This window comes from Dermacoccus sp. BD5 (genome assembly GCF_044878485.1).
Taxonomy (GTDB): domain Bacteria; phylum Actinomycetota; class Actinomycetes; order Actinomycetales; family Dermatophilaceae; genus Dermacoccus; species Dermacoccus nishinomiyaensis.
Genome location: NZ_JANJER010000003.1, coordinates 1 through 56,696 on the forward strand (window position 1 = coordinate 1; position 56,696 = coordinate 56,696).

Sequence of the window (56,696 nt, forward strand, 5' to 3'; positions counted from 1 at the left end):
GCCAACCACGCCGTTTTCTGCCCGAACGCCAACCCCAGATACGTCACTACCGCATCCCGCTTTTCCTCGACCGTGAACACCACGCCTCCTCAACACAAGTGACTCACGACCAGGCTGGCACTCAGGGCGGCGTACCCATCTGCGCTTTTCGGTCACATTCGCCTGTGCCACGGCCTGCGGGGCCGGCTCGACCGTCAGCCCGTCGCGCGAGCTTGCTCCGCCAGACGCGGCAGGTCGTCGAGGCTGACGGCGGCGAGGTCGGGGACGACGACGAGGCCGCCGAGCTGCGGAATCTCGACGAGGTGCGGCACGGCGAGCGTGGGGACGCCGGCCGCGACGGCCGAGCGCACGCCCGTCGCCGAATCCTCGATCGCGACGCACTCATCCGGGCGCAGGCCCAGCTCGGCCGCGGCCCGCACGTACGCCTCCGGGTCCGGTTTGCCCGCACTGACCATGTCACCGGTGACGACGACCTCGAACGTCCCGGCCGGCAGCGCGTCGACGAGCACCCGCGCGAACGACTCGTACGACATCGTGACGAGCGCGCACGGCATCCCCGCCTCGTGGGCGGCGAGCAGCAGCTCCTGCGCGCCGGGGCGCCACGGCACGTGCTGCTTCAGCTTCTCGATGACCTGCTCGAGCAGGATGTCGACGATCTCGTCCGGCGTCAGCGGAATGCCGGTCTGATCCTTGATCATCTGCCCCGTGACGGGCAGCGCGTTGCCCACGAGCTGGAACGCCTGCTTCTCGCTCCACGACGCCCCGTACGACTCGATGAGGCCGCGCTCGGCCTCCATCCAGTACGGCTCGGTGTCGATGACGGTGCCGTCCATGTCCCACAGGATCGCGCGGGGGGCATGCGAACCATGCGCCGCGCGCGTGGACGTCGATGAGTCGGGCGCGTCGAGGCGGGCGTCGAGATGGTTCAGGTGCGGCGTCGGGTTCACGCGTCAGTCCTCCGGGTCGTATCCGAGGTTGGGGGCCAGGTGGCGCTCGGCCTCGGCCATCGACCATCCCTTGCGCTCAGCGTAGTCGGCGACCTGATCGCGTCCGATCCGCCCGACGACGAAGTATTGCGCCTGCGGGTGCGCGAAGTACCACCCGCTCACGGACGCGCCGGGCCACATCGCCCGCGACTCGGTCAGTTCGACCCCGATCGACGCGGTCACGTCGAGCAGGTCGAACAGCGTGTCCTTCTCGGTGTGCTCGGGGCACGCCGGGTAGCCGGGCGCGGGACGGATGCCCTGGTAGCGCTCCTGGATGAGTTCGTCGTTCGTGAGCTTCTCCCCCGCCTCGTAACCCCAGAACTCGCGGCGCACACGCTCGTGCAGCCGCTCCGCGAACGCCTCCGCGAGACGGTCTGCGAGGGCCTCCAGCAGGATCGCCGAGTAGTCGTCGAGGTCGTCCTTGAACGCGCGGATGCGCTCCGGCAGCTCCGTGCCAGCGGTGACGGCGAACGCGCCGACCCAGTCGTCGGCCGCACCCGTAGGGGCGACGAAGTCGGCGAGCGAGCGGTTCGGCACGCCGTCACGGTGCGTGCCCTGCTGACGCAGGTGGTGCAGGCGCGCCACCTCGGACGAACGCGGCGCGTCGACGAACAGCACCGTGTCGTCACCGTCGGCCTGCGCCGGCCAGAACCCGATGACACCCGCCGGGTGCAGCCAGCCCTCGTCACTGATGCGGTCGAGCATCGTCTGCGCGTCGTCGTACAGCTTGCGCGCCGCCTCGCCCTGCGCGGGGTTGCTCAGGATGTCGGGGAAGCGCCCCTTCATCTCCCAGGCGGCGAAGAACGGCTGCCAGTCGATGTACTCACGCAGCTCGCTCACCGGGTAGTCGGTGAACACCTTCGTCACGGGGGCGCCGTCGACGGCGAGCGCCGGGGCGTCGGGAACGCCTGCAGCCCAGTCGATCTCGGTGACGTTGGCGCGCGCCTCGTCGAGCGTCAGCAGCGGACGCTCGTCGCGCTTGGCCGCGTGTCGGGCGCGCAACGCGTCGTAGTCGGCGACGACGTCGGCGAGCAACGCCTCGCGACGCTCCCCCGTCGACAACAGCGCAGCGACGACCGGCACCGAGCGCGAGGCGTCCTTCACCCACACGACGGGCTCGTCGTAGCGTCCGTCGATCTTGACGGCCGTGTGCGCACGCGACGTCGTCGCGCCGCCGATGAGCAGCGGCTGCGTGAACCCCTGGCGCTGCATCTCGGACGCGAGGTGCACCATCTCGTCGAGCGACGGCGTGATGAGGCCCGACAACCCGATGATGTCGGCGTCGTGCTCGCGCGCGGCGTCGAGGATCTTCTGCGGCGCGACCATGACGCCGAGGTCGATCACCTCGTAGTTGTTGCACTGCAGCACGACGCCGACGATGTTCTTGCCGATGTCGTGCACGTCGCCCTTGACGGTGGCAAGCACGACGGTGCCGTTCGTCTGCTTGCTCGTGACGCCGCTCGCTTCCTTCTCCGCCTCGATGAACGGGATGAGGTAGGCGACGGCCTTCTTCATGACGCGTGCCGACTTCACGACCTGCGGCAGAAACATCTTGCCGGCGCCGAACAGGTCCCCGACGACGCCCATGCCGTCCATGAGCGGGCCCTCGATCACCTCGAGCGGACGCTTGCCTTCGGCCTCCAGCTCGGCGCGCATCTGCTCGGTGTCGGCTTCGACATGGTCGTCGATGCCCTTGACGAGCGCATGCGTGATGCGTTCGCGCACCGGCAGTTCGCGCCACTGTTCCGTCTTCGCCTCCGCTTGCTCACCGCTCGAGTTGTACCGTTCGGCGGCCTCGAGCAGCCGTTCCGTGGCGTCGGCGCGGCGGTTGAGGACGACGTCCTCGATCAGCTCGCGCAGTTCGGGGTCGATCTCGTCGTAGACGACGAGCGCGCCGGCGTTGACGATGCCCATGTCCATGCCCGCGGCGACCGCGTGGTAAAGGAAGACGGCGTGGATCGCCTCGCGCACCGGGTTGTTGCCGCGGAAGCTGAACGACACGTTCGACACGCCACCGCTGACGAGGGCGCCGGGCAGGTTCGCCTTGATCCATCGGGTGCCCTCGATGAAGTCGACGCCGTAGTTGGCGTGCTCCTCGATGCCCGTGCCGATCGCGAAGATGTTCGGGTCGAAGATGATGTCCTCGGCCGGGAAGTCGACGTCGGGGCCGGTGAGGATGTCGTAGGCCCGCTTCGTGATCGTCTTGCGCCGCTCGAGGGTGTCGGCCTGGCCGTCCTCGTCGAACGCCATGACGACGATCGCCGCGCCGTAGCGCTTGCACAGCCGGGCGTGCTCGATGAACGGTTCGACGCCCTCCTTCATCGAGATCGAGTTGACGATCGACTTGCCCTGGATGCACTTCAGCCCGGCCTCGATGACCTCCCACTTCGAGGAGTCGACCATGACCGGGACGCGGCAGATGTCGGGTTCCGAGGCGATGAGCTTGCAGAAGCGATCCATCGCGGCGACGCCGTCGATCATGCCCTCGTCCATGTTGACGTCGATGATCTGCGCGCCGTTCTCGACCTGCTGACGGGCGACGGACAGCGCCGTCGCGTAGTCGCCGTCCTTGATGAGCTTGCGGAAGCGCGCCGAACCGGTGATGTTCGTGCGCTCACCGACGTTGACGAACAGCGAATTCTCGTCGACGGTGAACGGCTCGAGCCCGGACAGGCGCAGGGCGGGCGCGACGTCGGGCACGCTGCGCGGGGCCGTGGTGGCGACCGCGTCGGCGATCGCCCTGATGTGATCGGGCGAGGTGCCGCAGCATCCGCCGACGAGGTTGACGAGGCCGTCGCCCGCGAATGCGGCGACGGTCTGCGTCATCGCCTCGGGTGTCTCGTCGTACTCGCCGAACGCGTTGGGCAGGCCGGCGTTCGGGTAGCAGGAGACGAAACAGTCGGCGATGCGCGAGAGGTCGGCGACGTAGGGGCGCATCTCGTCGGCGCCGAGCGCGCAGTTGAGTCCGACGGCGAGCGGGCGTGCGTGACGCACCGAGTTCCAGAACGCCTCGCCCGTCTGCCCCGACAGGGTGCGGCCGGAGGCGTCGGTGATCGTGCCGGAGATGATGACGGGCCAGCGCCGCCCGCGTTCCTCGAACAGCTGCTCCAGCGCGAAGATCGCGGCCTTCGCGTTGAGCGTGTCGAAGATCGTCTCGATGAGCATGAGGTCGACGCCGCCGTCGGCCAGGCCGCGGGCCTGCTCGAGGTAGGCACCGACGAGGTCGTCGAAGCTGACGTTGCGCGCGCCCGGGTCGTTGACGTCCGGTGAGATCGACGCCGTGCGGTTCGTCGGGCCGATCGCGCCGGCCACGAACCTCGGACGCGCCCCGGTGGTCAGCGAATCGGCAGCAGCGCGAGCGAGTTTCGCGGATGCGACGTTGAGTTCGTACGCGAGCTCGGACATGTCGTAATCAGCCAACGAGATGCGCTGTGCGTTGAACGTGTTCGTCTCGACGATGTCCGCGCCGGCCTCGAGGTACTCGCGGTGGATGCCCTCGATGATGTCGGGTTGCGTCAGCGACAGCAGGTCGTTGTTGCCCTTGAGGTCGCTGGGCCAGTCGGCGAATCGCTCACCGCGGTAGTCGTCCTCACTCAACCCCTGCCGCTGGATCATCGTGCCCATCGCGCCGTCCATGACGAGGATGCGCTCACGCATGAGCGCGGCCAGCTCCTCGCTGCGATCCCCGCCCGCGTCGCGGCGGGCGTCGTGGTCGGTCGTGGTCGGGCTGGTTGCCTTGGAGCGGCTGCTCACGTGACGTCCCTTCGAGGGCGGGTGGATGTCGCGTCATGCTATCGAGCGACGTCGCCCCGCCTTGGAGCGCGCACGCCGCTGGCCGCATACTGGAATGTCAGGCCCTCGCCGCATCGTCGCCGCGCGCCCGATCCACCCTCACGACCTGCAGAAGGAGACACGCTGTGCGTCGTCACTTCGACCTCACCACGTCGACCCCACCGACCGTCCTCGTCGCCTTCCAGGGCTGGAACGACGTCACCGGCGCCGCGTTCGACGCGATGGATCACCTCGTCAAGGCCACCGGCGCGCGCCTGTGGGCCGACGTCGACCCGGAGGACTACTACGACTTCCAGGTCAACCAGCCGCGCATCGACGTCGTCGACGGCGAGCGCCGCGTCATCTGGCGCACGACGGAGATCTTCCACACGCGACTCGACGCCGTGGGCGACGTGCTCATCGTCAAGGGCATCGAGCCGTCGTTCCGATGGAAGGCGTTTCTCGCCGAACTGCTCGACGCCATTCACGCGAGCGAGCCGGCGCGCGTCGTCGTGTGCGGTGCGCTCGGTGGGGACACGCCGCACACGCGGCCGCTGCCCGTCACGCTGACGTCGCCGCAGCCGGCGACGCGTGCGGCGTATGACGCGAAGACGCCGACCTACGTCGGCCCGGCGGGCATCGTCGGCATTCTCATCGACGCGCTCGGGCGCTCGGAGGTGACGACGATCGCGCAGTGGGTCGTCATGCCGCAGTACGCACTGGGCAGCCCGCAGCCGAAGGTGACGTGGACGATGGTGCAGGGGTTGTCGAAACTGCTCGACGTCGCCCTGCCCGAGGGCGATCTCGAGGAGCAGGCGCGGGCCTGGGAGCGTGGCGTCAGCGAACTCGTCGCGCAGGACGGCGACATGACCTCCTACGTCGACACGCTCGAGCACTCGATGGACGTCACCGAACTGCCAGAGGCCTCCGGTGACGCCATCGCCGAACAGTTCGAACAGTTCCTGCGCCGACGGGACGGCGACAGCCGCCGCGGGGAGCAGGGCCCTGGGGGCGACACGGTCTGACGGTCCGTCGGAACTGCTGGCGTGAGCGGCATGATCGTGCCAAGTTTCTCGCGACGACGGCAGCAGGGTCCTCGTCTGAACGATCGTGCCGGTGTTGGCGCGAGCAGGTGTTCAACCCCAAAAGCGGAACGATCGTGCCGCTTCGGGTCGAATCGGCTCATGACCGTGCACTCACAGCACGATCGTTCCGATGGAGGGTGCATGAGCCTGGGTCAGGACGTGCGAGCGAGGTGGCGCAGCCTCGGCCTCGGCCGGATCGAACTGGCCGAACTGGCTGATGTCTCCGAACGCTTCGTCCGCCCGCTCGAGCAGGACAAGGCCACGATGCAACTCGACAAGCTCACGGCCGTCCTCGACGCGCTGGGTCTGGAGCTGCGTGCTGAACCCCGCGGGTCGTCGGCGCATGAGCCCCAGCGCGATCGCGCGTAGACGGCGGCGTCGGGTGCCGCTGAAGACCTCGACGAGATCGGGTTTGACGCCAGGCGCGTGCAGGACCTGAGCCGCGTCACGCGTCATCGGGCCCGGATGACGGCGGCCACCGCAGCGCTGTGACCGCCACCGGTAGCCCAGCGATACACGCTCAACCGCGCTGCTGCACCGCGTCGAAGGCCTGGCTGAGGTCGGCGATGAGGTCGGCGGGGTCTTCGAGGCCCACGGACAGGCGCAGCACCGACGGTGACGGCTTCGCGTCGCCGTCCACGGGGCGGTGCGTCAGGGCTGCCGGGTGCTGGATGAGCGTGTCGACTCCCCCGAGCGAGACGGCGTGCACGATGAGGCGGCAGGCCGACGTCACGGCGGCGGCCGCGTCGAAACCGCCGGCCATGCCGAACGCGAGCACCGAACCGGGCCCGGCCATCTGACGGGCCGCGATGCCGTCGACGTCGAACTGCGGCAACCCCGGCCACATGACGGCGTCCACCTCGTCGCGCGTCAGCAGCCACTCGGCGACGGCGCGCGCGCCTTCCTGCTGCGCCTTGACCCGAATCGGTAGCGTCTGCAGCCCACGGTGCAACCCGTACGCGTTCGAGGGCGACAACAGCGCCCCCGTGATGGCGCGCACCTGACGCAGCCGCGACGCCACGCCTCGTCACACGCGACGACGCCGCCCATGAGGTCGCCGTGACCACCCATGAATTTCGTCGCCGAATGCACGCTCAACGTCGCACCGAGCGCGAGCGGCTGCTGCAGCACGGGCGTGGCGAACGTGTTGTCGACCATGACGGGCGCGTCGCCCGCGGCGCGCACGACGGCCGCGATGTCGATGAGGTCGAGCGTCGGGTTGCCGGGAGACTCGAGGACGACCAGGCTCGTGTCGGCCTCGATCGCGTCGGCGATCTCGTCGACTCTCGCCCAGGTCACCCGTGTGCCGAGCAGGCCGGTGGCGAGCAGGTGATCGGTGCCGCCGTACAGCGGGCGGACGGCGACGACGTGCGGGGTGCCCGCCGCGACGGCCGCGAGTAGCACTGCGCTGATGGCGGCCATGCCGGTCGCGAACGCGACGGCCTCGTCAGCGTCCTCGAGCTGCGCGACGGCGCGCTCGAACCGGTCGACGTTCGGGTTCCACAGGCGCTGGTACACGAGGGAGCCGTCGACGACGGGGTGCCCGCCCGTCGCGAGCACCTCGTACGAGTCGCCGCCGCGCTCGATGCCGGGCAGCGGGTATGTCGTCGACGCATCGAGGCTCGGCACGTGCACACCGAGGGCGGCGAGGTCGCCACGCCCGGCGTGGACGGCAGCGGTGGCGCGTGATTCCATGTGATCTGTCACACAGGCAGAATGGAAGGACACAGCATCCGCTGTCCATCTGACTGAAGAAACCTCACGACGAAGCGAGCGCACGGTGAAACCTTCGAGTAGTACACCGCGCTCCCCCGCCGAACGGGGGAATCGTCGCACCCGCTGGGGGCCATCGTGGCAACCCGACGCCACCGGCCGTCGCATCGTCGAACTGCTCCTCGCGAAGGGACGCATGCCGAACGCCGAGCTGGCGCGCCGCATCGGCCTGCCCGAGTCGACGTGCAGCATCCGCGTGCGCACGCTGCGCGAGCAGGGCGTTCTCGCCGGTGTCCACGCCGACGTCGACCTCGCCCGGCTGGGGCGCGCCATGGAGGCGATGGTCGCCGTCCGGTTCGCCGGGCATCGACGCGAGCAGATGGACGCCTTCCGCGCAGCGATCGTCACCGTCCCCGGCGTCATCGCCGCCTACCACGTGGCGGGTGAGGACGACTTCCTCATCCACGTGTGCGCCGAGTCGCCGCACGCCCTGCGCGACTTCGTCCTCGACCGGCTCACCGGCATGCCGGGCATCGCGCAGGCGCAGACGAGCCTCATCTTCGAGCGGCTGCGCGGCACCGACCCGCTCGGGTGAGGTCGCGCTCCTCGCGCTCGGTTGGTCGGATGAAGCTATGGATCCCGTGACGATCACCCCGCTCGACGTCGACGACCCCACCGCGATCGACGCCTGGAACGCCGCTCTGCGCGACGCCCTGGCGGCTGGGCGCGAGCACCCCCGCAGGCGCGTCGACGCGGTTCGGTTCGGCTCTCAGATGGCCGACGACGACCCGCTCGGCGGCCTCACCCGCCCCGGCAAGCGTGACGGCGACGCCCGCCGCCGCGGGGACGAGCGTCACGCCGAGGGAGGGTACCTGCGCGTGCGCACCCCCGCCTGGCTCGACGCCCGGCCGGCTACACGCAGATCCTGCTGGCGAGCGACGCCCCGCAGATGGCGTTGCAAGACGACTCGCTCGTCGACCGTTCCTGCCGTGATGCGGGCGTCGCGCGGGCGCTCAAGGTCGTCAATCTCGAGCACCTGCAGTCACTTCCGCAGGCGAGCGCGACGCAATGGGTCCAGAGCTACTGCGCCGAGACGAACACCGACATCCTCGGGCGCAAAGCCGCGCTGGGCTTTCGATGCGTCGACGTCATGACCGCGCTCGAAGGGCGCCCGGAGGCAGCTGCGCTCAGGCGTACCTGATCCGGTCGAGCAGCATCGCGAGCGGCTCGGGCACCTCGTCGGCGCCGAGCGCCGCGGCGAGCACAGCGGCCGCGTTCTCCTTGCGACCGGACGCGGCGCGCGCGAACCGGCGCAGCTGATCCGCGAGCGGTTCGTCGGCCCACGCGGCCTGCGTGCGCAGCGCATCGAACTTGCTGCCGAGACCCGCGCCCTCGATGGCGGCCTTCGCACGCTCCGCGCCGAGCGCGTGGATCAGTTCCCCCTCGAGGTCGGGTTCGCAGACGAAGAAGCCATAGACGGGCAGGTCGCTCGCGTCGAGCACGGGCAGCCCGTCGTCGGCGAGCGCCTTCTCGGCCGCGCGGGTGTCGGCGGCGTCGCAGAGCCCGACGACGTCGGCGTCGGATCGGATCTGCCGGATCTCGCCGAGGACACGGCCGACGTTCGTCGCGCCCTGCAGGTTGACGAGTTCGACGTTCGGGCTCGCGAGCCCGTCACGCTCCATGAAGGCCGCGACGGCTGCGACGTCGCTCGGGCCTTCGAGCAGGACGAACATCGTCGCGGCGCTGTCCGTGCTGATCGTCGTGGTCACAGCTTTACCCCGAGCAGGGCGTCGACGACGTCGCGGATCTGCTGCGCGGAGCCGACGGCTTCTTCGCCCTCGGCTGCACACCAGGCGTCGATCGCGGCGAGCGCGGCGGGCGTGTCGAGGTCGCTGCGCAGGGCGCGGCGGACCGCTTCGATCGTGGGCGTCGCGTCGACGCCATCCGCCTCGATGGCGCGTCGCCACGTCGCGAGGCGCTCCTTCGCGGCGTCGAGCAGCGCGTCGATGTACTCCCAGTCGGCGCGGTAGTGCTGGTCGAGCAGGACGAGCCGGATCGCCATCGGGTCGACGCCCTCGCGGCGCAGCACGGACACCTTGACGAGGTTGCCCTTGCTCTTGCTCATCTTCTCGCCGTCGTAGCCGACCATGCCCTGGTGCGCGTAGTGGTGCGCGAACGGCGGCTGCCCCGTCAGCGCGTTGGCCTGCACGGCGCTCATCTCGTGGTGCGGGAAGATGAGATCGGTGCCGCCGCCCTGCAGCGTGAAACCATGGCCGAGGTGCTCGAGCGCGATCGACGTGCACTCGATGTGCCAGCCAGGTCGGCCGCGTCCGACGCCGGGGCCGCCGTCCCACGCCGGCTCTCCCTCACGCTCGGCGCGCCACAGCAGCGGGTCGAAGACGTCGCGCTTACCCTCGCGATCGGGGTCGCCGCCACGGTCGGCGAAGACGGCCATCATCTGCTCACGGTCCCAGTGCGAGACCGAACCGAACGTCGGCTGCTGCGCGAGGTCGAGGTAGACGTCCTTCGCGCCGGCAGCGGCGTTCTCGGCGGCGGGCACGTCGACGGTGTAGGCGAGGCCGCGCTCGAGCAGCCGGGCGACGTTGGCCGAATGCAAGGTCATCGACTCGACGACGCCGACGTAGTGCTGCGGCGGGATGACACCGAGGGCCTCCATGTCGCCGTGGAACAGCTCGATCTCGCTCGTCGCGAGCTCACGCCAGTCGACGCCGTCGCGGGCGGCCCGCTCGAGCAGTGGGTCGTCGACGTCGGTGACGTTCTGCACGTAGGTGACCTGCGCGCCCGCGTCGATCATGACGCGCTGGGCGATGTCGAAGGTGACGTACGTGGCCGCGTGGCCGAGGTGCGTCGCGTCGTACGGCGTGATGCCGCAGACGTACAGCCCGGCCTGCTCGCCGAGGTCGATCGGGACGATCTCACCGGCTGCCGTGTCGAAGAGGCGGACGTCGATGTCGGCTCCAGCCGGGGAGGCGACGGGGTTGAGCGCAGGGCGAGACCAGGATTTCACCGCCCCAGCCTAACGGGTACGACCGACGCCTCCGCCCGGCGGACGCGTCACAACGAGGCCCTCGTGGGCTCTCACAACGGCGGCCACGGCAGCGGGTAGCGATCGAGCGGCGGCTCTGGAAACACGCCGGCGGTACGCAGCGCCGCCACGCGCTCGAAGAACGCCTCGACCTCGTCATCGTCCAGGTGTGCGCTGAGCTGCGCGCCGAGCCCGTCTCGCGCGCCCAGGAGCGCCGCGAGGGACGCGTCGTGCGCTGCACTCAACGGTTCACCGGCGAAGCCCCACAGGACGGTGCGCAGCTTGTCGTCGACGTGGAACGTCAGGCCATGATCGATGGCGTAGAGCTGCATGTCTCCCCCGCCCGATGTGTCCTCGACGAGGTGAGAACCCTTGCGGTCGGCGTTGTTCGTCAGCACGTCCAGCAGCGCGACGTCGCGTAGTGCGTCACCGTCGTGGTGGGCGAGCACGAGGGGGCCCTCGTCGGTGTCGAACGCGGCGATCGCGTGCACGTCGTCAGTCAGCTCGTCCTCGTCGAGCAACGCCACCTGGTGCTGCTCGGCCGGTTCGAGCGGGCCGACCCAACACTGCAGGGATCCCTCGCCGAGCTGCGGGTCGACGTGCCACGCCGTCTCCGGCACGCAGCGCAGGCCGGCCGCGGCGGCGACGAGGTAGGTCGCGACCTCGCGGTGCGCGAGCGTCCCCGATCGGAAGTCGCGCAACGGTTGTTCACCACGCACGGGTTTGAACACGGCGCGCTCCCCCGTCGCCGTCATCAACCGCACGACGACGTTGGAGGCGTCGACGAGGCGACCCTCGATCTGCCACTCGCGCTCGCTCAGTTCGGGCGCGCCGCGCTCGAGCGGTCGGGAGGTGACGTCGCGCGTCTCGCTCACCGGCGTCGGTACCCGTTCGCGCGGGGGCAGACGTGGCCGCGCGGATCGAGCGGTTCGTTGCACAGTGGGCAGGGACGGCGGCCCTGCGCGACGAGCGCGAGCGAACGACGCGTGAACTCGCGCGCGGCGGGCGGGGCGAGCACGACGCGCAGGCCCGTGATGGCGGTGATCGCGGCGCCCTCATCGTCCTCGTCCATCTCGGCGTCGAGGTCGTGGCACTCGAGCGCGAAGACGCGCTCCATCGGATTCCAGCTGACGCTCATGCTGCCGACGCGGAACAGCGGGTCGACGGGCAGTTCGAGCGGGTCGTTGTCGGGTGCGGCGGCCGGCTCGTCGCGGTCCGCGCCGACCTCGTCGAGCAGCTCTTCGAGGCGCTCCGCGAGCAGAGCCACCTGCTGCTTCTCGATGGCGACGCCCTCGACGCGGCGCGCGTCACGCACCTGCAGGTAGAACTCGCGAGAGCCCGGCTCACCGACGGTGCCCGCCACGAAGCGCGCGGGCTGGTTGAACTCGACTACAGACATGTCCGTGAGCCTACTGCGTGGCGCCGGTGGCGCCACCGACGGTGGATTCGGCGCTCGTCGAGCGCGCCAGACCGACGGCCTCGCCGAGGCCACCGGAGGTCACGTTCATCGCGAGGACGAAGGGGCGATCGCCGACGAAGCGGATGACGCTCATCGACGCGGGCGCGAGGACGATGCGCTGGAAGTCGTCGAGGTGCTGACCGAGCGCGTCCGACAGCATCGACTTGATGACGTCCCCGTGGCTGACGACGACGCCGACGCCCGAGCCGCCCTGCTCGTCGCTGCTGCGTTCGTCCAGCTCGCGCGCGAGGGCGCGCACGGCGTCGACGGCGCGTCGCTGCATGGCGAGCATCGACTCGTGCTCGAACTGCGGGCTCGGCGGGAACGTCACCTGCGACGGGTGCTCCTGCACCTGCTTCCACAGCTCCTCGCCGGCGAGGTCGCTGAGCTTGCGCCCCGTCCAGGCGCCGTAGCGGCACTCGCCGACGGCGTCGTCGGTCTCGACGGCGACGCCGCTCGCCGCGCGCAGGGCGTCCGCCGTCTCCTGGCAGCGCACGAGCGGCGAGGCGACGATGCGCTCAGGCGTGCAGCAGGCGCTGATCGCCGCGGCGGCGGCGTCGGCCTGGGTGCGCCCCAGCTCGTCGAGATGGACGTCGGGGCTCCAACCGGCGAGGACGCCGGAGGCGTTGGCGCTCGTGCGCCCGTGCCGCAGCAGGATGATGGTGGCCACGCGACCAGGCTACCGGCCCGGCCGTCCGTGACCCGTGTCGCGCCACGGCGCGGGCAGCGCGGTAGCGCAGAATACGACGGTGATCATCGACCAGGCCGTCTATCGCGGCGGCAATCGCATCGACTGCGGCGACCTGCGCGCCGAGCTCGCCGATCTGCGCGAGCACGACGACGGCTTCCTGTGGGTCGGGTTGAAGGATCCGACGGCCGACGAGTTCTCGATCATCGCCACGGAGTTCGGCCTGCACCCCCTCGCGGTCGAGGACGCTCTCGCCGGTGGGCAACGCCCCAAGTTCGAGGTCTACGACGGCATGGCGTTCCTCGTCATGCGCACGTTGCGCTACATCGAGGCGACGTCCGACATCGAGACCGGCGAACTCATGGTGTTCGTCGGCGACCGCTTCGTCGTCACCGTCAGGCGCGGTGAGCCGACGCCGCTGGAGACGGTGCGCGCCGCGTTGGAGCACGACCCCAGGCTGCTGGAGAAGGGCCCCGTCGCGGTCATCTACTCGGTCATGGACGCGGTCGTCGACAAGTACCTCGCCATCGACGAGGAGCTGAGCGACGACGTCCTCGCGATCGAGCATCAGGTGTTCACGCCGAGCGTGACGACGGACGTCAGCGACATCTACGAACTGAAGCGCGAACTGCTCGAGGCGCGGTGGGCTGCGCAGCCGCTCATCGAGCCGACGCGGCGCCTCGTCGCGTCGTCGTTCGTCGACGAGGGGTTCGCGCCGTTCTTCCGTGACGTGCTCGATCACCTGGAACTCGTCAGCGAGCACATCGAGACCTACGATCGGTTGCTGTCGGACGTGCTGTCGGCGTACCTGTCGCAGGTCGGCGTGCAGCAGAACAACGACATGCGCAAGATTTCGGCGTGGGTCGCCATCGCGACGGTGCCGACGATGCTCGCCGGCATCTACGGCACGAACTTCCACTCGGTGCCGGAGCTGGAGGCGTCCGTGCACTTCGGCGGCCGCGGCGGCGGGTACGAGTTCTACTACGGGTACTACCTGATGATCGCCGTGCTCGCGACGATCGGCGTGCTGCTGTGGCGCGCGTTCAAGAAGTCTGGATGGTTGTGATGGTGGTTCGCCACATCGGTGACGCGGCGCCGCGGGTGCCGACGCGCGTGCTCAACGGCAGCGGGACGCGTGTCAGCGCGTTCGTGCTCGGCGTGTCCGGGTGGGCCCGCGGCGTGACGGCGGAGAGCGCGCAGGAGATGGCGAGCACCTACCTCGCTGCCGGCGGGCACACGTTCGAGACGAACGACGTCGACGCGGGCGCCGCCGAGGTGCGGCTGCGTGAGGCCCTCGAGGGCCGCCGGCGCGAGGAGTACCAGCTCATCGCGCGCAACGGCCGTCACGGAGCGCTCCCCTTCGCCCCGGGCCCGGACACCTCCCGCGCCGGCCTCATGGCCGCGCTCGATGCGACGCTGGAGCGTCTCGGCACGGAACATGTCGACCTGTGGCTCGTCGAGGGTGACGACGGCGTCACCCCGAGCGTCGAGGTCGCCTCGGCACTCGAGTGGGCCGTCACGACGGGCCGCGCGAGCGACGTCGGCCTGAGCGACGTGCCCCCCTGGCGCGCGGTCGATGTCAGTCACCTGCTCGCGGCGCGCGGCGTCCACCTCGTCGCGCACGCCGTGGAACATCACCTGCTGCGCGCCGACGCCACGGACGTCGTCGAGGCCGCCGCGGCGCGCGGCTACGGCGTCATCGCGGGCGCCGGGCTCGCGCGCGGCGTGCTGACGGGCAAGTACCGCCACGGCACGCCGGCCGATTCGCGTCGCGCCTCCGGCGATCTCGTGGCGAGCGGAGCCTCGCGTGAGACGACGCGCGCCGTCGTCGAATCACTCGCGACGGCGGCCGACGGCCTCGGCGTCCACCCGGCCGAACTCGCCCTCGCCTGGTCGTTGCACGCGCCCGGCATCGACGCCGTCGTCGCGGGGTCTCGCACCGCGGCTCAACTGCGTGTCGCGCTGCGCGCCGGCGAACTGAGCGTGCCGCGCGAGATCGTCGTGGCGCTCGACGAGGTCGCCGGCGCGTGACGGCGGGCGCCGTCAGTTGTCAGAACGCTCGGCCCCCGTGGCCGAGCGTTCGGCCCAATGGGGCGTTCGTCTCAGCTGCGACCGCGCGCAGAGCGGTGCTTGTCGTTGCCGCTCGTCTCGTCGTCAGCATCGTCGAGGTCGTCGTCTTCTTCGTCCTCGTCGTCGAAGTCGTCATCAAAATCGTCGTCGTCGAAGTCGTCGTCATCGAAATCGTCGTCGTCGAGCAGGACGAGCGGCGTCATCTCGTTGAACGCGTTGAGCAGCGCGTCGTCGTAGGTCTCGAACGCGTCGGCCAGGGCGTCGGATGCCGCGATGACGGCGGGGTCGTCGTCACCACGACGCGCTGAGCACGCCTCGAGGTGACGTTCGAAAGCGAGTGTGAGGGCTTCGAGGGCAGCGCGCGGGTCGGCGTTCATGTGGAAAACGCTACCCCGATCGCGCAAGAATGTGCAGATGGCTGAGTACGAATACCGCACGCTCACGTTCGCACGTGACGCGAGCCGCAGCGACATCCGCCAGAGCCTCACCGATGAGGCTGAGTACGGGCACTGGGAGCTGGCCCGCACCCGCATCTACCTCGGTGGGGTGCGCCGCATCTGGTTGCGGCGCCGCATCATCCGCATGCGCCCGCAGGACAACGGCGGCTGGCTCTGATCAGCAGTCGGTGAGCAGACGCGCGAGCACCCGCTGCCCGAACTCGAGGCTTTCGACGGGCACACGTTCGTCGATGCCGTGGAACATCGGCGCGAAGAGCAGATCGGACGGCAGGCGCAACGGTGTGAAGCCGTAGCCGTTGATGCCGAGCTGCTTGAGCGCCTTGTTGTCGGTGCCCGCTGACAGGCAGTAGGGCAGGATCTCGCAGCCCGGGTCCTCGGTGCGCAGCGCGTCCTTCATCCGTTCTACGAGGTGGCCTTCGAACGGCGCGTCGAGCGCGATGTCGCGATGCAGCGTCTCGATCGTCACGTGCTCGCCGGCGAGTTCGCCGATGGCGTCCATCAGCTCGTCCTCGTGCCCGGGCAGGAAGCGGCAGTCGACGTTGACCGACGCCGTCTGCGGGATGACGTTGTGCTTGTAGCCGGCGTCGAGCATCGTCGGGTTCGACACGTTCGCGAGTGCCCCCTCGACGAAGTTGCGCGCGCCGGGGATGTGCGCGAGCAGCGCGTCCGTGTCCTCGTCGGTGTAGGTCGTGCCCGTGATGTCGGCGAGACCGTCAAGCAGCTGGCGGACGCTCGCGACGTACTGGCGCGGCCAGACATGGGCGTCGATGCGGCCGATCGCCGCGGCGAGGCGCGCGATGGCGTTCTCGTCGTTGGGGACGCTGCCGTGGCCGGCGCGGCCGTGGGCGGTGAGGCGGATCCAACGGATGCCCTTCTCCCCCGTCTGCAGCAGGTAGGCGCGCTGGTCGCCGCCGCCCTTCTTCGGCACGGTGACGGAGTAGCCGCCGACCTCGCTGATCGCCTCGGTGGCGCCCTCGAACAGTTCGGGACGGTGGTCGACGGCCCAGTGCGAACCCTTGACGCCGCCGGCCTCCTCATCGGCGAAGAACGCGACGACGAGGTCGCGCGGCGGAGTGACGCCGCGGCGGGCGAAGTCGCGGACGGTCGCGAGGATCATCGCGTCCATGTCCTTCATGTCGACGGCGCCGCGGCCCCAGACGCAGCCGTCCTCGACGTCGGCGGCGAACGGGTCGTGCGACCAGTCGGCGGCGTCGGCGGGCACGACGTCGAGGTGGCCGTGGACGACGAGCGCGCCGCGTTCGCGGTCGGCCCCCGGGATGCGGACGACGACGTTCGCGCGCCCCGGCTCGCTCTCGAACAGTTCGGGTTCGAGGCCGACCTCCTGCAGCTGGCCCACGACGTACTCGGCCGCTTCGCGTTCGCCGGGGCCCTCGGTGCCCGGGCCGTAGTTGCTCGTGTCGATGCGGATCAGATCGCGGCAGATGCGCAGGACGTCGGATTCGGCGGAGGTCTGAGAAGCCATGGCTCCACCTTTTCATTCCTGCGTGGGCAGCGCGCAAGAAAGCCCCGGTGATATCTCACCGGGGCTTTCTCGTGAAGTGTGTCCGAGGGGGGACTTGAACCCCCACGTCCGATAAAGGACACTAGCACCTCAAGCTAGCGCGTCTGCCATTCCGCCACCCGGACAGGTGGTGTTTTCCGGCCGCTTTCGCGCCCTTCCAACGAGGAAGAACATTACCAGGCGTTCGCTGGGAGTGCACATCGGCTCGGCTCAGGCGTGGCCCGTCGGCTGCTCGCCGTCCTGCTCGGGCCGGTGCGGCAGACGGATCTGACGCTGCGGCTGCTGTCGGGCCTCGCGCGGAGCGTCGAACGGCTCGGGCTGCAGACCGGCGTCGGGCTCGCCGGCGGGCGTCGCCTGCGCGCCGAGCGGCGCCTGCGGCATCGCCGATGCGCCGAGGGCGGGCACACCGTCGTCAGCGCCGGCAGGGCGCTGCGGGCGGGACGTCGAATCCTCCGCCTCGTTCGTGGCCTGGTCGACCTGGCCACGCGCGTTGGCGAGCGCGACCTGAGGGTCCTCGAGCTTCGTGTCGGCGAACGCGTTGTCGTCGTTCGTGCCGGGGTCGACCCATTCGTCGTCGTCGTTGTCGCCCGGACGCCCGGCGTCGCCGCCGAGAGCGCTCGAGATGCCGCGCAGCGCGTCGGTGACCTCCGAGGGGATGACCCACATCTTGTTCGAATCGCCCTGCGCCAGCTGCGGCAGCGTCTGCAGGTACTGGTAGGCGAGCAGACGCTGCGTCGGCTTGCCGCGGTGGATGGCGTCGAACACCTGCTGGATGGCGCGCGCCTCACCCTGGGCCTTGAGGACGGCGGCCTGCGCCTCACCCTCGGCGCGCAGGATCTGGCTCTGCTTCTCACCCTCGGCCGTGAGGATCTGGCTCTGCTTGAAACCCTCGGCGTTCAGGATGGCGGCGCGGCGGTCACGCTCGGCGCGCATCTGCTTCTCCATCGAATCCTGCACCGACGCCGGCGGGTCGATCGCCTTGAGCTCCACACGATTGACGCGGATGCCCCAGCGGCCCGTCGCCTCGTCGAGCACGCCGCGCAGCTGCCCGTTGATCTGGTCACGCGAGGTGAGCGTCTGCTCGAGGTCGAGCGAACCGATGACGTTGCGCAGCGTCGTCACCGTCAGCTGCTCGATACCCTGGATGAAGTTCTCGATCTCGTAGACGGCTGACTTCGGATCCGTCACCGAGTAGTAGATGACGGTGTCGATGCTGACGACGAGGTTGTCGCTCGTGATGACGGGCTGCGGCGGGAACGTGACGACCTGCTCACGCAGATCGATGTTCGCGCGCACCCGGTCGATGAACGGCACGAGGATGTGCAGACCGTCCGTCAGCGTGCGGTTGTACGAGCCGAGACGCTCGACGATCTGAGCCGTCTGCTGCGGCACGATGCGGATCGTGCGCATGACGACGACGACCGCGAACACCAGCAGCAGGATGACGACGATGAGTCCTGGGGACATGTTCCCTCCCTGTGGCCGGGCGAACCCGGCGTGATGCGCGGACGCTGGCGGGAGTGCTCGCTCAGCGCCGCTCGGTGGTTGTGGGGTCGACGAGCAGAGTCGCGCCCTGCAGGTCGATGACGTGGACGGGCGAACCGAGGGGGAGCGTCATGCGCACGTCGGTGCGCGCGCTCCACAGGTCGCCGTGCACCTTGACGAGGCCCTGCGACTCGGAGACCGGCTCGACGACGAACCCCGTCTGACCGACGACCGAACGCGGCCCGATGTCGGTGTTGTCGCGCGTCGGGCGCAGACGGCGGCGCAGCATCGGGCGCAGCGTGAACAACAACCCGACGGCGACGGCGACCGCGATCGGCGCACTGATGACGAAGTCCGCACCGAAGTACGACGCGATCGCGCCCGCGAGCGCGCCGAGCGCGAGCATGATGAACACGAAGTCGACCGTGACAGCCTCGACGGCGGCCATCGCGAGGGCGACGCCCAGCCACATCAGCCATGCACTGTTGTTCATGCTCGGTCCAGCTCCCCGCTTCGACGACTTCGTACCTGCAATCTACGTGGAACGCTCGTCCGGTTCGACCCGAGAACCTAACGATTACCTCACGGTGACGCGGCAGCGGCATCGTCCCAGGCCGGCGGTTCGCCGGGCGTCAGCGCCGGATCGTCCACGGCGACGGTACGCACCGGACCCTTCGGGGTGAGCGGGCCCTCGAACCGGACGGTGACGCGGCCACGCCCTGAGCCCCACACCCAACCCGCGCCGAACTCGTCGTGATGCACGTCCATGCCGGGGCGCCACGACGCCGTCGTGCCGGGGCTGAAACGCGTCGTCAACTCCTGAGGCAGGGTTGACGACCCCTCGTCGGCGTCGGGGTCAGCGTCGTCGCTGCTGGGGGTGGCGGCTGTCGACGACTCACCGACGGCCTCGGGAAAGGCCGGCGTGTCGACGGGAGCCTCGAGTTCGAACAGCCCCGACTGCGCGTGCGTGACGAAACCGCTGACGCCCACACCGATGAGACGCACACCCTGCGCGAGGTCGAGTCCGTCGAGCAGGCGCTGAGCCGTGCGGGCGATGACGTCGGCGTCACGGCTCGGGGTCGGTGATGTCGAGCTGCGCGTCAACGAACTGAAGTCAGGAAGGCGCACCTTGAGGTGCACGGTGCGCCCGAAGACTCCGGCCTTCTCGCAGCGGGCCGAGACGGCCTGCGCGATGCGCTCGATCTCGCGGCGCAGCACGGCGCGATCGTGGACGTCGCGTTCGAACGTCTCCTCGTGCGAGACGCTCTTCGCCTCGCGGGTGAGGGTGAGGTCCCGATCGTCGCGGGCGCGCGCCAGTTCGTGGAGGGAATGCCCGTGACGCTCACCGAAGATGCTGACGAGGTCGACGTGCGTCATCGCGCGCAGCTGTTCGACCGTCTCGACACCGAAGGTGCGCAGCCGCGCCGCAGTCGCCGGGCCGACGCCGCTGATCGCGCGCACCGACATCGGCGCGAGGAACCCGAGCTCGCTGCCCGGTTCGACGACGGTGATGCCCGCCGGCTTGTTCAGGTCGGAGCCGATCTTCGCGAGCATCTTCGACGACGCCGCCCCCGCGCTGACGCTCAAACCGCCCGTTGCGTCGGCGACGTCACGGCGCAGGGTCTCGAGCACCTCGCGCACGTGCGCGGTGCTCGAGACATCGAGGTCGGCGCCGCGCAGGTCGACGTACGCCTCATCGATCGAGACCTGCTCGACGAGCGGCGACAGCTCGCGCAGCACGGCCATGACGGCGAGCGACGACGCGCGGTACGCCTCGAACCGCGGCGAGAGGAACGCCGTGGCGGCCGGGCAGATGGCCCGTGCCTCGGCGGTGCTCATCGCACTGCGGGCACCGAACGCTCGCGCCTCGTACGACGCCGTCGAGACGACGCCGCGCAGGCCGGTGCCACCGACGATGACGGGGCGTCCACGTAGGCTCGGCTTGTCGCGCTGCTCGACCGAGGCGAAGAACGCGTCGAGGTCGACGTGGACGATGCTGGCGTCGTCTCTCACGCCAGGTCGATGACCACCTTGACGTCGCCGTCGCGGCGCTCGAAGGCCTCGGCGAACTTCTCGAGCGGCACGCGCCGCGTGATGAGTCGCTCCAGCCAGGGGTTGTCGGCCTTCGCGAGCACCTCGGCCGCGCCCTGGTAGTGACGCAGGTTCGCATTGACCGAGCCGACGACGACGCCGTTGTCGAGCACGAGGTCGCGGTTGATGTGGCCCAGGTCGACCTCTTGCTCCTTCGGCGCGGAGATGCCTGTCAGGCACACGATGCCGTAGGGCACGTTGTTGGCGAGCACGCCCGAGATGACGGGCACCGCGCCGGTGGCCTCGATGACGACGTCGGGGGCGATCTGCTGCATCTGTTCCACGACGTCGCCCGTGACGTAGGTGGCGCCGAGCTCGCGCACGAGCTCGGGCTTGAGACCGTCGGTGGGCCGGTCGAGGACGTAGACGTCGAGGCCCTTCTGGGCGCCGATGAGCGCGCCGAGCAGACCGATCGGGCCGGCACCGGTGACGAGCACCTTCTTCGGCGCGAACGTCGCGCGGGCGCCGATGCGCTCGACCTGCTCCCAGGCCTTCGTCACGACGGTCGTCGGCTCGAGCAGCACGCCGACCTTCTCGAGCGACGGGTCGAGCTTGACCGCATGGTCGGCGGGGATGCTCCAGCGCTGCGAACCGAACCCGTGGATCTGCTTGATGCCGTGCTCGGTGTACTCGCCGTTGCGGCACATGTCCCACTCCCCCGCGGCGCACGCGACGCACGGCACGGTGTCGGGCATGCGGACGATGCCGACGACGAGGTCGCCCTCGGCGAAATCGGAGCCCTCGGGAGCCTGCAGGACGCGCCCGAGCGACTCGTGGCCGAGGACGAGGCGCTCCGCGCCCTCGGGCGCCCAGCCGTACGCACCGTCGGCGATCTCGTGGTCGGTGCCGCACACGCCGAGGGCGATGCCCTCGACGAGCAGGTCTCCGGGCCCGGGCGTCGGGCCGGGCATGTCGGTGACGGCGAGGGAATCCTTGCTCAGGGGCAGGACGGTGAGTGCGCGCATGACTCCAACTCTAGGCCCCGGGCAGGAGGTCATCCGACGCCTCTGTGGACGAGCAGCGGCAGGACGCAGACGGCGCCCGCCTCGCGTAGCGCGGCCGCGGCGACGGTGGGCTCCCACGTCGTCGACGAGGTGTCGACGACGAGCAGGACGCTCGCTCCCGCGACCTGCGGAGCGCTCCCGGCGATGGCCTCGCGCCACGCGGTGGCCACCTCGGCACCCGCGGCATCGCCGACGTGGGGCGGCACGACGTTCCACGTCGTGTGCGGCAGCTTGCCCGCGGTGCCGAGGTGCGCGGCCAGCGACTCGACCCGGGCGGTGTTGACCTCGCCCGAGCCGACCCGCGTCGGCAGCGCGACGATGCATGAGGGGCGCTGGCGCCACGTCTTCGACCAGGCCGCGAGCACGCGCACCGCGGATTCCTGCAGCGCCTGCGACGCCTCCTGCGTGCCCTGGGCGCGCCGATCCTCTCGCCGCTCGTCCTCCCACTCGGCTGCGTCGGCGTGGATGAGCACCCGCCCGGGGTCGGCGGCGAGGTTCGCGGGGATGCGCCCGCGGGTGCCGAACGCGCCACCGGGCCACATCTTGCGCGGTTCGAGGGTGATGGTCTCGGCGCGCAGCACCGCCGCGATGCGTTCGAGCGTCGCGGGGTCGATGTCCGTCGTCAGCGGCTCGGGCAGGTGGCCCAGGCAGACCGAGCACTGGCCGCAGTCGGCGGCCTCGGGGTCGTCGAGGGCCGTGCGCAGAAGCTTCATGAGGCACTGGGCGCCGGCGATGTAGCGGCGCATGATGTCGGCCTCGCGCTCCCGCGTCGCGATGACGCCCGCGTAGTGCTCCTCGTCGAAGCTCCACTCGACCCCGGTGGCGCGCCACCCGTCGGGGGTGCGCTCGACGACGCCGTCGACGGCGAGTTGCTTGAGCAGCAGCTCGACCCGGTTGCGTCGCAGGCCCGTCTCCGCGTCGAGGGCCACGACGCTCATCGGCTCGGCCGCGGCCTGCAGTGCGGTCAGGAGCGTCGCGACCTGCTCTTTCTTCGGGATCGTCGCCGTCGCGAAGTACTCCCAGATGTTCTCGTCGCCCGCGGCGGGCAGCAGCGCGACGACGGCCGAGTCGATGGCACGGCCCGCACGCCCGATGTGCTGGTAGTACGACACCGGTGACGCCGGCGCGCCGAGGTGGACGACGAAACCGAGGTCGGGCTTGTCGTAGCCCATCCCGAGCGCTGACGTCGCGATGAGCGCCTTGACACGGTTGTGGCGCAGATCGTCCTCGAGCTGTTCTCGCTGAGCGGCCTCGAGCTGACCGGTGTACGCAGCGACGGGCAGCTCGTCACCGTGCGCGGCCGTCACGGCCGCCGCGAGACGCTCGGCGTCCGCGACCGTCAGGGTGTAGACGATGCCACTGCCCGGCAGTGACGCGAGACGGTCGACGACCCACGCGTAGCGCTGCAACGCCGTCATCTCCGGCAGCACCGCGAGGTGCAGCGACGAGCGGGCGAGCGGACCCCGCAGCACGAGGGAGGCCTCCCCCAGCTGCTGCGCCAGATCCTCGGTGACGCGCTCGTTGGCCGTCGCCGTCGTCGCGAGCACGGGTGTCGCCGGGTTGAGCGTCGTCAGCACGTCGGCGACGCGGCGGTAGTCGGGGCGGAAGTCGTGCCCCCAGTCGGACAGGGCGTGCGCCTCGTCGATGACGAGCAGCCCCAGATCACCCGCGAGCGAACGCATGACGCGTTCACCGAACGTCGGGTTCGCGAGCCGCTCTGGCGAGACGAGCAGCACGTCGAGCTGCCCGGCCGTCACGGCCTGCTCGATGGCGCCCCAGGCGTCGAGGTTGCCGGAGTGGATCGCAGCGGCCCGCAGCCCCGCACGCTCGGCGCCGGCCACCTGGTCGCGCATGAGGCTGAGCAGCGGCGAGACGACCAGCGTCGGGCCCGCGCCGCGGCTGCGGGCGATCGCCGTCGCCACCCAGTAGACGGCCGACTTGCCCCACCCCGTCGCCTGGACGACGACGACGCGCGCGCCCGGCCGACCGAGCGCCTCGACCGCGACGCGCTGATCGTCGCGCAGGCGAGCGTCCGGCCCGGCCAGGGCGTGCAGCACGGAGGAGGCGACGGCGTCGAAGCCGGTGTCCTGTTCAGCGTTCATGGGACGAACTGTGGCACGAGACACCGACAACCCCAGAACGACGCGGATTCAGCCCTGCGACGAGGACGCCGCCGCAGCCTTCTCGGCACGCTTGCGACGCCGCTCGGCGGCGATGCGGGCGTCGTCGGCCTCGGCCTCGTCGAGCGTCGGCGCGGTGCCACCCATGGAGGCGGGCAGGAACTCGAGGTCGGCGCCGCTCAGCGTCGGGTAATTCGCGCGTGCCGCGTCGAGCAGCTTCTGCATCGCGTCCTTGACGCGCTGCGTGTTCTGCTCGGGGCTGAGCGTCTCGTCGTACGTCATCGGCTCACCGACGGCGACGGTGATCGGCGTGTTCGTGCGCCCGAGACGCTTCGGCTTGCCCTTCGTCCACACACGCTGCGAACCCCACAGGATCATCGGCACGATCGGCACCCCGGCCTCCTGCGCCATGCGCACGCCGCCGGTCTTGAAGGACTTGAGCTCGAATGAGCGGGAGATCGTCTCCTCCGGGAAGATGCCGACGAGCTCGCCGCGCTTCAGGGCAGCGACGGCGTCGCGGTAGCTCTGCGCGCCGTTGCCGCGCTCGACGGCGATGTGCTTCATGCCGCGCATGAGCGGGCCCGAGATCTTGTGGTCGAAGACCTCCTTCTTCGCCATGAATCGGATGACGCGGCGCTGCTTGATCGCCGGGAAGCCCGCGTACGTGAAGTCCATGTACGACAAGTGGTTCATCATGACGACGGCGCCACCGGTGCGCGGCAGGTTCTCGGAGCCGACGAGGGTGAACTTGAGCCCCTGCGCGGCGAAGAGGCTGCGCGCAATGGCGAGAACGGGAGGGTAGACGAGTTCCATGTCCACCAGCCTAATCCGGCTAGGCTGACGCGGTGCTGCAACAGATCGAGGCGACGCGCTTCGTCGTCCCCCTGCGTGAGGGCGGCTCGCTGCCCGGCGTCGTCGAGGGTTCCGACCTCGGCACGTGGGTCGTCAAGTTCCGCGGAGCCGGCCAGGGGCTCAAGGTGCTAGTCGCCGAGGTCGTCGTCGGCGAACTCGCCCGTGCGCTCGGCCTGCGGGTGCCCGAGCTCGAGCTCGTCGAGCTGCCGGAGGCCATCGCGAAGTACGAGGCCGACGAGGAGGTGCAAGATCTGCTGACGGCGAGCGTCGGGCTCAACCTCGGCGTCGACCTGCTGCCGGGCGCCTTCGCCTATGACGGCTCCATCCCGCCGCCCGCCGACGAGGCCGCCACGATCCTGTGGCTCGATGCGTTCACCGCGAACATCGACCGCACCCCGCACAACCCGAACCTCGTGCGCTGGCACGGGCAGACGTGGTGCATCGACCACGGTGCGGCGCTGTACTTCCACTACTCGTGGCCGTCGAAGGGCTCCCACCCGGAGCGTTTCGCGGCGCAGCGCTTCGATCTGGGCTCCCACATCATGGCCGGGGTGATCGACCTCTCGCCCGCGGCCGCAGCGGCCGCACACGAGCGTCTTGCTGCGCTCGTCACCCCTGGCCTGTTGCGCGAGATCCTGACGCTCGTGCCCGACGAATGGCTCGAGACGAGTGAGTCGATGCCGCACGCCGACGACGTGCGCGCCGCCTACGTCGAGAACCTGCTCGCGCGCCTCGCCGCCCCGCAAGCATGGTCGCCGGCGTTCGCGGGTGAGATGCGATGAGCGTCGGCTACCAGTACGTCGTGCTGCGTCTCGTGCCGTCGATCGAGCGCGAGGAGTTCCTCAACGTCGGCGTCGCGCTCTACGCGCAGATGGCCGATTTCCTCGACGCCCGTTTCCACCTCGACGCAGCCCGCCTCGCCGCGTTCGCTCCGACGCTCGCCGCCGCAGACGTCGAGCAGTCGCTCGCCTCACTGTGCGCCGATGTGCGCGGCGAGCCGTGCCCCGGGCGCCCTGACCTGCCGAAGCTGGGGCAACGCTTCGGCTGGATCAGCGCGCCGCGTTCGACGATCGTCCAGCCGGGCCCGATGCACGGCGGGGTCAGCAACGACCCGGGCGCCACCCTCGAACGTCTGGTCGACCGGCTCGTGCGCTGAGCTGGCTCAGGCCCATACCCGCTCAATCCTGGTGCGCGGTCGGTAGGGTCGAACCATGAGCATCGAACGAACCACTGCGCCCGACCCCTACGACCACCTGCCGGTGTTCCCGGCCCTCACCGTCACGAGCACGAGCTTCAGCGACGGCGGCGACCTCGCCGAGACGTATGTCTACGACGGCTGGGGCGTGAACGGGCAGAACGTCTCGCCGCAGCTGTCGTGGAGCGGTGCGCCGGAGACGACGACGTCGTACGTCGTCACCTGCTTCGACCCGGACGCGCCGACCCCGTCGGGCTTCTGGCACTGGGCGATCGCAGGCATCCCGGCGGACGTCACCGAACTCGCCGAGGGCGCCGGATCGGGTGACGCCGCGTTGCCCGAGGGCGCCTTCCACGTCGCCGGTGATGGCGGCGTCAAGGGCTGGATGGGGCCGTGCCCGCCCGAAGGTGACGGCAAGCACCGATACATGTTCGCGGTCCACGCGATCGAGGGTGACCCTCTCGCGATCGACGACTCGGTCACGCCCGCCGTCCTCAGCTTCAACGCCGTCTTCCAGACCGTCGCACGCGGCGTCACGACGGGCCTGTACGGTCACTGATCGTCCCGGCCACTGATCTCAGCGGCTGCCAGCCGACACAGCACGAGGCCCCGATGACCACGAGTGGATGCTCGTCGACGTCGGGGCCTCGGCGCGCCCCGTCACATGCGTAGCGTGTACATCGCGACGGCGCTGGCGGCCGCGACGTTGAGCGAGTCGACGCCGCCTGCCATCGGGATGCGGACGGTGACGTCGCACGCGGCGACCGTTCGCGTTCCGAGGCCGTCGCCCTCGGTGCCCATGACGAGCGCGAGGCGTTCGGGCTCACGCGCCGCGAGTTCGTCAAGCGTTACGGAATCGCCAGCCAGCGCCATCGCGGCGACCGTCCATCCGGCCTCCTGAAGTCGCGTCACCGAGCCGGGCCACGGGTCGATGCGCGTCCACGGCACCTGGAACACGGTGCCCATCGACACGCGCACCGAGCGGCGGTACAGCGGATCTGCGCAGCGCGGGGTGACGAGGACGGCGTCGACGCCGAGCGCCGCGGCCGATCGGAAGATGGCACCGACGTTCGTGTGATCGACGATGTCCTCGAGCACGACGACGCGCCGCGCGTCACGCAGCAGTTCTTCGGGCGAGGCCAGCGCGGGGCGGTTCATCGACGCGAGAGCCCCGCGGTGCAGATGGAAACCCGTCATCGACTCAATGACGTCGGCCTCCCCCACGTACACGGGGACGTCGGCGGCCTCGGCGTCCGCGACGATGTCGGCGAGGTCGTCGAGCCAGCGCTGGCCCATGAGGAAGCTGCGGGGACGGTCGCCGCGCGCGAGGGCGCGGCGGATGACCTTCTCGCTCTCGGCGATGTAGAGGCCGCGCTCGGTTTCGAGCTTCTTGCGCAGCGCGACGTCGGTGAGGCGGAAGTAGTCGGCGACGCGGTCGTCGTCGGGTGAGGTGATGCGGATCGGCACCGGTGATCAGGCCTGCGCGGCGCGGGCGCTCCAGCGCTCACCGTGACGATCGAGCTCGAGCGCGAGACCGAACGTCTCCGAGAGGTTCTCGGCCGTCAGTGTCGACTCGATCGGGCCGGCGGCGACGACGCGGCCCTCGCGCAGCATGAGGATGTCGGTGAAGCCCGGCGGGATCTCCTCGACGTGGTGGGTGACGAGCACGAGCGCCGGTGCGTCGACGTCCTCGGCGAGCGCGGTGAGGCGCTGCACGAGGTCTTCGCGGGCACCGAGGTCGAGCCCGGCGGCGGGCTCGTCGAGCAGCATGAGCTCGGGGTCGGTCATGAGGGCGCGGGCGATGAGGACGCGCTTGCGCTCCCCCTCGCTCAGCGTGCCGAAGCGACGCTCGGCGAGGTGCGCGGCGCCGAGTTCGTCGAGCAGTTCGCGTGCGCGTTCGTGGTCGAAGCTGTCGTACTTCTCGCGCCAGCGTCCCACCATGCCGTAGCTCGCGGTGACGACGACGTCGGAGACCTTCTCACCGGAGGGGATGCGCTCGGCGAGCGCCGCCGTCGCGAGGCCGATGCGGGGGCGCAGCTCGAACACGTCGACGGCGCCGAGCACTTCGCCGAGGATGCCGGCGACGCCCGTCGAGGGGTGCATGCGACCGGCGGCGACGTTGAGCAGTGTCGATTTGCCGGCGCCGTTGGGGCCGACGACGACCCAGCGCTCGCCTTCCTCCACCTCCCACGAGACGTCGTCGAGCAGCTTCTGCGCGCCGCGCGTGACACCGATCCCGGAGAAGGACAACACATCGCTCATACCCGTGACCCTACTGACTCGACGGGGTCGAATGCCACGCGACACGGCACGGATGACGTCGTGGACGCGCCTGGCGCCCAACCGACACGGGTGTAAGCTACAACTTGTATCTATGTTGCGTCGAACGCCTACCACCGTGGGCAGCAGATCGACCACTCGAACGAGGAGCGAGCATGAGCGAGCCGAAGATCTCCGCGGCCGACGCGGTCTACCGCGAGGTGAAGGGCCGCATCCTCGACGGCTCGATCGCCGGTGGCGCCCTCATCAGCGAGGGTGAGATCTCGGAACTGCTCGACGTCTCCCGCACCCCCGTGCGCGAGGCGTTCGTCCGGCTGCAGGCCGAGGGGTGGATGACGCTGTACCCCAAGCGCGGCGCACTCGTGCGCGCCGTCGAACCGCGCGAGGTGCGTGACGTCGTCGAGGCACGCATCGCGGTGGAGTCGCGTGCGGCGCGCAGCGTCGTCGAGGCGCACGAGCACCGCGACGTCGCCATCGATCTCGGCGAGATCCTGCGCCGTCAGCGCCAGAGCCTCGAAACCGGCGACCACGACGACTTCACCGAGACCGACTGCGTGTTCCACACCCACCTCGTCGCAGCCGGTGGCAACGCCATCCTCACCGAGTTCTACGAGCGTCTCGGGGAACGTCAACGGCGCATGGCCGCGCGCATCCTGTGGAAGGACGACCGCCGCTGCCGCGACGTCCTCACCGCCCACGCCCGTCTCGTCGACCTCGTCGCCGCGGGAGACGCGACCGGTTTCGAGCAGGAGCTGACGGCGCACCTGCACCACTCCTACGACGGACTGCTCCCCTGAGCCTTCCGTCCGCCCGAGGTCACCCCACTCACCCACACCCGACGAAAGGCCCCCGCGTGTCACTCGACACCCCGACCCGCACCACCAACCACGAACGCGTCACGACGAGCGTCGACACCCCCGAGCGCGCCGGCGCCGGGGGTGCGCGGGCCGCCTGGCTACCGGTCGGGGCGGCGATGTTCACCGTCGCGTGGGGTGGCAACCAGTTCACGCCGCTGCTCGGGCTCTACCGTGACATCGACGCGCTCTCGACGGGCGCCGTCGACCTGCTGCTCGGTGCGTACGTCCTCGGCATCATGCCCGCGCTGCTGCTCGGCGGGCCGGCCTCGGACCGCTGGGGCCGTCGCCCGCTCATGCTGCCCGCGCCGATCCTCGCGATCATCGCGTCGGTGCTGCTCGCCGTCGGCGCCGGCTCGCCGGCTGTGCTCTTCGTCGGCCGCATCTTCTCCGGCCTGGCGCTCGGGCTCGCCATGGTTGTCGGCGGCTCGTGGATCAAGGAACTGTCGAGCCCGCCGTTCGACGCCGAGGCCGACTCCGCCGCGGGCGCGCGTCGCGCGTCCATCAGCCTGACGGCCGGCTTCGCGCTCGGCGCCGCCACCGCCGCGGCGCTTGCCCAGTTCGCGCCGCTGCCCGCGGAGCTGTGCTACCTCGTCCACCTCGTCATCACGGCGGCGAGCTTCGTGCTCCTGACGCGCGCCCCCGAGACGCATGCCGCCCAAGACGTGCCGGGACGCTTCCTCGACGACCTGCGCGTGCCCGCTGCGGGCCACCGTCGCTTCCTGTTCGTCGTCCTGCCGATGGCGCCGTGGGTGTTCGGCTGCGCGGGATGCGCCTATGCCGTGCTGCCCGCCGTCATGGGTGATCGCACAGGCTCGTTCGGCATCGCCTTCTCGGGCCTGCTGTGCCTCGTCGCGCTCGGCTGCGGGCTGTTCATCCAGCAGGTCGGCAAGCGCTTCGACGACGTCAGCTCCGCGCGCGCCATCATCATCGCCCTGGCGATGACGCTGCCCGGCCTCGGCATCGCCGCACTTGCAGCGCACCTCGTCAGCCCGTTGCTCGCGCTCGTCGCGGCCGCCGTCCTCGGTCTCGCCTACGGCATGCTGCTCGTCTCCGGCCTGCAGGAGGTGCAGCGCATCGCCGGTCCCGAGGACCTCGCGGGACTGACGGCTGTCTACTATTCGATCACCTACCTCGGCTTCTTCGTGCCCGCCGCGCTCGCCGTCGTCAGCCACTGGCTGAGCTACCCCGTGATGTTCGTCGGTGGCGTCGTGCTCGCCGCGCTGAGCCTCGGCGTCGTCCTGATGTTCTCGCGCAAGCACCTTCCGTCGGCTCTGGCGCACTGACCCGTCGCCACTAGGCTGGGCGATCGTGTACGAACTGCCTGCCTCCGTGCGCCTGGCCCTGTGGGCCACGCACGCCATCGCCGCCGATCGCCCGCTCAGCGAGGCGATCGGCGCCGCGCTGCCCGACGTCGACGCCGTCGAGGGTGGCCTGCCGCGCCTCGAACTGTGGCGTGACCTCGGCGAACGCATCGTCTGCGTCGACCTGCCCCGCCCGGGGGTCCACGGCGGGTTGCTGCCGCCCGGCGGACCCGCGACTCAGGCTGCGATCGAAGTCGGAGAATGCCTGTTCGTGCCGTCGCTCGGCGGGGTGCTCGTGCCGCGGCTGGAGTATTACGGGCCGGCCGGCGACGAGGGCCTCAAGCTCACGCTCGAACCGCACGACAGCGACCCGGTGCCGATCCACCGCCTCGAGGCACTCGCACTGGCCGACATCGACCGACGCTTCCGCGAGGCGTTGCTGGCGCACGTCGGGGTGCTCGAATCCCTGCACATCGCACCGTTCCTCGGCTCCTCGGCCCGCGAGCGCGTCGACGAACGCCTCGACGGCGCGCGCTGGGCGTTGCCACCGGGCCTGCACCCGCGGGCGATGCGCATCATCACGACGGCCGGCCTCGTCGTCGCCGCCCTCGACGAGGCACTGACGACGAGCGGCGGCCTCGACGCGGGTAGCGTCGCAGCGCGCGAGCGCACGCTGCGCTCCCTGCTCGACGAGGCCGAACTCGCTCTCGCACAGGCCGCGACGGCGGCTGCCATCGGCCTCGCACACGACGCTGCCCGCCCTCGATGAGGACGGGCAGCGTTGATCGCGCGTTGCGGTGTGCTCAGAGCGGAGTGTCTCCGGCAACGACGTATCAGGCCGTACGGGAGCCTTCGAGCACCGTCGCGTAGACCTGCTGGGTGCGTTCGGCGATCGCGTCCCACCCGAAGTGCTCGACGGCGCGCTGACGCCCAGCTCGACCCCGTCGGCGGGCCTCTTCGACGTCGGAGGTCGCCTCGGTGAGGGCGCGGGCCAGATCGGCGACGAACGTATCGGGGTCGACGGGCGTACCCGTTCCGTCGTTCACCTGCTCGATCGGCACGAGCCAGCCCGTCTCGCCGTCGACGACGACCTCGGGGATGCCGCCCGTCGCGGTCGCGACGACGGCCGCTTCGCACGCCATCGCCTCGAGGTTCACGATGCCGAGGGGTTCGTACACCGACGGGCAGACGAACGTCGTGGCCTGCGACAGCAGCGCGACGACCTCCTCGCGCGGCAGCATGTCGGGAATCCACACGACGCCGTCGCGCTCGGCGCGCAGCTGGTCGATGAGGCCCTCGACCTCAGCGAGGATCTCAGGGGTGTCGGGCGCGCCCGCGCAGAACACGAGCTGCACGTTCGCAGGCACCTGACGCATTGCACGCAGCAGGAACGGCACGCCCTTCTGACGTGTGATGCGCCCGACGAACACGATGCTCGGGCGCTCGGGGTCGACCCCATGACGGCGCGCGATCTCGAGGGCGGCGTCACTGTGGTCGGGCGCCCAGGCCTGTGCGTCGATGCCGTTGTGGACGACATGGACCTTCGCCGGGTCGAGCTGTGGGTAGCTCGCGAGGACGTCCCTGCGCATGCCCTCGGAGACGGCGATGACGGCGGCCGCGCCCTCGTAGGCGGTGCGTTCGATGAAGGAGGAGATCGCGTAGCCGCCGCCGAGCTGTTCGGCCTTCCATGGCCGCATCGGCTCGAGGCTGTGCGCGCTCACGACGTGCGGGATGCCGTGGAGCATCGAGGCGAGGTGGCCGGCGAAGTTGGCGTACCAGGTGTGCGAGTGCACGACGTCAGCGCCCGCGACGGCGGGCACCATCGTCAGGTCGACGCCGAGGGTCTTGAGGGCGCCGTTCGCGTCGGCGAGTTCGGGGAGGTCGGGAAAGCCCTGCGTGCCCGGCTCGTCGATCGGTTTGCCGAACGCGCGGACCTGGGTGTCGATTCCGCTGCTGCGCAGCGCCTTGACGAGCTCGGCCACGTGCACGCCGGCGCCACCGTAGATGTTGGGCGGATATTCCTTGGTCAGGATGTCGACTCTCACCCCATGAACGTTATCCGCGCCGGGGGGTGTGAGGAAAGCCACGTCGGGGCCTATTCTCGTCACATGCCAAACCGTGGAGGCCCCAAGATTCTCGCCATCGTCCTCGCCGGCGGCGAGGGCAAACGTCTCATGCCGCTGACGGCGGACCGGGCCAAGCCCGCCGTGCCGTTCGGTGGCATCTACCGCCTCATCGACTTCGCGCTGAGCAACCTCGTCAACTCGAACTACCTGCACATCGTCGTGCTGACGCAGTACAAGTCGCACAGCCTCGATCGTCACGTCACCACGACGTGGCGCATGAGCTCCCTGCTCGGCAACTACGTGACGCCGGTGCCCGCGCAGCAGCGTGTCGGCAAGAACTGGTACCTCGGTTCGGCCGACGCGATCTACCAGAGCCTCAACCTCATCCACGACGAGAAGCCCGACTACGTCGTCGTCGTCGGTGCCGACCACGTCTACCGCATGGACTTCGCCGACATGGTCGACGCGCACATCGCCTCGGGTGCGAAGGCGAGCGTCGCCGCGATCCGTCAGCCTATCTCGCTCGCCGACCAGTTCGGCGTCATCGACGTCGACCCGCAGAACCCGGCGCGCATCCGCGCCTTCCTCGAGAAGCCCACCGACCCGCAGGGGCTGCCGGACAGCCCCGACGAGGTGCTCGCCTCGATGGGCAACTACGTCTTCTCCACCGACGCGCTCATCGAGGCGGTCACACGTGATGCCGACCTCGAGGACAGCAAGCACGACATGGGCGGCGACATCATCCCCGCCTTCGTCGAGCGGGGTGAGGCGTTCGTCTACGACTTCAAGGACAACGAGATCCCGGGCGCGGAGGATCGTGACCGCGGGTACTGGCGCGACGTCGGCACGATCGACTCCTACTTCGACGCGCACATGGACCTCGTCTCGATCCACCCGATCTTCAACCTCTACAACGACCGCTGGCCGATTCACACGACGTCCGGCATGAGCCTGCCGCCCGCGAAGTTCGTCCATGGCAGCCACGGGCGCACCGGCACCGCCGTCGACTCGATCGTCTCCCCCGGCTGCATCATCTCCGGCGCGACGGTCAGCCACTCGGTGCTCTCGCCCAACGTCGTCGTGCGCTCGTTCAGCGACATCGACTCCTCGATCCTGCTCGACGGCGTCAAGGTCGGACGCTCGTGCATCGTGCGCCGCGCCATCATCGACAAGGACGTGACGCTGCCCGACGGCACCCACATCGGCATCGACCACGACGCCGACCGCGCCCGCGGCTTCACCGTCACCGACTCCGGCATCGTCGTCGTCGGCAAGGGCACTGTCGTGACCCCCTGATCGAGCTACGCCCCTTGGGGTGAGGCCGATTCGCGCTCGGACGCCGGTCGGCCTCACGTCGTGAACACCGGATGCGAGCGCGGAGCCTTCACGCTATGAATGAGGGGTGAACAACGACGCGCGCCGTACCGACCTGTTGGGCCTGACGTTCCAGGGCACCGACTCCCCCGGGCTGTTCCACGAGCTCACCGACGCGATGACGAAGTTCGGCGTCGAGATCGTCGACGTCGGCCAGGCCGTCCTTGGCGGTGGCATCACGCTGTCGTTCCTCGTCAGCGCAGCCGAACCCGACGAACTCGTCCTCGAGATGAAGCGCCTCGCCCGCCTGCGCTCGCTCGCCCTAACGCTCGCCGAGGGCATGAGCGACGACGTCGTGCGCCTGCCCGGACGCGCCGTCGTCACGCTGCTCGCACCGACGCTGCCCGCCGAGGCCCTCGCGGAGATCTCGGCCGAGGTCGTCCACCACGGCGGCAACATCGACCGCGTGCGCCGCCTCGCGCGCACGCCGGTCACCGCGATCGAGCTCGACGTCTCGGGCGTCGAGGTCGTCGAGCTTCGCCGCCGGGTGCTCGAGGCCTCGCACGAGACGGGGTGTGACGCGAGCGTCGCCGAGGCCGGGCTCGCGCGCCGTGGCCGCCGACTCGTCGTCCTCGACGTCGATTCGACGCTCATCCAGGACGAGGTCATCGAACTGCTCGCTGCCCGCGCGGGCCGCGAGGCCGAGGTGGCGGAGGTGACCGAGCGCGCCATGCGCGGTGAGATCGACTTCGCCGAATCGCTGCACGAGCGCGTCGAGGCCCTCGCGGGGCTACCCGCGAGCGTGCTCGACGAGGTGCGCGCCGAGATCCGCCTCACGGCCGGCGCCCGCACGCTCGTGCGCACCCTCAAGCGGCTCGGCTTCACCGTCGGCGTCGTCTCCGGCGGCTTCATCGAGGTCGTCGCGCCGCTCGCCGCCTCCCTCGGCATCGACCACGCGCGCGCCAACACCCTCGAGATCGTCGACGGCGCCCTGACCGGGCGCGTCCTCGGCGACGTCGTCGACCGTGAGGGCAAGGCACGTGCGCTCGCCGCGTTCGCCGAGGCCGAGCACCTGCCGCTGGAGCGCACCGTCGCGATCGGCGACGGCGCGAACGACCTCGACATGCTCGCCCTCGCGGGCCTCGGCATCGCGTTCAACGCCAAGCCCGTCGTGCGGGCGCAGGCGGACGCGTCTGTCAACGTCCCATACCTCGACAGTGTCCTGTTCTTCCTCGGCATCAGCCGCGACGACATCGAGGAGGCCGACGACCTCGACGCGCTCGAGACGCCCGATGGAGCGACCGTCATGCTCGTCGCGACGGACGTGGACGCCGCTGCGGCGACGCAGCGTGACGCCTAACATATGGCGCATGCCTGAACGTAGCGACCCCCGACGCTCCCTGCTCATCATCGGCGGCGCCGAGGACAAGGTCGGACGTGTGACCATCCTGCGCCGCTTCGTGCGCCTCGCCGGCGGCCGCAAGTCGAACATCGTCGTCATCCCGACGGCATCGTCGATGCCGGACGAGGTCATCGAGGTGTACTCGACCGTCTTCACACGCCTCGGCTGCCCGAGCGTGGGCAGCGTCGACCCGCAGTCGCGCGTCGACTCATCATCAGAAGAACTCGCCGAGCGCATCGACGCCGCGAGCGGCATCTTCATCTCCGGCGGCAACCAGCTCAAGCTGAGCCAGCTCATCGTCGGCACGCCCCTCGGCAAGGCCATCCTGCGCGCCCACGAGCGCGGCGCCGTCATCGCCGGCACGAGCGCCGGCGCGTCGATCATGAGCCAGTTCATGATCTCGATGGGCGAGGAGGGCGTGACGCCCCGTCAGCGCGCGAGCCAGCTGACGCAGGGCCTCGGCCTCGTGCCGGGCGTCATCATCGACCAGCACTTCGACCAGCGCTCGCGTTACGGGCGCCTGCTCTCCCTCGTCGCCGGCTCACCGAGCCTGCTCGGCATGGGCATCGACGAGGACACCGCCGCGGAGATCACGAACGGACGGGAGATGACGATCATCGGCTCCGGCGCCGTATTCGTCGTCGACGCGCGCATGGCGCAGACGGACGCGCACGAGGCACGCCGCGACGCGCCGCTGCTCGTCACCGGTGCCGTCGTGCACTCGCTGCCCTACGGGGCGACCTTCGACCTGGAGACGGCCACGCTGACCGACTTCGTCGAACGGCACGCCGACGTCGCGGTCACCGCGGCGAAGGACCAGCACGACACCGCGACCGCTGCCGCCGCGCTGCGTCACTGATCGCGTCCACGTCGTTTCGAGGGGAAGAACAGAACATGACCGTCATCGACATCCCGCAGGCACCGGGCCCCATCGAGCCGTCGCTGCGCATCGTCAGCACGCGCGTCTACCGCGGCCCGAACGTGTGGTCCTACGACCCCGCGATCCACCTCGTCGTCGATCTCGGTGTGCTCGAGTACTACCCGACGCACGCGATCCCCGGCTTCGCGGATCGCCTCGTCGAACTCTTCCCCGGCCTGCAGCACCACTCGTGCTCGCGCGGCAAGGAGGGCGGATTCGTCGAGCGCCTCCACGAGGGCACCTGGCTCGGCCACGTCGCCGAGCACCTCGCGCTGCAGCTGCAGCAGGAGGCCGGGCACGACGTGCGCCGCGGCAAGACGCGCGGAGTCAAGGGCGAGGAGGGGCGCTACAACGTCGTCTACGCCTACCTCGAGGAGAGCGTCGGCATTGCCGCCGGCCAGCTCGCCGTGCGCATCGTCAACCACGTCGTGCACCCCGAGGACGGCTTCGACGTCGAGGCCGCGCTCGAGACGTTCCACGCCCTCGTGCAGCGCCGCGCGTTCGGCCCGTCGACGCAGGCGATCATCGACGAGGCCGTCAGCCGCGACATCCCGTGGACGCGCCTCAACGGCGCCTCCCTCGTTCAGCTCGGCCAGGGCGTGCACGCCCAGCGCATCCGCGCGACGATGACGAGCCGCACGTCGGCGCTCGCCGTCGACATCGCGTGCGACAAGAGCCTGACGCTCGACCTGCTCGGCTCGGCCGGGCTGCCGGTGCCGAAGTCGGAGGTCGTGCGCACGCGTGAGGGCGCGATCCAGGCGGCGCGCGAAATCGGCTTCCCCGTCGTCGTCAAGCCGCTCGACGGCAACCACGGCCGCGGCGTGTGCCTCGACCTCACCGACGACGAGGCCGTCAGCGAGGCCTACGACATCGCGATGGCGCAGAGCCGACGCGGCGTGCTGCAGGTCGAGTCGTTCGTCACCGGCAAGGACTACCGCTGCCTCATCATCGACGGCAGGATGGCGGCCATCGCCGAACGCGTGCCCGCGCACGTCGTCGGTGACGGCGAGCACACCGTCGACGAGCTCATCGAACTGACGAACGCCGACCCGCGCCGCGGCTACGGGCACGAGAAGGTGCTGACGAAGATCAAGGTCGACGACGCCGCCCGCGAACTCGTCGCCGACCAGGGCTACGCGATGGACGCCGTCGTGCCCGAGGGCGAGACGGTGAAGCTCGCGCTGACGGGCAACATGTCGACCGGCGGCATCTCGATCGACCGCACCATGGACGCGCATCCCGACAATGTCGAGATCGCCGAGGAGGCCGCGCGCCTCATCGGCCTCGACGTCGCGGGCATCGACTTCATCTGCCCCGACATCACCGTCCCTGTGCGTGAGACCGGCGGCGCGATCTGCGAGGTCAACGCCGCGCCCGGTTTCCGCATGCACACCCACCCGACGGTCGGTGAGCCGCAGTTCATCGCCAAGCCGGTCGTCGACCTGCTGTTCCCGCCCGGCTCGCCTTCGCGTGTGCCGATCGTCGCCGTCACCGGCACGAACGGCAAGACGACGACGTCGCGGATGCTCGCGCACATCATGAAGGGCCTCGGCAAGAAGGTCGGCATGACCTCGACCGACGGCATCGTCATCGACGAACGCCTGCTCATCACGCGTGATGCCTCCGGCCCCAAGTCGGCGAAGATGGTGCTGCAGAACCCGCGCGTCGACTTCGCGGTGCTCGAGGTGGCACGCGGCGGCATCCTGCGCGAGGGCCTCGGCTACGACCGCAACGACATCGCCGTCGTCACCAACATCCAGAGCGACCACCTCGGCATGCGCGGCATCAACTCGCTCGAAGATCTCGCGAACGTCAAGCAGGTCATCGTCGAGGCCGTCCCGCGCGACGGGTTCGCCGTCCTCAACGCCGACGACGAGTACGTGCGCCGCATGCGACGCGTGTGCCGCGGCACGATCGTGTGGTTCTCGATGGAGGCGCCCGGTAGTCGCGTGCGCCAGTTCATCGACGAGCGCTGCGTGCGTGGCGACCGCGCCGTCGTGCTCGAGCCGACGGACAAGGGCGAGATGATCGTCCTCAAGCAGGGCCGACGCTCCATGCAGCTCGCGTGGACGCACCTGCTGCCGAGCACCTTCAACGGCGCCGCGCGCATGAACGTCGCCAACGCCCTCGCCGCGGCCGGCGCCGCGTTCGCCGCGGGCGCCCCGCTGCACGACATCCGCCAGGGGCTGCGCACGTTCACGACGAGCTACTACCTCTCCCCCGGCCGCCTCAACCGCATCGAGGTCGACCACGCCGAGGTGTTCGTCGACTACTGCCACAACCCGGCCGGCCTGCAGCTGCTCGGCGAGTTCGTCGACCGCTACGTCGCCGGCAAGAACAAGTCGACGCGCGTGCAGCGCATCGTCGTCGGCGCCGCCGGGGATCGACGGGACCAGGACATCCGCGAGATGGGCGAACTGGCCGCGAAGTGGTTCGACCACGTCATCATCCGCGAGGACGACAACCTGCGGCGCCGCGCCCCCGGCGAGACCGCAGCCCTCGTTGCCGAAGGTGCCCAGCAGGCGATCGACTCGGGTGAGGCACGCGCCGCGAGCGTCGAGACCGTGCTCGACGAGCTCGAGGCGACGCAGGTGGCCATCGACTCAGCGCGCGCTGGCGACCTCGTCGTCATCTGCGCCGACAAGCACGCTCGCGTCATGGCCGCGCTCGAGGACCTGACGCACCTCGCGACGCCCGGCGCCCACGCCGACGAGGCCGCCCACCCCGGTGACCCCGACTTCAGCCGCGACGCCGTGTTCGAGTCGCCCGAGGACGACGTGATCGACGAACTCCTGCCCAACAGCTGACGCCGGCACACGACGAACCCCGGCCGCGATCCTGTGTGATCGCAGCCGGGGTTCGTCGTGTGGCGGGCGCTTGTCCGTGCTCCGGTCGCCCTAGGCAAGCGTGTCGTCAGGGCGACTCGAGCAGTGCCTTGAGGCTCGTCGCCATGTCGCCGAAGACACTCGGTGACGTGTCGTGCGACGCCGCTCGTTCGAGCGCGTCGATGGCGATACGGACGTCGTCGCGCGCCTCGTCGGGCACCGAATCGACGGGGGCGTCGCCGCTGCCGCGGGCGGCCCGCACCTTGCGGCGGATCTCGCGTGGGCCGTCCGTCGTCGCGCCGTGCTCGAGCAGCCACGCGTGCAGTTCGGCCTGGTGGCTGTGCGTCATGACGGCGACGACGTCACCGTCGTGGGCAACGTCGAGCAAGCCACGCAGACCGTCGAGTTCGGTCTCGTGGCTCGCCTCCGCGTGCGCGCCCACATGCGACAGTCCATCGCGCAGGTGCTTCTCGAGGTCCTCCATCGTGCGACCGCGCAGGTAGTGCTCCTTGTGCACGACGTGGACGACGTCGGCGCCGCGCCCGGCGAGTTCGCCGAGGGCGACGAGGATCTCGTCGCTGCGATCGCCTCCGGTGCCGAGGCCGAGCAGCAGCCGCGAGCCGGGCGCGACGAGGCCGCGGCCGACGTCGAGCAGGGCCTCGAGGCCACCTTCGTTGTGCGCCATGTCGATGATCACGCTCGCTTGCTGATATGCCCCGAGCGGGAGGCTGTAGACGTTCATGCGCCCCGGGTTGAGCGTCGCGTCGGGCGCGAAGGTCTTGAGGCCCTGGACGACGGCGCTGCGCGGCAGGCCAAGCGCGAGCGCCCCCGCTGCTCCTGCGAGCGCGTTGGCGACGTTGTGGCGCGACAGCCCGGCGAGCGTCATCGGTACGTCGTCGAGGCTGACGAGCATGTCGATGCCGCCGTCCTCGATGCACGCGATGAAGCCATCGATGACGGTGAACGCCTTGCCGCGCGCCGCGCGCACCTCGCGGATGCAGGGGGCGTTGGGGTCGAGAGTGAACGCGACGAGCTGGGCGGGGGTGCCGACGCGCATCGCCCACACGCGCGGGTCGTCGCCGTTGAGCACGCACCAGCCCGAGGGTCGCGTCACCTTCGTGATGATCGCCTTGACCTCGGCGAGCTGGTCGACAGTGTTGATGCCGCCGCTGCCGAGGTGGTCGGACGTGACGTTCGTGACGACGCTGACGTCGTTGTACGGCACGCCCATGCCGCGGTTGAGCAACCCGCCGCGCGCGGTCTCGAGCACCGCGACCTCGAGCCCCGGCGTCGCGAGGACGGCCTGCGCGCCGGCCGGGCCGGAGTAGTCGCCGTGCTCGATGTGCTCACCCATGACGAGGACGCCGTCCGTCGAGCTCCACGCCGTCGTGCGCCCGGCCGTCATCGCGATGTGCGCGACGAGGCGCGTCGTCGTCGTCTTGCCGTTCGTGCCGGTGATCGAGATGACGGGGACGCGCGGCCGCGGCAGCGTCTCGCGCGGTCCCTGCTCGGCGTCCCGCACGTCGGCGGCGGCGCGCACACAGGCGCCGTTCGCGCGCTCGGTGTCGAGCAGATCGTCGAGGGCACGCGCGATGGCGCGTCCCAGTGCACGGCCACGTTCGCGCCGATTCCACGGGAAGGCGACGACGTACTCGCCCGGCTCCTCCCCGTGGCGCACGCGCACGCCAAGACGGCCCGTGCCGCTCAGTTGAGCGATCTGACGCGTCACGACCTCCGCGAGGCGCATGACGCACCGCTCGCGCACGGGCCCGCCCGGTTCGCCGATCTTCGGGCGGCGGGAATCGAGGGCCCGAAACGCAGCGGAGACTGTCTCCTCGGGGGCCGCGCACCACGCCCCCAGGTCGAGGGTCGTCTTGATCGCCTGACGGGTGAAGTAGAGGTTGGGGCCATCGAGAACACGGTTACCGAGCAACTCGACTCGCGCGTGCGCCGGTTCAGGAGTCATGGGCGAAAGCGTAGGCGTCCGGCGAGCGGGGCGCACCCACGGGACACGGGTTGGACGAGGCCTGCCCCGGTGCTACTGCCCCATCGCGTGCACGCCGCCGTCGACGTGGACGATCTCGCCGGTGGTCGCCGGGAACCAGTCGGACAGTAGCGCCGCGCAGGCGCGCGCGGCGGGCACCGGGTCGCCGACGTTCCACCCGAGCGGCGCGCGCTCGTCCCAGGTCTGCTCGAACTGCTCGAAGCCCGGGATGGACTTCGCGGCGGTTGTACGAATCGGGCCGGCAGCGACGAGGTTGCTGCGCAGCCCCTTGGGGCCGAGGTCGCGCGCGAGGTAGCGGTTGGTCGACTCGAACGCCGCCTTGGCGACGCCCATCCAGTCGTAGACGGGCCAGGCGAACTTCGCGTCGAACGTCAGCCCGACGATCGCGCCCCCCGGCGACATGAGGGGTTCGCAGGCGGCGGCGAGGGCCTTGAGCGAGTACGCGGACGCGTGCAGCGCCGTCGAGACGTCCTCCCACGTCGCGCTCATGAAGTCGAACGCGCCCTGGGGCGCGAAGCCGATCGAGTGCAGCACGCCGTCGAGTTCGCCGACGAGGGGGCGCAGACGCTCGGCGAGCGTGTCGAGGTGCTCGCTGTTCGTCACGTCGAGTTCGACGACCTCGACGGGTTGCGGCAGGCGCCGACTGATCGTCTGGGTGATCTTCATCGTGCGACCGAAGCTCGTGAGGACGACGTGCGCGCCCTCCTCCTGCGCGATGCGCGCGACGTGGAACGCGATCGAGGAGTCCATGAGGACACCGGTGATGAGGAGCTTCTTGCCTTCGAGCAGACCCATGGCCGGCCTTTCGTGATGGTGCGGAAGTGGGGGCGTGCGTGCGCGGGTGACGGGCGGGTGGCCGCCGGTCAGTGACCCATGCCGAGGCCACCGTCGACGGGGATGACGGCGCCGTTGATGTAGGCCGAGTCGTCGGAGGCGAGGAACGCGACGGCCGCGGCGACCTCGTCGGGCTGCGCGAACCGACCCGCCGGGATCGTCGCCTTGTACGCCGCCTGACGCTCCTCGGGCAGTGCGGCCGTCATGTCGGTCTCGATGAAGCCGGGCGCGACGACGTTCGCGGTGATGCCGCGCCCGCCGAGCTCACGCGCGATGGAGCGGGCGAGGCCGACGAGCCCGGCCTTCGACGCGCTGTAGTTGGTCTGGCCCGCGGAGCCGAACAGGCCGACGACGCTGGAGACGAAGATGATGCGCCCGCCCTTGCGCCGGATCATGCCCGTCGACGCCGCACGAGCGCAGCGGAAGGCGCCGGCGAGGTTGGTGTCGACGACGTTCTCGAAGGAGGCGTCGCTCATGCGCATGAGCAGGCCGTCGTCGGCGATACCGGCGTTGGCGACGACGACCTCGATCGGCCCGCCGGCGATCTGCGCGGCCTTCGCGAACGCCGCGTCGACCGATTCGGAGTTCGTCACGTCACCCGTGACGGCCGGGATGCCCTCGACGTCCTCACCGGAGCGCGACATGATGACGACGGCGTCCCCCTGCGCCTGGAAGCGCCGCGCGATGGCGAGCCCGATGCCGCGGTTGCCCCCGGTGACGAGGACGGTGCGGCGGCGCGACGGGGCGCTGGTGGTCTCGGTCGAGGTGGTCATGCGGACCTTCCGGGATGGGGCGGTGTGTTCTTCGTCGCACGCTATCGACTACCCCTGGGTAGACCAATCCGGGGCGTTTCGGGCGAGCCGGGGGCCCTCGAATACAGTGAGGGCATGGCGGATCAGGGGCAGCGACGGCTCTCGGCCACGAGCCTGCCCGAATCGGCGCAGGACGATCAGCGCCGCCGCATTCGCGGCTATCTCATCTCGATGGGCATCAGGACGGTGTGCTTCATCGCCGCCGTCCTCACCTGGTCACCCCTTCGCCCTCTCAGCCTCGTGTTCTTCGCCCTCGCCGCGATCCTGCCGTACGTCGCCGTCGTCTTCGCGAACGCGACGGGCAAGCGTCGCATCGACACGATGGGCGCCGTCACACCACCACCGGTGCCACACAAGGAGATCCATGGATCTGCGCGCGAACCTCGCTGATTCCGCCCCCGGTGACGAACCCGGCACCGCATTTCCGGCGCTGCGCTGCAGCGCCAAGGGCTGCCGCGCCGAGGCAACTTGGGCGCTGCGTTGGAACAACCCGACGCTGCACACGCCCGAGCGGCGCAAGGTGTGGCTCGCCTGCGACGAGCACGAGCCGACACTGCGCGAGTTCCTGTCGATGCGCGGTTTCCACCGCGACACCGTGCGGCCGGCCGAGCTGCGCGCCACCGACGGCTGAGGCGGCCGCCCACGCGACGTTCAGCGCCCGTCGATAGGCTGGTGCGGTGCTGAGACTTCTCACGACCCGACGTTGGCTGACCTGGCTCCTCGTGGCCACGTTGTGGGCGACGTTGTGCGTCATTGCCGGGTTCTGGCAGTGGGGGCGCTGGGAGGACAAGAGCACGATCCAGAACCGCATCGACGCCAACTATGACGCGACCCCCACCCCGATGAGCCGCGAGCTGAGCACCTCGCGGGCGCCGGCGAAGTCGGACGAGTGGAAGCAGGTCACCGGGCGCGGCCACTACGTCGGCGAACCACTCTTGGTGCGCAACCGCCCCGGCCCCGGCGGCGATTTCGGCTACGAGACGCTCGGCGTGTTCGAGGTCGACGGGATGAAGGTCGTCGTCGACCGCGGGTGGGTCGCGAACGGCGAAACCGCGGCGCGTCCCGCGTCGATCCCGCAGGCACCGAAGGGCGAGGTGACGCTGACGGGCTGGGTCCGCCCGAGCGAGAAGTCGTTGGGCCGCGCCGAGGTGAACGGTCAGGTCTCGTCGATCTCCGTCGCGGACGTGCAACGTGCCACCGGCGCGACGCTCGCGCAGGGGTACGTCCGAATGCGTTCGGAGAAGCTGGCCGACGGCTCGACACCGCCGCGGCCCGCCGCGCTCGACCGGCCGTCGCAGGGTTCCGCGGCCGGCATCAACCTCAGCTACGCGCTGCAGTGGTGGCTCGGTGCGATCGCCGGGTATGCCTTCGTCCTGCTGCGTGCACGCCGTGAGTACCTGGACTCGCTGGATTTGGCGGACGAGGCACGGGTGGCGCATGACACCGAGGCAGGCGGTGACAGCGCCTCAGCGACAGGTTTGACAGAGACCGGATCCACGACACCCGTGCGCCCGACGAAGCCCGCGAAGAAACCCCGCCCGCGCAAGCAGCGCATCTGGGACGAGGAGGACGCCTGAGCGCGTCCCCCTCACGACGGGCGGGCGGCGTGTTCCGCACACGCGCCGGACGTGCCACGATGGTGACATGGATTGTGGACTGAACGGCCGTAGCTACATCGTCACGGGTGCCTCGTCGGGCCTGGGCTTCGCCAGCGCGCAGGCGCTGGCCGCTGACGGTGCCGACCTCGTCATCGCCTCCCGCGATCAGGAGCGCATCGACGACGCCGCCGCGCGGCTCGACTCGCCCGCGGGGGTGCGCGCCGTCGTCGCCGACCTCGCGGACGAGTCTGCTGCGCAGCGACTCGTCGCCACGGCGCAGGAAGCCTACGGACGCCTCGACGGCGCCGTCATCTCCGTCGGCGGCCCGCCCGCCGGCCGCGTCGAGGACACGAGCGAACAGCAGTGGCGTGACGCGTTCGAGAGCGTCTTCCTCGGAGGGCTGCGCATGGCCCGCGCCGTGCTCGACACGCCCTTCGACCCCGCCTCAGGCATGGCGGTGACGCTCGTGCTGTCGTCGTCAGTGAAGTCGCCCATCCCGGGCCTCGCCATCTCCAACGGGCTGCGTCCCGGCCTTGCGATGGCGGCCAAGACCCTCGCCGACGAGTACGGCCCGCGCGGCGGGCGCGTCAACGTCCTTTTGCCGGGGCGCATCGACACCGACCGCGTCAAGAGCCTCGACGCCGGTACGGGAGATGCGGAGGCGTCGAAGGCGAAGGCCGAGGCGGTCATCCCACTGGGGCGTTACGGCACGCCGGAGGAGTTCGGCCGCGTCGCCGCGTTCGTCACGAGCCCGGCCGCGTCCTACCTCACGGGCATTGCGATCCCCGTCGACGGCGGGGCGCTGCGCACGCTCTGAAGCGCGCTCAGTCCTCCTTGAACTGGGTCGCGTGCAGCTGGGCGTAGAGCCCACCGGCGGCGAGCAGCTCCCGGTGCGTGCCGGTCTGCACGACGCGGCCGGCCTCGAGGACCACGATGACGTCCGCGTCGCGCACGGTCGAGAGGCGGTGGGCGATGACGAACGACGTCCGCCCGACGAGCGCGTTCGCGAGTGCCGCCTGCACCGCGGCTTCTGACTCGCTGTCGAGGTGCGCGGTCGCCTCGTCGAGGATGACGACGTCGGGCGCCTTGAGCAGCAGCCGTGCGATGGCGAGGCGCTGCTTCTCCCCGCCGGAGAGGCGGTGTCCGCGATCGCCGACGACGGTGTCGAGCCCGAGCGGCAGCCGCTCGACGAGGCTCCACACGTGGGCGGCACGGAGGGCGCTTTCCAGGTCGTCGTCGGTGGCGTCGGGGCGGGCGTAGAGCAGGTTGGCGCGCACGGTGTCGTGGAACATGTGCGCCTCCTGCGTCACGACGCCGATGCGGTCGCGGACGGAGGCGAGGCTCGCCTCGCGCAGGTCGAGCCCGCCGACGCGCACGGCACCGGACGTGGGGTCGAACAGACGCGGCACGAGGTTCGTCAGCGTCGTCTTGCCTGCGCCACTGGGCCCGACGAGCGCGACGAGCGCCCCGGCGGGCACGTCGAGGTCGATGCCGCTCAGCACGTCCTCTCCCCCGCGTCTGTCCCCCGTCACGTTCGCCTCGAGGGATTCGAGCGAGACGACGTCGGCGTCCGGGTAGGCGAAGGTGACGTCGTCGAACCTCACGCCCAGTGGCCCGTCAGGAAGCGCCCGGGCGGAGGGTGATTCGCGCACGAGCGGTTCGAGATCGAGCACCTCGAAGACGCGCTCGAACGAGACCATCGCGGCCATGACGTCGACGCGGACGTTCGACAGCGCCGTCAGTGGTGCGTAGAGGCGCCCGAGCAGCGCTGCGAGCGCGAGCAGGGTGCCGACCGTCATCGCGCCGTCGACCGCGAGCACCCCGCCGAGGCCGTAGACGAGCGCGGTCGCGAGGGAGGCCATGAGGGTGAGCGCGACGAGGAACATGCTCCGCTGCGCGGCGATCGAGACACCGATGTCGCGCACGCGTGCGGCGCGGGCGTCGTACTGCGCCGATTCCTCCTCCGGGCGCCCGAAGAGCTTGACGAGCAGCGCACCCGCGACGTTGAACCGCTCCGTCATCCGCGCGCCGAGTTCGGCGTTCAACGTCATCTGCTCGCGCGTCAGACCCGCCAGACGGCGGCCGAGGAAGCGCGTCGGCAGCAGGAACAACGGCACGAGGACGAGGGCAGCCAGCGTCAGCTGCCATGACAAGGACGTCATCGCGACGAGCAGCACGACGAGGCTCACGGCATTGCTGACGACCGTCGACAACGTCGTCGTGAACGCCTGCTGCGCACCGACGACGTCAGAGTTGATGCGCGTGACGAGGGCACCCGTCTGCGCCCGCGTGAAGAACGCGATGGGTTGGGCGAGCACGTGGCGGAACACGTCGGCGCGCAGGTCGAAGATGAGACCCTCGCCGAGGCGCGCCGACAGCCAGCGCTGCGTGATCGTGACGCCCGCGCTGAGCACGGCGACGAGCGCGACGGCGAGTGAGAGCCACACGACGACGTCGCGATGTCGCGGCACGACACCGTCGTCGATGATGTGCTTGAGCAGCAGCGGTGACGCGACGACCATGACGGCGTCGAGCACGATGAGGACGAGGAACGCCGCGATCGTGCGGCGGTAGCCGCGGGCGTAGCCCGCCACGCGGCGCACCGTGCCGGGGGCGAGACGCTGATCCTTGACGCTCGAGTCGCGTGACATCGAGCGCATCATCTGCCAGCCGGCGCCCATGGACATGTGAGCTCCTCAGGTCAGCGAGATGAGGTCGGCGTAGTCGGGGCCCCACAGATCCTCGACGCCATCGGGCAGCAGCAGGATGCGTTCGGGTTCGAGAGCCTCGACGGCGCCGTCGTCGTGGCTGACGAGGACGACCGCGCCCTCGTAGCCGCGCAGCGCGCCCAGGATCTCCTCGCGGCTGGCCGGGTCGAGGTTGTTCGTCGGTTCGTCGAGCAGCAGGACGTTGGCCGCGGACACGACGAGCAGCGCGAGCGACAGACGCGTCTTCTCACCACCGGAGAGCACGCCGGCTGGCTTCTCGACGTCGTCGCCGGAGAACAGGAACGAGCCGAGCACCTTGCGCACCTCGGTCTCGCCGAGGTCGGGCGCGGCGGACTTCATGTTGTCGAGGACGCTGCGCTCGACGTCGAGGTTCTCGTGCTCCTGCGCGTAGTAGCCGATCTTCAGCCCGTGGCCGGCGATGATCCGGCCTGTGTCGGGTGCGTCGACGCCGGCGAGCATCCGAAGCAGCGTCGTCTTGCCCGCACCGTTGAGACCGAGGACGACGACCTTCGAGCCGCGGTCGATGGCGAGGTCGACGTCGGTGAAGATCTCGAGCGATCCGTACGAGCGCGAGAGCCCCTCGGCCATGAGCGGCGTCTTGCCGCACGGCGACGGCTTCGGGAAGCGCAGCTTCGCGACCTTGTCCTGCTGACGCTCGCCCTCGAGGCTGCCGAGCAGGCGCTCGGCGCGCTTGGCCATGTTCTGCGCCGCGGTCGCCTTCGACGCCTTCGCGCGCATCTTGTCGGCCTGCGCCATGAGCGCTCCGGCCTTCTTCTCCGCGTTCTGACGCTCGCGCTTGCGACGCTTCTCGTCCTGCTCACGCGCCTGCAGGTAGGCCTTCCAGCCGACGTTGTACTGGTCGAGCTCGGCGCGGTTGGCGTCGAGGTGGAAGACCTTGGTGACCACGGCGTCGAGCAGTTCGACGTCGTGGCTGATGACGATGAGCCCGCCCTTGTACGCCTTGAGGTAGTCGCGCAGCCAGTGGATCGAGTCGGCGTCGAGGTGGTTGGTCGGTTCGTCGAGCAGCAGCGTCTGCGCGCCGGAGAACAGGATGCGCGCGAGTTCGATGCGGCGTCGCTGACCACCCGAGAGCGTGCGCAGCGGCTGGGTGAGGATGCGCTCGTCGAGGGCGAGGCTGCTCGCGATCGACGAGGCCTCCGACTCCGAGGCGTACCCGCCGGCGGCGGTGAACTCGGCGTCGAGGCGCGTGTAGCGCTTCATCGCCTTCTCGCGCACGGCGTCGTCCTCGGAGGCCATGTTCGTCTCGGCGGTGCGCAGGTCGCGCGCGATGGCGTCAAGGCCGCGCGCGGACAGGATGCGGTCGCGGGCGAGGACGTCGAGGTCGCCGGTGCGTGGATCCTGCGGCAGGTAACCGACCTCGCCGGAGGTGACGACGCGGCCCGCTGCAGGGATGCCGTCTCCGGCGAGCACCTTCGTCAGCGTCGTCTTGCCGGCACCGTTGCGCCCGACGAGGCCGACGCGGTCGCCCGGGGCGACACGGAACGTCGCGTTCTCGAGCAGGATGCGCGAGCCGGCGCGCAGTTCGATGCCTTCGGCGGTGATCACGGGTGAAATCGCTCCTTCAGGGGCGGCAGGTGCGTCGAGGTGGGCCGACGGCGGTGTGGGGCGGCGTCGGGACGCGCAGCGGCGAGGGCGCTGCGGCGGGGAGCCAACCCACGTATTCTACGAGAGATGGTGGGAGGCGGACGCAGCGTCCGCCTCGACAGACGGAGGCTCTCTTGACGTTCAACGACAACGCGCAGCTCGACACCTCGCAGGTGACCTCGGGCGGCTCAGGTGGCTTCGGTGGCGGTGGCATGGGCGGGGGCCCGGTCGTCGGCGGCATCGGAGGTCTCATCCTCATGCTCATCTTCGCCCTTTTCGGCGGAAACCTCACCGGCGGGTCGGACAGTTCGGGCGGCGGCAGCACCGGCGCATCGGGCAGTTCGTACGGCTCAGGCCTCAACGGCTACGCCCAGGACACGCAGGACGTGTCGGGTTCGAATGACTCCGTCGCGCAGGCGATCGAGCAGTGCAAGACGGGTGCGGACGCCAACCGTGACGACACCTGCCGCATCGTCGGCACCGTCAACGCGGTGCAGGACTACTGGGGCACCGCGCTGCCGCAGTTCACGAACGGCCGGACGCAGTACGAGAACGTCCCGACCGTGATCTTCAGCGGGCAGACGTCCTCGGGCTGCGGTACGGCGAGCTCGCAGATGGGCCCGTTCTACTGCCCGAGCGACCGCAAGGTCTACATCGACGCCGCCTTCTTCCAAGAACTGACGAACAAGTACGGTGCCGATGGCGGCGCCCTGGCGAAGGAGTACGTCGTGGCCCACGAGTACGGCCACCACGTGCAGGACCTGCTCGGTGCGCTCGGTCGCGCACAGCAGGATCCGAAGGGTGCCGAATCGGGTTCGGTGCGTACCGAACTGCAGGCCGACTGCTACGCCGGCATCTGGGTCGCCCACGCGACGGAGTCGAAGGACAGGAACGGCAACACGCTGCTCAAGCCGGTCACCGACCACGACATCAAGTCAGCGCTGTCGGCGGCGTCGGCCGTCGGTGACGACCGCATCCAGCAGAAGGCCCAGGGTCGCGTCACGCCGGAAAGCTGGACGCACGGTTCGTCGGAGGCTCGGCAGAAGTGGTTCATGACCGGCTACGAGACGGGCGACCTCAACTCGTGTGACACCTTCAACGTCGACAGCGTCGAGTGAGGTCGTGAAAACGCTCGGACGGGTCGGAAAATTGACGAAAAGTGATTGCACGCTCAATTTGTTCCGACCGTGAGCCGACGGTAATCTTGCAGGGTCGCACCGACGTCGGTGCGGCCCTGCTTCGTCGCTGAGTCCCGTCACGAAGGCCAGGTATCACCGCATTGCGCGGAGCGACGGGAGCGGTGCACCCAGCATCCGAGCCACCCTGGTGGCTCTTGGGGTGAAGCCGGCTCAGGCCGGCCGAGAATCTAGGATCTCGAACCCGACAGGTCATGCCTCGTAAGCGCTCCTGGAGAGATCCGACATGAAGAACATGTCCCGCCGCTCGTTCCTGGGCAACACGTCCAAGGTCGCCGTCGGCACCGCCCTCGCCACCTCCGCGCTGGGCGCGGTCTCGGTCGGCGCCGCCTCGTCCGCCAGCGCTTCCGTCACCTCGGCGAGCGCTCGCCGCGTCGTCTCCAGCGCCTCGTCCCGACGCGGCGCCCCCTACGTCTACGGTGCGGCCGGCCCGTGGCGCTTCGACTGCTCGGGTCTGACGAGCTGGAGCTACCGCCAGGTCGGTCGCTCGATCCCCCGCACCGCCAACCAGCAGTACCGTGCCTCGTACCGCGTCTCGCGCGCTTCGGCTCGCCCGGGTGACCTTGCGTTCCTCACCTCCGGTGGCTACGCCTACCACGCGGCCGTCTACGCCGGCAACGGCATGGTCTGGCACGCACCGCGACCCGGCTCTCGTGTGCAGCTCGCGCGCGCCGGTTCCTCCTACCGCTTCGGCCGCGTCTGATCCGTTCGACCCTGACGCACGCCGCACAGCGCGACGAAGCCCGCCGCCTCCATCGAGGTGGCGGGCTTCGTCGTACGGTAGCGGTGGCTCAGACGTTGAATCCGAGGGCGCGAAGCTGCTCGCGGCCGTCGTCGGTGATCTTGTCCGGGCCCCACGGCGGCATCCAGACCCAGTTGAGGGAGTGGCCGGCGACGACGTCCATGAGCGCCGTCGCGACCTGCTCCTCGATGACGTCGGTCAGCGGGCACGCCGCGGACGTCAGGGTCATGTCGATGACGGCGTGCTTGGAGTCGTCGACGGTGATGCCGTAGACGAGGCCGAGGTCAACGACGTTGATGCCGAGCTCGGGGTCAACGACGTCGCGCAGGGCCTCTTTGACGTCCTCGACGTCCGACTCGACGGGCGGGGTGGTTGTCTCGCTCATGCCGTGATCTCCTTGTCGCTGCTGGCGGTGGTGTCGCTGTTCGTGCTGTTCGCGGCGCTCCCGGCGAGGTCGAGGCCGAGCTTGCCGAGCGAATCCTGCAGGGCCGACCACGACAGCAGCGCGCACTTGACGCGCGCCGGGTACTGCGAGACCCCGGCGAGCGCGATCGCGTCACCGATGACCTCTTCGTCGCCGGCGTCCTTGCCCTTGCTCGTCAGCATGCTGCGCGTCGCGCCGAAGACCTCCTGCGCCTCGCGCAGCGTGTGCCCGACGAGGTTGTCGGCGAGCATCGACGCGGACGCGACCGAGATCGAGCAACCGATCGAGTCGTAGCTGACGTCCCTGATGACGGCGTCGTCGCCCTCGCCCTCGACGTCGACGCGCAGAGTGATCTCGTCGCCGCACGAGGTGTTGACGTGGTGGCTCTCTGCCCCGAACGGCTCGCGCAGCCCCGCGTGCTGCGGGTGCTTGGAGTGATCGAGGATGAGTTCCTGGTACAGATCCATCTCAGACCTCCAGTCCGAAGATGCTCGGCACGCGATCGAGCGCCGCGAAGAACGCGTCGATGTCCTCGCGGGTCGAGTACACGTTGAAGCTGATGCGGCTGCTCGCGACGGCCTTGAGACGCCGGTGCAGCGGCCACGCGCAGTGGTGGCCGGTGCGGATGGCGACCCCGGCGTCGTCGACGATCTGGCCGACATCGTGCGGGTGCACCTCGTCGACGGTGAACGCGACGGCGCCCGTGCGGGAAGCGGCATCGAGCGGGCCGAGGACGGTGGTCCACGGCCGGGCCGCGAAGCCCTCGAGCGCGTAGGTGATGAGATCCTGCTCGTGCGCGAAGACGTTTGCCATCCCGAGCGCGTCGAGGTAGTCGCACGCTGCGGCGAGACCGATGGCCTGTGCCGCATTCGGCGTGCCCGCCTCGAAGCGCTGCGGCGCGGGCGCGTATGTCGAGCCTTCGAGCCGGACGATCTCGATCATGGAACCGCCGGTGAGGAACGGCGGCATGGCGTTGAGCGTCGTGTTCTTCGCCCACAGCACGCCGATGCCGGTGGGGCCGAGCATCTTGTGGCCGGAGAAGGCGAGGAAGTCGACGTCGAGCTCGCGCACGTCGACCGGCATGTGCGGCACCGACTGGCACGCGTCGAGCACGACCCACGCACCGACCTCACGGGCGATCGCGCTGATCTCGTCGACGGGGTTGATCGTGCCGAGCACGTTCGACACGTGCGAGAACGCGACGATCTTCGTCTTCTCGCCGACGGTCGCCCGCATCGAGTCGAGGTCGATGCGGCCGTCGTCGGTGATCTCGCACCAGCGCAGCGTGGCGCCCGTGCGGCGCGCGAGCTCCTGCCACGGCACGAGGTTGGCGTGATGCTCCATCGGCGTGATGACGATCTCGTCACCCGGGCCGATGCGCAGCCGCTCGGCCAGCTCCGGGTCGACGCCGTCGAGCGCGCCGTCGAAACCTGCGTTGCTGAAGGCGTACGCGACGAGGTTGAGCGCCTCCGTCGCGTTCTTCGTGAACACGATCTCGTCGGCCTCACCACCGATGGAGCCGGAGATCGTGGCACGAGCCGCCTCGTAGGCATCCGTCGCCGCCTCCGACAACTGGTGCGCACCGCGGTGCACCGCGGCGTTCACCGTCCGGTAGAAATCACCCTCGGCCGTGATGACGGCTTCGGGGCTCTGCGACGTCGCGCCGGAGTCGAGGTAGACCAGCGGCTTGCCGTCGCGGACGCGACGCGCGAGCACGGGAAAATCCTCTCGCACGCGCGCCGCGTCGAACGAAACGTCAGTCATGATCAGGCCTTGACCTCGCTGCCGACCGCCGCGTTGACGTACCGGTCGTAGCCCTCGGCCTCGAGACGGTCGGCCAGCTCGGGGCCACCCTCCTCGGCGACGCGGCCGTTCACGAACACGTGCACGTGGTCGGGCTTGATGTAGCGCAGGATGCGGGTGTAGTGCGTGATGAGCAGGACGCCGCAGTTCGTCTCCGCCTTGGCGCGGTTCACGCCTTCGGAGACGATGCGCAGCGCGTCGACGTCGAGACCGGAGTCGGTCTCGTCGAGGATCGCCATCTTCGGCTTGAGCAGCTCCATCTGGAGGATCTCGTGGCGCTTCTTCTCGCCACCGGAGAAGCCCTCGTTGACGTTGCGGTCGGCGAACGCCGGATCCATCTTGAGGTTGCCCATGGCGTCCTTGACATCCTTGACCCACGTGCGCAGCTTCGGCGCCTCGCCGTCGACGGCCGTCTTCGCGGTGCGCAGGAAGTTGGAGACGGTGACGCCGGGAACCTCGACGGGGTACTGCATCGCGAGGAAGACGCCGGCGCGGGCGCGCTCGTCGACGTCCATCGCGAGAACGTCCTCGCCGTCGAGCGTCACGGTGCCGGAGGTGATCGTGTACTTCGGGTGACCCGCGATCGAGTACGCGAGGGTCGACTTGCCGGAGCCGTTCGGGCCCATGATGGCGTGCGTCTCCCCCGAGTTGATCGTCAGGTTGACGCCCTTGAGGATCTCCTTCGTCCCGTTCTCCGTCTCGACGGTGACGTGGAGGTCGCGAATCTCAAGCGTAGACATGGTGTTTCGTCCTTCGTTCGAAAAGTTGGTGGGTGCGCCGGCGCCAGGCTCAGGCGGGGATGCCGACGAACACGGCCGAGCCGTCGATCTTCGTCGGGTAGACGTTGACGGGCTGCATCGCGGGAAGGCTCATCGGCTTGCCCGTCTCATAGTTGAACTTCGAGCCGTGCAACCAGCACTCGATGCCGTCGTCGTCGACCTCACCCTCGGACAGGGACACGGCAGCATGAGTGCACGTGTCGTCGAGCGCGTGGATGACGCCGTTCGAGTCCTTCGCGAGGCAGATGATGAGGTCGTCGACGTCGACCTTGATCGCGCCGGGCTGCGGGATCTCCTCGACGCTCGCAAGGTTGACCCACTCGACGTTCTCACTCATGCCTGCTCCTCGACGATCTCCTGCGTCGCCGCGAGCTCGGCCTCGATGGCCTCCATGAGCGGGTCGACGACCTCGGGGACACCGATCTTGTTGATGATGTCCGCGAAGAAGCCACGCACGACGAGACGACGCGCCTCGGCCTCGGGGATGCCGCGTGCTTGCAGGTAGAACAGCTGCTCGTCGTCGAAACGGCCCGTCGAGCTCGCGTGGCCGGCGCCCTCGATCTCGCCGGTCTCGATCTCGAGGTTCGGCACGGAGTCGGCGCGGGCGCCGTCCGTCAGGACGAGGTTGCGGTTGAGCTCGTACGTCTCGATTCCCTCGGCCTCGGCGCGGATCAGCACGTCACCGACCCAGACGGTACGGGCCGTCTCGCCCTGCAGTGCGCCCTTGTACGTGACGAGAGAGGTGCAGCGCGGCGCGTTGTGGTCGACGAACGAGCGGTGCTCGAGGTGCTGACCGGCGTCTGAGAAGTAGACGCCGAGCAGCGTCGCCTCGCCGCCGGGGCCCGCGTAGCGGACGTTTGCGTTAATGCGGACGATGGCGCCACCGAGCGTCACCGCGATGTGGCGGTAGGACGCGTCACGACCGACGAGGGCCGTGTGATCGGCGAGGTGCAGCGCGTCGTCGTCCCAGCGTTGGACGGAGACGAGCGTGAGGTCGGCGCCGTCCTCGGTGATGATCTCGACGTTGGCCGTCACCTGCGCGGAGCCGGTGTGATCGAGGATGACGAGAGCCTTCGAGTGGTGTTTGGCCTCGATGACGACGTGGCCGTTGGCGCGCTTGTCGGCGCCCTCACCGTGGATCGTCAGGCGCACCGGCTGCGTCAGCTCCGCCTCGGCGGGGATGAGGAGGTGGCTCGCGTCCTGCGTGAGCGCGTGCGCGAGCACCGACGCGCGGTCGCCCGGCGTCAGGACGGTGCCGCGCGGGGCCTCGCCGATCGCGAGGGTGCCGGTCTCGAAACCCTCACCCTCGATCGTGACGGTGAGCGCGTCGTCGTCCGTGGCCTTCTCGGCCAGCAGCGGCGAGAGGCGGTCGACGGGGGTGAAGCGCCATTCCTCCTCGCGCCCGCTCGGCACGCCGAAGTCGGCGACGTCGAACGACTTCTTGCGCTCGGCGCGCGACTGGTCCGGCACGAATCCGCCGTCGGTGTGCTGGCCTGCGAGGGTGGCCTGGGAGGTCTTGCCCAGTTCAGAGATCTCGGCGGTCATCAGCCGACGGCTCCTTCCATCTGGAGTTCGATGAGGCGGTTGAGTTCGAGCGCGTATTCCATCGGCAGCTCGCGGGCGATCGGCTCGACGAAGCCGCGGACGATCATCGCCATCGCTTCTTCCTCGGACAGGCCGCGGCTGCGCAGGTAGAACAGCTGGTCCTCGGACACCTTCGAGACGGTCGCCTCGTGGCCCATCTGCACGTCGTCCTCACGGACGTCGACGTAGGGGTAGGTGTCGGAGCGGGAGATCTGGTCGACGAGCAGCGCGTCGCAGACGACGGAGCTCTTCGAGTGTTCGGCGCCCTCGAGCACCTGCACGAGACCGCGGTACGACGTACGGCCACCGCCACGCGCGACGGACTTCGACACGATCGTCGAGCTCGTGTTCGGGGCGGCGTGCACCATCTTGGCGCCGGCGTCCTGGTGCTGGCCCTCGCCGGCGAACGCGATCGACAGCGTCTCGCCGCGCGCGTGCTCGCCCATGAGGAAGACAGCCGGGTACTTCATCGTCACCTTGGAACCGATGTTGCCGTCGATCCACTCCATCGTCGCGCCCTCCTCGCAGGTGGCGCGCTTCGTCACGAGGTTGTAGACGTTGTTCGACCAGTTCTGGATCGTCGTGTAGCGCACGCGTGCGTTCTTCTTCACGACGATCTCGACGACGGCCGAGTGCAGCGAGTCGGTCTTGTAGATCGGCGCGGTGCAGCCCTCGACGTAGTGAACGTACGAGCCCTCGTCGGCGATGATGAGCGTGCGCTCGAACTGGCCCATGTTCTCCGTGTTGATGCGGAAGTAGGCCTGCAGCGGGATGTCGACGTGGACACCCTTCGGCACGTAGATGAACGAGCCACCCGACCACACGGCCGTGTTGAGCGCGGCGAACTTGTTGTCACCGGCGGGGATGACGGTGCCGAAGTACTCGCGGAAGAGTTCCTCGTGCTCACGCAGGCCCGTGTCGGTGTCGACGAAGATGACGCCCTTTTCCTCCAGGTCCTCACGGATCTGGTGGTAGACGACCTCCGACTCGTACTGCGCGGCGACGCCCGCGATGAGGCGCTGCTTCTCAGCCTCCGGGATGCCGAGCTTGTCGTACGTGTTCTTGATGTCCTCGGGAAGCTCGTCCCACGTCGTGGCCTGCTTCTCCGTCGACTTCACGAAGTACTTGATGTTCTGGAAGTCGATGCCCGTGAGGTCGCTGCCCCAGTTCGGCATCGGCTTCTTCTCGAAGAGGCCGAGCGACTTCATGCGCAGCTTCTTCATCCACTCCGGCTCGTTCTTGCGGTCCGAGATGTCCGCGACGATGTCGGGGTTGAGGCCGCGCTTCGCGGATGCGCCGGCGGTGTCGGTGTCCGCCCATCCGTACTCGTAGCGGCCGAGGTCGGCAAGACCCGGGTTGAGCTCTTCGATGGTGCTCATCGCTGCTCCTTCTTGTGGTGGGCGTCGGTCTGGTCGGGGGTGTCGAGGTGGCGGGTTTCGCCGGGCGCGGCGCGCGGTCCTGGCGGGCCGGCGTCCTGCGCTCGTGGCACGGCAGGAGTCGGGATGAACGTCGTGCAGACGTGGTCACCGTGCGCGAGGGAGGCGAGGCGCTGCACGTGCACGCCCAGGACCTCGGAGAACGCGGCACGCTCGGCCTCGCAGAACTCGGGGTGGCTCGCCGCGACGTGCTGCACCGGGCAGTGCCCCTGGCACAGCTGTACGCCGGCGAGCGGGGTTCCCTCCGCGACGGGACGCGTCGAGGCGGCAAAGCCCTGACGGGACAGGGCGCGTGCGAGGGCGTCGGCGCGGGCGTCGGGGTCGTCACCGGCGGCCTCGACGGCGGGACGGACGCTGTGGGCCAACTCGCGGGCGCGTTCCTGCGCGACGGCGACGAGTGCCTGCTCGCCCCCGAGCTCGATGAGGTGCGCGATGACCTGCGAGGCGAGAGCGTCGTAGCCGTCGGGCATCGCGCCGTGGCCGGCTTCGGTGAGGACGTAGGCGCGCGCAGGGCGACCGCGCCGGCGCGCACCTGTCGTCGGGGCCTCGCGTTCGGCGATGAGGCCGTCAGCGAGCAGAGCGTCGAGGTGACGGCGCATGGCCGCGGGCGTGAGGTTCATCCGCTGCCCCAGCTCGGCCG

General features: G+C 69.9%; 54 protein-coding genes, 1 tRNA gene, 1 pseudogene and 1 riboswitch (1 of these 57 running past the window's edge). Of the genes and pseudogenes, 23 read left to right on the forward strand and 33 right to left on the reverse strand.

The genetic code is table 11. From position 1 onward, the window contains the following. Positions 1–194 precede the first annotated feature (194 nt). Entirely contained in the window at positions 195–947 is a 753-nt protein-coding gene (locus tag NQ706_RS03285; protein WP_038568139.1) for an HAD family phosphatase, read from the reverse strand. Between the two features lie 3 nt (positions 948–950). Then, on the reverse strand, positions 951–4,643 hold the full coding sequence (gene metH, locus NQ706_RS03290) for a methionine synthase (RefSeq protein WP_051806411.1): 3,693 nt from the start codon (positions 4,641–4,643) through the stop codon (positions 951–953). Positions 4,644–4,903: 260 nt separating this feature from the next. On the opposite strand from metH, the gene NQ706_RS03295 reads away from it, so the two are divergent. Together NQ706_RS03295 and NQ706_RS03300 are read left to right on the forward strand one after the other, a co-directional pair. After that, positions 4,904–5,782 (forward strand): proteasome assembly chaperone family protein, encoded by an 879-nt coding sequence (locus tag NQ706_RS03295; RefSeq protein ID WP_038568145.1) that lies wholly within the window; start codon positions 4,904–4,906, stop codon positions 5,780–5,782. 201 nt (positions 5,783–5,983) lie between these two features. Continuing rightward, complete coding sequence (locus NQ706_RS03300; RefSeq protein ID WP_239302967.1) at positions 5,984–6,211, forward strand: transcriptional regulator; 228 nt, start codon at positions 5,984–5,986, stop codon at positions 6,209–6,211. A 151-nt stretch (positions 6,212–6,362) separates the two neighbouring features. Here NQ706_RS03300 and NQ706_RS03305 read toward each other — a convergent pair. Next, a pseudogene (locus tag NQ706_RS03305) lies at positions 6,363–7,537 on the reverse strand (trans-sulfuration enzyme family protein). An 85-nt stretch (positions 7,538–7,622) separates the two neighbouring features. On the opposite strand from NQ706_RS03305, the gene NQ706_RS03310 reads away from it, so the two are divergent. Both NQ706_RS03310 and NQ706_RS03315 read left to right on the forward strand, forming a co-directional pair. Next, positions 7,623–8,150 carry an Lrp/AsnC family transcriptional regulator gene (locus tag NQ706_RS03310; protein WP_038568161.1) on the forward strand — a complete coding sequence of 176 codons (528 nt, stop codon included), beginning with the start codon at positions 7,623–7,625 and terminating at the stop codon, positions 8,148–8,150. A 354-nt stretch (positions 8,151–8,504) separates the two neighbouring features. Next, a complete protein-coding gene (locus tag NQ706_RS03315) occupies positions 8,505–8,756 on the forward strand; it encodes a hypothetical protein (RefSeq protein WP_038568167.1) in 252 nt (83 codons plus the stop codon). Here the strand turns inward: NQ706_RS03315 and NQ706_RS03320 are convergent. From NQ706_RS03320 to NQ706_RS03340, 5 genes are all read right to left on the reverse strand, one after another. After that, a complete protein-coding gene (locus NQ706_RS03320; RefSeq protein WP_038568169.1) occupies positions 8,743–9,324 on the reverse strand; it encodes a hypothetical protein in 582 nt (193 codons plus the stop codon). The genes NQ706_RS03315 and NQ706_RS03320 overlap by 14 nt on opposite strands. Continuing rightward, positions 9,321–10,583, reverse strand: a complete 1,263-nt coding sequence (gene mshC / locus NQ706_RS03325) for a cysteine--1-D-myo-inosityl 2-amino-2-deoxy-alpha-D-glucopyranoside ligase (protein ID WP_038568172.1) — start codon at positions 10,581–10,583, stop codon at positions 9,321–9,323. The genes NQ706_RS03320 and mshC overlap by 4 nt, the downstream gene beginning before the upstream one ends. Before the next feature lie 71 nt (positions 10,584–10,654). Continuing rightward, positions 10,655–11,476, reverse strand: coding sequence for an SCO1664 family protein (locus tag NQ706_RS03330; protein WP_038568176.1), 822 nt, complete (start codon positions 11,474–11,476; stop codon positions 10,655–10,657). Then, positions 11,473–12,000: a DUF3090 family protein gene (locus tag NQ706_RS03335; protein ID WP_038570898.1), complete on the reverse strand. Its 528-nt coding sequence runs from the start codon at positions 11,998–12,000 to the stop codon at positions 11,473–11,475. Before NQ706_RS03335 ends, NQ706_RS03330 begins: the two co-directional genes overlap by 4 nt. 10 nt (positions 12,001–12,010) lie before the next feature. Further along, positions 12,011–12,730 carry an MSMEG_4193 family putative phosphomutase gene (locus NQ706_RS03340; protein ID WP_038568179.1) on the reverse strand — a complete coding sequence of 240 codons (720 nt, stop codon included), beginning with the start codon at positions 12,728–12,730 and terminating at the stop codon, positions 12,011–12,013. Between the two features lie 79 nt (positions 12,731–12,809). On the opposite strand from NQ706_RS03340, the gene NQ706_RS03345 reads away from it, so the two are divergent. Together NQ706_RS03345 and NQ706_RS03350 are read left to right on the forward strand one after the other, a co-directional pair. Further along, complete coding sequence (locus NQ706_RS03345; RefSeq protein ID WP_038568182.1) at positions 12,810–13,814, forward strand: magnesium and cobalt transport protein CorA; 1,005 nt, start codon at positions 12,810–12,812, stop codon at positions 13,812–13,814. Next, on the forward strand, positions 13,814–14,779 hold the full coding sequence (locus NQ706_RS03350; RefSeq protein ID WP_051805886.1) for an aldo/keto reductase: 966 nt from the start codon (positions 13,814–13,816) through the stop codon (positions 14,777–14,779). The genes NQ706_RS03345 and NQ706_RS03350 overlap by 1 nt, the downstream gene beginning before the upstream one ends. 71 nt (positions 14,780–14,850) lie before the next feature. Here NQ706_RS03350 and NQ706_RS03355 read toward each other — a convergent pair whose 3' ends face one another. Then, positions 14,851–15,195: a hypothetical protein gene (locus tag NQ706_RS03355; protein ID WP_038568184.1), complete on the reverse strand. Its 345-nt coding sequence runs from the start codon at positions 15,193–15,195 to the stop codon at positions 14,851–14,853. Positions 15,196–15,232: 37 nt separating this feature from the next. On the opposite strand from NQ706_RS03355, the gene NQ706_RS03360 reads away from it, so the two are divergent. Next, complete coding sequence (locus tag NQ706_RS03360) at positions 15,233–15,433, forward strand: DUF5703 family protein (protein ID WP_038568187.1); 201 nt, start codon at positions 15,233–15,235, stop codon at positions 15,431–15,433. On the opposite strand, the gene NQ706_RS03365 is transcribed toward NQ706_RS03360, so the two are convergent. The 8 genes from NQ706_RS03365 to NQ706_RS03400 all read right to left on the reverse strand — a co-directional run bounded on the left by NQ706_RS03365 (position 15,434) and on the right by NQ706_RS03400 (position 24,311). Then, positions 15,434–16,759 (reverse strand): M20/M25/M40 family metallo-hydrolase, encoded by a 1,326-nt coding sequence (locus NQ706_RS03365; RefSeq protein WP_038568189.1) that lies wholly within the window; start codon positions 16,757–16,759, stop codon positions 15,434–15,436. 79 nt (positions 16,760–16,838) lie between these two features. Further along, a tRNA-Leu gene (locus tag NQ706_RS03370) sits at positions 16,839–16,923 on the reverse strand. Positions 16,924–17,008: 85 nt separating this feature from the next. After that, complete coding sequence (locus NQ706_RS03375) at positions 17,009–18,265, reverse strand: SPFH domain-containing protein (protein WP_038568192.1); 1,257 nt, start codon at positions 18,263–18,265, stop codon at positions 17,009–17,011. A 61-nt stretch (positions 18,266–18,326) separates the two neighbouring features. Next, entirely contained in the window at positions 18,327–18,776 is a 450-nt protein-coding gene (locus tag NQ706_RS03380; RefSeq protein ID WP_038568195.1) for an NfeD family protein, read from the reverse strand. 89 nt (positions 18,777–18,865) lie between these two features. Beyond that, positions 18,866–20,296, reverse strand: coding sequence for a DNA polymerase IV (locus NQ706_RS03385; RefSeq protein ID WP_038568199.1), 1,431 nt, complete (start codon positions 20,294–20,296; stop codon positions 18,866–18,868). After that, positions 20,293–21,339 carry a glucose 1-dehydrogenase gene (locus NQ706_RS03390; protein WP_038568203.1) on the reverse strand — a complete coding sequence of 349 codons (1,047 nt, stop codon included), beginning with the start codon at positions 21,337–21,339 and terminating at the stop codon, positions 20,293–20,295. The genes NQ706_RS03385 and NQ706_RS03390 overlap by 4 nt, the downstream gene beginning before the upstream one ends. A gap of 29 nt (positions 21,340–21,368) precedes the next feature. Beyond that, positions 21,369–23,480, reverse strand: coding sequence for an ATP-dependent DNA helicase RecQ (locus NQ706_RS03395; protein ID WP_038568205.1), 2,112 nt, complete (start codon positions 23,478–23,480; stop codon positions 21,369–21,371). A gap of 48 nt (positions 23,481–23,528) precedes the next feature. Further along, positions 23,529–24,311, reverse strand: a complete 783-nt coding sequence (locus NQ706_RS03400) for a 1-acyl-sn-glycerol-3-phosphate acyltransferase (protein WP_038568208.1) — start codon at positions 24,309–24,311, stop codon at positions 23,529–23,531. A gap of 32 nt (positions 24,312–24,343) precedes the next feature. Between NQ706_RS03400 and NQ706_RS03405 the strand changes: the two genes are divergently transcribed. The 3 genes from NQ706_RS03405 to NQ706_RS03415 are packed head-to-tail and all read left to right on the forward strand — an operon-like array spanning position 24,344 to position 26,104. Continuing rightward, positions 24,344–25,132 (forward strand): HipA family kinase, encoded by a 789-nt coding sequence (locus tag NQ706_RS03405; protein ID WP_038568210.1) that lies wholly within the window; start codon positions 24,344–24,346, stop codon positions 25,130–25,132. Beyond that, positions 25,129–25,506: a DUF3037 domain-containing protein gene (locus NQ706_RS03410; RefSeq protein ID WP_038568213.1), complete on the forward strand. Its 378-nt coding sequence runs from the start codon at positions 25,129–25,131 to the stop codon at positions 25,504–25,506. The genes NQ706_RS03405 and NQ706_RS03410 overlap by 4 nt, the downstream gene beginning before the upstream one ends. A gap of 55 nt (positions 25,507–25,561) precedes the next feature. Beyond that, positions 25,562–26,104 (forward strand): YbhB/YbcL family Raf kinase inhibitor-like protein, encoded by a 543-nt coding sequence (locus tag NQ706_RS03415; RefSeq protein ID WP_038568216.1) that lies wholly within the window; start codon positions 25,562–25,564, stop codon positions 26,102–26,104. Positions 26,105–26,205: 101 nt separating this feature from the next. On the opposite strand, the gene NQ706_RS03420 is transcribed toward NQ706_RS03415, so the two are convergent. Then, positions 26,206–27,012, reverse strand: coding sequence for an RNA methyltransferase (locus NQ706_RS03420; protein ID WP_038568221.1), 807 nt, complete (start codon positions 27,010–27,012; stop codon positions 26,206–26,208). A 6-nt stretch (positions 27,013–27,018) separates the two neighbouring features. Then, a complete protein-coding gene (locus tag NQ706_RS03425) occupies positions 27,019–27,807 on the reverse strand; it encodes an ABC transporter ATP-binding protein (protein WP_038568223.1) in 789 nt (262 codons plus the stop codon). Positions 27,808–27,980: 173 nt separating this feature from the next. On the opposite strand from NQ706_RS03425, the gene NQ706_RS03430 reads away from it, so the two are divergent. From NQ706_RS03430 to NQ706_RS03440, 3 genes are read left to right on the forward strand one after another with little or no spacing between them, the layout of a single operon-like run. After that, on the forward strand, positions 27,981–28,622 hold the full coding sequence (locus tag NQ706_RS03430) for a GntR family transcriptional regulator (RefSeq protein WP_038568226.1): 642 nt from the start codon (positions 27,981–27,983) through the stop codon (positions 28,620–28,622). Between the two features lie 56 nt (positions 28,623–28,678). After that, positions 28,679–29,965 carry an MFS transporter gene (locus NQ706_RS03435; RefSeq protein WP_038568229.1) on the forward strand — a complete coding sequence of 429 codons (1,287 nt, stop codon included), beginning with the start codon at positions 28,679–28,681 and terminating at the stop codon, positions 29,963–29,965. 25 nt (positions 29,966–29,990) lie between these two features. After that, on the forward strand, positions 29,991–30,752 hold the full coding sequence (locus tag NQ706_RS03440; protein ID WP_038568232.1) for a hypothetical protein: 762 nt from the start codon (positions 29,991–29,993) through the stop codon (positions 30,750–30,752). A gap of 64 nt (positions 30,753–30,816) precedes the next feature. On the opposite strand, the gene glgA is transcribed toward NQ706_RS03440, so the two are convergent. Further along, a complete protein-coding gene (gene glgA, locus NQ706_RS03445) occupies positions 30,817–32,028 on the reverse strand; it encodes a glycogen synthase (protein WP_038568250.1) in 1,212 nt (403 codons plus the stop codon). Positions 32,029–32,091: 63 nt separating this feature from the next. Between glgA and glgC the strand changes: the two genes are divergently transcribed. The 4 genes from glgC (at position 32,092) to cphA (ending at position 38,491) form a co-directional block, all read left to right on the forward strand. Next, positions 32,092–33,345, forward strand: coding sequence for a glucose-1-phosphate adenylyltransferase (gene glgC / locus NQ706_RS03450; RefSeq protein WP_038568253.1), 1,254 nt, complete (start codon positions 32,092–32,094; stop codon positions 33,343–33,345). Between the two features lie 106 nt (positions 33,346–33,451). After that, positions 33,452–34,723 carry a phosphoserine phosphatase SerB gene (gene serB, locus NQ706_RS03455; protein WP_051805888.1) on the forward strand — a complete coding sequence of 424 codons (1,272 nt, stop codon included), beginning with the start codon at positions 33,452–33,454 and terminating at the stop codon, positions 34,721–34,723. A gap of 10 nt (positions 34,724–34,733) precedes the next feature. Next, on the forward strand, positions 34,734–35,624 hold the full coding sequence (locus NQ706_RS03460; protein WP_006945459.1) for a cyanophycinase: 891 nt from the start codon (positions 34,734–34,736) through the stop codon (positions 35,622–35,624). Positions 35,625–35,659: 35 nt separating this feature from the next. Then, on the forward strand, positions 35,660–38,491 hold the full coding sequence (gene cphA / locus NQ706_RS03465) for a cyanophycin synthetase (protein ID WP_038568256.1): 2,832 nt from the start codon (positions 35,660–35,662) through the stop codon (positions 38,489–38,491). A gap of 106 nt (positions 38,492–38,597) precedes the next feature. On the opposite strand, the gene NQ706_RS03470 is transcribed toward cphA, so the two are convergent. From NQ706_RS03470 to fabG, 3 genes are all read right to left on the reverse strand, one after another. Further along, positions 38,598–40,475, reverse strand: coding sequence for a Mur ligase family protein (locus tag NQ706_RS03470; RefSeq protein ID WP_235181917.1), 1,878 nt, complete (start codon positions 40,473–40,475; stop codon positions 38,598–38,600). A 72-nt stretch (positions 40,476–40,547) separates the two neighbouring features. After that, positions 40,548–41,309 carry an enoyl-ACP reductase FabI gene (gene fabI, locus NQ706_RS03475; RefSeq protein ID WP_038568259.1) on the reverse strand — a complete coding sequence of 254 codons (762 nt, stop codon included), beginning with the start codon at positions 41,307–41,309 and terminating at the stop codon, positions 40,548–40,550. Positions 41,310–41,377: 68 nt separating this feature from the next. Then, a complete protein-coding gene (gene fabG, locus NQ706_RS03480; RefSeq protein ID WP_006945345.1) occupies positions 41,378–42,121 on the reverse strand; it encodes a 3-oxoacyl-ACP reductase FabG in 744 nt (247 codons plus the stop codon). 114 nt (positions 42,122–42,235) lie between these two features. Here fabG and NQ706_RS03485 point away from each other — a divergent pair, with 114 nt between their 5' ends. From NQ706_RS03485 to NQ706_RS03500, 4 genes are all read left to right on the forward strand, one after another. Continuing rightward, positions 42,236–42,550, forward strand: coding sequence for a DUF3099 domain-containing protein (locus NQ706_RS03485; protein WP_006945365.1), 315 nt, complete (start codon positions 42,236–42,238; stop codon positions 42,548–42,550). Further along, a complete protein-coding gene (locus tag NQ706_RS03490) occupies positions 42,525–42,791 on the forward strand; it encodes a hypothetical protein (protein WP_006945337.1) in 267 nt (88 codons plus the stop codon). Before NQ706_RS03485 ends, NQ706_RS03490 begins: the two co-directional genes overlap by 26 nt. Before the next feature lie 46 nt (positions 42,792–42,837). After that, on the forward strand, positions 42,838–43,737 hold the full coding sequence (locus NQ706_RS03495; protein ID WP_006945369.1) for an SURF1 family protein: 900 nt from the start codon (positions 42,838–42,840) through the stop codon (positions 43,735–43,737). 67 nt (positions 43,738–43,804) lie between these two features. Then, positions 43,805–44,575 carry an SDR family oxidoreductase gene (locus NQ706_RS03500; RefSeq protein ID WP_006945419.1) on the forward strand — a complete coding sequence of 257 codons (771 nt, stop codon included), beginning with the start codon at positions 43,805–43,807 and terminating at the stop codon, positions 44,573–44,575. Between the two features lie 7 nt (positions 44,576–44,582). Here the strand turns inward: NQ706_RS03500 and NQ706_RS03505 are convergent, their stop codons facing one another. Then, positions 44,583–46,445, reverse strand: a complete 1,863-nt coding sequence (locus NQ706_RS03505) for an ABC transporter ATP-binding protein (protein ID WP_038568263.1) — start codon at positions 46,443–46,445, stop codon at positions 44,583–44,585. A 9-nt stretch (positions 46,446–46,454) separates the two neighbouring features. Continuing rightward, positions 46,455–48,053 (reverse strand): ABC-F family ATP-binding cassette domain-containing protein, encoded by a 1,599-nt coding sequence (locus NQ706_RS03510; RefSeq protein WP_038568265.1) that lies wholly within the window; start codon positions 48,051–48,053, stop codon positions 46,455–46,457. A 173-nt stretch (positions 48,054–48,226) separates the two neighbouring features. On the opposite strand from NQ706_RS03510, the gene NQ706_RS03515 reads away from it, so the two are divergent. Next, positions 48,227–49,210 (forward strand): neutral zinc metallopeptidase, encoded by a 984-nt coding sequence (locus tag NQ706_RS03515; protein WP_038568269.1) that lies wholly within the window; start codon positions 48,227–48,229, stop codon positions 49,208–49,210. 115 nt (positions 49,211–49,325) lie between these two features. Next, a riboswitch (cyclic di-AMP (ydaO/yuaA leader) is annotated at positions 49,326–49,511 on the forward strand. A 3-nt stretch (positions 49,512–49,514) separates the two neighbouring features. Then, positions 49,515–49,991: a C40 family peptidase gene (locus tag NQ706_RS03520; protein ID WP_006945468.1), complete on the forward strand. Its 477-nt coding sequence runs from the start codon at positions 49,515–49,517 to the stop codon at positions 49,989–49,991. Between the two features lie 88 nt (positions 49,992–50,079). Here the strand turns inward: NQ706_RS03520 and NQ706_RS03525 are convergent, their stop codons facing one another. The 8 genes in view from NQ706_RS03525 to NQ706_RS03560 are tightly spaced (at most 49 nt apart) and all read right to left on the reverse strand, a layout consistent with a single transcriptional unit that may run on beyond the window. Next, on the reverse strand, positions 50,080–50,415 hold the full coding sequence (locus tag NQ706_RS03525) for a metal-sulfur cluster assembly factor (RefSeq protein WP_006945372.1): 336 nt from the start codon (positions 50,413–50,415) through the stop codon (positions 50,080–50,082). Beyond that, positions 50,412–50,921, reverse strand: coding sequence for a Fe-S cluster assembly sulfur transfer protein SufU (gene sufU, locus NQ706_RS03530; protein ID WP_038568272.1), 510 nt, complete (start codon positions 50,919–50,921; stop codon positions 50,412–50,414). Before sufU ends, NQ706_RS03525 begins: the two co-directional genes overlap by 4 nt. Before the next feature lies 1 nt (position 50,922). Beyond that, positions 50,923–52,218: an aminotransferase class V-fold PLP-dependent enzyme gene (locus NQ706_RS03535; protein ID WP_038568276.1), complete on the reverse strand. Its 1,296-nt coding sequence runs from the start codon at positions 52,216–52,218 to the stop codon at positions 50,923–50,925. Between the two features lie 2 nt (positions 52,219–52,220). Continuing rightward, complete coding sequence (gene sufC, locus NQ706_RS03540; protein ID WP_038568278.1) at positions 52,221–52,997, reverse strand: Fe-S cluster assembly ATPase SufC; 777 nt, start codon at positions 52,995–52,997, stop codon at positions 52,221–52,223. A 49-nt stretch (positions 52,998–53,046) separates the two neighbouring features. Further along, the gene (locus tag NQ706_RS03545) at positions 53,047–53,373 is read right to left on the reverse strand and encodes a non-heme iron oxygenase ferredoxin subunit (RefSeq protein ID WP_038568280.1); all 327 of its coding nucleotides are present in this window, start codon (positions 53,371–53,373) and stop codon (positions 53,047–53,049) included. Then, a complete protein-coding gene (gene sufD / locus NQ706_RS03550; RefSeq protein ID WP_038568283.1) occupies positions 53,370–54,581 on the reverse strand; it encodes a Fe-S cluster assembly protein SufD in 1,212 nt (403 codons plus the stop codon). The genes NQ706_RS03545 and sufD overlap by 4 nt, the downstream gene beginning before the upstream one ends. Further along, complete coding sequence (gene sufB, locus NQ706_RS03555; protein ID WP_006945377.1) at positions 54,581–55,999, reverse strand: Fe-S cluster assembly protein SufB; 1,419 nt, start codon at positions 55,997–55,999, stop codon at positions 54,581–54,583. The genes sufD and sufB overlap by 1 nt, the downstream gene beginning before the upstream one ends. After that, positions 55,996–56,696, reverse strand: the 3' portion of a protein-coding gene (locus NQ706_RS03560) for a helix-turn-helix transcriptional regulator (protein WP_404360402.1). The gene runs 115 nt beyond the window's last position; 701 of the gene's 816 nt are visible here — the last part of the coding sequence; its start codon lies off the right edge, out of view; its stop codon occupies positions 55,996–55,998. Before NQ706_RS03560 ends, sufB begins: the two co-directional genes overlap by 4 nt.

Coding starts and splice junctions, on each gene's coding strand:
- metH (WP_051806411.1), bottom strand. CDS start 4,643: ATGCGTGAGCGCATCCTCGTCATGGACGGCGCGATGGGCACGATGATC.
- NQ706_RS03300 (WP_239302967.1), top strand. CDS start 5,984: ATGAGCCTGGGTCAGGACGTGCGAGCGAGGTGGCGCAGCCTCGGCCTC.
- NQ706_RS03315 (WP_038568167.1), top strand. CDS start 8,505: ATGGCGTTGCAAGACGACTCGCTCGTCGACCGTTCCTGCCGTGATGCG.
- NQ706_RS03335 (WP_038570898.1), bottom strand. CDS start 12,000: ATGTCTGTAGTCGAGTTCAACCAGCCCGCGCGCTTCGTGGCGGGCACC.
- NQ706_RS03350 (WP_051805886.1), top strand. CDS start 13,814: ATGGTGGTTCGCCACATCGGTGACGCGGCGCCGCGGGTGCCGACGCGC.
- NQ706_RS03355 (WP_038568184.1), bottom strand. CDS start 15,195: ATGAACGCCGACCCGCGCGCTGCCCTCGAAGCCCTCACACTCGCTTTC.
- NQ706_RS03360 (WP_038568187.1), top strand. CDS start 15,233: ATGGCTGAGTACGAATACCGCACGCTCACGTTCGCACGTGACGCGAGC.
- NQ706_RS03365 (WP_038568189.1), bottom strand. CDS start 16,759: ATGGCTTCTCAGACCTCCGCCGAATCCGACGTCCTGCGCATCTGCCGC.
- NQ706_RS03375 (WP_038568192.1), bottom strand. CDS start 18,265: ATGTCCCCAGGACTCATCGTCGTCATCCTGCTGCTGGTGTTCGCGGTC.
- NQ706_RS03380 (WP_038568195.1), bottom strand. CDS start 18,776: ATGAACAACAGTGCATGGCTGATGTGGCTGGGCGTCGCCCTCGCGATG.
- NQ706_RS03390 (WP_038568203.1), bottom strand. CDS start 21,339: ATGCGCGCACTCACCGTCCTGCCCCTGAGCAAGGATTCCCTCGCCGTC.
- NQ706_RS03395 (WP_038568205.1), bottom strand. CDS start 23,480: ATGAACGCTGAACAGGACACCGGCTTCGACGCCGTCGCCTCCTCCGTG.
- NQ706_RS03400 (WP_038568208.1), bottom strand. CDS start 24,311: ATGGAACTCGTCTACCCTCCCGTTCTCGCCATTGCGCGCAGCCTCTTC.
- NQ706_RS03410 (WP_038568213.1), top strand. CDS start 25,129: ATGAGCGTCGGCTACCAGTACGTCGTGCTGCGTCTCGTGCCGTCGATC.
- NQ706_RS03415 (WP_038568216.1), top strand. CDS start 25,562: ATGAGCATCGAACGAACCACTGCGCCCGACCCCTACGACCACCTGCCG.
- NQ706_RS03425 (WP_038568223.1), bottom strand. CDS start 27,807: ATGAGCGATGTGTTGTCCTTCTCCGGGATCGGTGTCACGCGCGGCGCG.
- NQ706_RS03430 (WP_038568226.1), top strand. CDS start 27,981: ATGAGCGAGCCGAAGATCTCCGCGGCCGACGCGGTCTACCGCGAGGTG.
- glgC (WP_038568253.1), top strand. CDS start 32,092: ATGCCAAACCGTGGAGGCCCCAAGATTCTCGCCATCGTCCTCGCCGGC.
- NQ706_RS03460 (WP_006945459.1), top strand. CDS start 34,734: ATGCCTGAACGTAGCGACCCCCGACGCTCCCTGCTCATCATCGGCGGC.
- cphA (WP_038568256.1), top strand. CDS start 35,660: ATGACCGTCATCGACATCCCGCAGGCACCGGGCCCCATCGAGCCGTCG.
- NQ706_RS03470 (WP_235181917.1), bottom strand. CDS start 40,475: ATGACTCCTGAACCGGCGCACGCGCGAGTCGAGTTGCTCGGTAACCGT.
- fabI (WP_038568259.1), bottom strand. CDS start 41,309: ATGGGTCTGCTCGAAGGCAAGAAGCTCCTCATCACCGGTGTCCTCATG.
- fabG (WP_006945345.1), bottom strand. CDS start 42,121: ATGACCACCTCGACCGAGACCACCAGCGCCCCGTCGCGCCGCCGCACC.
- NQ706_RS03485 (WP_006945365.1), top strand. CDS start 42,236: ATGGCGGATCAGGGGCAGCGACGGCTCTCGGCCACGAGCCTGCCCGAA.
- NQ706_RS03490 (WP_006945337.1), top strand. CDS start 42,525: ATGGATCTGCGCGCGAACCTCGCTGATTCCGCCCCCGGTGACGAACCC.
- NQ706_RS03500 (WP_006945419.1), top strand. CDS start 43,805: ATGGATTGTGGACTGAACGGCCGTAGCTACATCGTCACGGGTGCCTCG.
- NQ706_RS03505 (WP_038568263.1), bottom strand. CDS start 46,445: ATGTCCATGGGCGCCGGCTGGCAGATGATGCGCTCGATGTCACGCGAC.
- NQ706_RS03520 (WP_006945468.1), top strand. CDS start 49,515: ATGAAGAACATGTCCCGCCGCTCGTTCCTGGGCAACACGTCCAAGGTC.
- NQ706_RS03525 (WP_006945372.1), bottom strand. CDS start 50,415: ATGAGCGAGACAACCACCCCGCCCGTCGAGTCGGACGTCGAGGACGTC.
- sufU (WP_038568272.1), bottom strand. CDS start 50,921: ATGGATCTGTACCAGGAACTCATCCTCGATCACTCCAAGCACCCGCAG.
- NQ706_RS03535 (WP_038568276.1), bottom strand. CDS start 52,218: ATGACTGACGTTTCGTTCGACGCGGCGCGCGTGCGAGAGGATTTTCCC.
- sufC (WP_038568278.1), bottom strand. CDS start 52,997: ATGTCTACGCTTGAGATTCGCGACCTCCACGTCACCGTCGAGACGGAG.
- NQ706_RS03545 (WP_038568280.1), bottom strand. CDS start 53,373: ATGAGTGAGAACGTCGAGTGGGTCAACCTTGCGAGCGTCGAGGAGATC.
- sufD (WP_038568283.1), bottom strand. CDS start 54,581: ATGACCGCCGAGATCTCTGAACTGGGCAAGACCTCCCAGGCCACCCTC.
- sufB (WP_006945377.1), bottom strand. CDS start 55,999: ATGAGCACCATCGAAGAGCTCAACCCGGGTCTTGCCGACCTCGGCCGC.